Origin of the sequence: Pseudomonas sp. UBA7530 (genome assembly GCF_002479365.1) — a bacterium.
Classification (GTDB): Bacteria; Pseudomonadota; Gammaproteobacteria; order Pseudomonadales; family Pseudomonadaceae; genus Aquipseudomonas.
On the sequence record NZ_DLMS01000001.1, the window covers coordinates 740,147 to 796,849 of the forward strand.

Here is a 56,703-nt window from a genome sequence, read left to right on the forward strand (position 1 = left end):
ATCGACGAGGCGTAGAGATCGGCGAACTCGGCACGCGACTGCTTGAAGCCGGCAGTACCGGCGTTGGCAATGTTGTTGCCGGTGACGTTGAGGTCGCTGGTTGCCGCACGCAGACCACTGAGACCGATATTGAACGACATGGAAGACTCCTTCGCCGGAACGACCGGCGTCAATAATTACTGGCCGATGACCTGCACTTGGGAAAGCGGAACGTTGCCGAGGCCGGCAAGATTGAGCATCAGCTCGTTGCCGCCCAGCGTCACGCTGTCGACGTTGGCCGGCAGCATGGTGTAAAGACCTTTGGTTTCGGTACCGTAGGTGGCCTGCGCCTCGAACTTGTAGGTGCCGGGCGGCGCCACATTGCCGCTCGAATCCTTGCCGTCCCAGATGAAGCTGACATTGCCAGCGGCCTGCTCGCCCAGGTTGATCCGGGTGACCAGCGAACCGGAGTTGTTATAGACGTTGACGTACACGTTGCTGCTGCTGACCGGCAGCACGGTACTGGCCTTGAAGCTCTCACTGGTATCGACCACTGCCTTCTCGCCCGGCACGATAACCTTGCGCCCGACCAGAGAGGACGCCTGCAACGCCTGCGAAGACTGGAAGCTGGAGAGCATCGACCCCATGCTGGTGTTGAGTTTCTCGATCCCTTCCACCTGGCTGAACTGCGCCAGCTGGGCGATGAACTCACCGTTGCCCTGCGGCTCCAGCGGGTTCTGGTTGTTCAACTGCGCCACCAGCAGATTGAGAAACTCATTCTTGCCGAGATCCTTGTTCTGCTTGGTGTCCTGCTTGATCTGATACTGGTCGAGTACCGAGCTGGTTCCGCCTACTGTGCTCATCCGAAATCTCCTCGATGCGTTACTGACCCAGAGTCAGTACGCGCTGCAACATCTGTTTGGCGGTGTTCATCATTTCAACGTTGGTCTGGAAGGCGCGACTGGCAGAGATCATGTCGGCCATTTCCTCGACCACGTTGACGTTCGGGTAGTAGACATAACCGTCGCCGTTGGCCATGGGATGATCCGGCTCGTAACGCGGCATCAGGCTGCTCTGATCCTCGATCACGCCCAGGACCTGGACGCCACGGCCGGCTTCGTCCTGCTCGGCGAACAGCGAACCACGGTCGCCGCCCTGCGCCTGCTGGAACACGGTAGCGAATACCGGATGGCGGGCGCGGTAGGTCTGATCCAGGCTCGAGGACACGGTCTCGGCGTTGGCGATGTTGCTGGAAATGGTGTTCAGGCGAGTGCTCTGGGCGCTCATGCCGGTTCCGGCGATATTGAAGACACTGGCAAGGGACATGGTCGCGCTCCTTATTCGCCGCGCAGGGCTGCGGTCAGCCCTTTGAATTTGCTGTTGAGGAAGGTGAAGCTGGCCTGGAACTGCACGGCGTTCTCGGCGTAGTTCGACTGTTCGATCTGCAGGTCGACGGTGTTCTGATCCAGCGAGGCATGGAACGGCGTGCGGTACGGCAGCTCGGCTTCGCCGCTTTTCACACCTTCGGCCGGGATATGCCGGCTGTCGGTGCGGTTCAGGGAAACGCCGCCACGCTGCATGCGGTTGTTCTGCTCGGCCAACACGCTGGCGAAGTCGAGATCGCGCGCCTTGTAGTTCGGGGTATCGGCGTTGGCGATGTTGTTTGCCAGCACTTCGGCACGCTGGGAGCGGAAGCCGAGTGCCTGTTCATGGATGCCGAGTGCGCTACCGAAGTTGATGCTCATGTTTTCGAACCTTTGCCGCTGGGCCATGTGGTCACTGTTGCGAGCTATTCAGCAAAGGCTGTGCCAACTTATTTAAATCAATAAAATCAATGGCTTATTCTTAAATCTGGCAACGGACAGCGGCAAAGCGGCAAGGCATTACCGCTTGTTGGCAAGCGAGTGGCAAAGGGCGTTTGCCAGCTTGCCGCCTATAGGAACGCATCTATGAACGGTGAGGTTCGCCACCGTCGCGAATAAATGCGCACCTACAAACGCAAACGGGAGGCCATATGGCCTCCCGTTGCTTTGTATGCCGAACGAATCTCGCGGCTATTTCGCCTTGTAGATGATCCCGGGGCTGCACTGCACCATCTGGTATTTCTCCGGCAAGCCATTGAGCGCCTCGGAGGCGCCGAGGAACAGATAGCCACCCGGCTTCAACGTGGCGTGAATACGCGTGAGAATGTCTTTCTTAACCTCGGCAGAGAAGTAGATCAGCACGTTACGGCAGAACACGATATCGAACTTGCCCAGCGCCGCGTAACTGTCCAGCAGGTTGAGCGGACGAAATTCGACACGGCTCTTGATCGGCGCCTTGACCTGCCAACGTCCCGGCCCTTTAGGGTCGAAGTAACGCTGCAGGCGCTCCTGCGAAAGGCCACGCCCCATGGCCAGGCTGTCGTACTCACCGGATTTGCAGTTGGCCAGCATCGACGGCGACAGATCGGTGGCGACAATCTGCACCCCAGCCTTGAGCTGACCGAGATTGGTGCGCTCGAACTCATCGATGGACATCGACAACGAGTATGGCTCCTGGCCGGACGAGCAGGCTGCCGACCAGATGCGCAGGCGCTGGGCCGGATAGGCCTTGATCAGCTCCGGCAGCACGCGACTCTTCAGCACCTCGAACGGATAGGTGTCACGAAACCACAGGGTCTCGTTGGTGGTCATGGCATCCACCACCTGCTCGCGCAGCCCGCCGCGCGGCTGGCTTTGCATGCGCTGCACCAGCTCGCCCAGGGTCTTGATGCCATTTTGCTCCATCAGCTTGTTCAGACGACTGGAGACCAGGTACTGCTTGTTGCTGCCAAGCAGAATACCGCAGGCCTTTTCCAGGAAAGCCCGGAACTGCTCGAAATCCAAATTACCTGAAGACACTAGTGCCGCCTCACCTACCTTAACATTCGCTGAAGGTCATGCCTTCAGCCCTCATCCGATACGCGAATGCGATCGACCACGCGCGCCGCCAGATCATCTGGCTTGAACTTGGCCAAAAAATCGTCGGCACCGACCTTCTTCACCATCGCCTGGTTGAATACACCCGAAAGCGAAGTATGCAGGAGGATATGCAGCTTCTGCATGCGCGGATCACTGCGAATCTCCGTCGTCAGCGTATAGCCGTCCATCTCGGGCATCTCGATGTCGGAAATCAGCATCAGCAGTTCCTTGTCGGGATTGCGCCCCTCTTCCGCCATTTTCTTGAGGTAGTTCAAGGCTTCGCGACCATCGTTCAACGCGGTCACTTCGACACCTACGGTCTGCAGGCAGCGCGATACCTGTTTGCGGGCCACCGAGGAATCATCGACGATCAATACGTGCTTGGTCACCGCCTGACTCTGCACCTGCTCGTCTATGACGCCCGCGGAGATCACTTCCGAGGTCGGCGCAACCTCGGCGAGGATTTTCTCCACGTCGATGATCTCGACCAGCTGCTGGTCGAGCCGCGTGACCGCGGTCAGGTAGTGATCGCGCCCGGTGCCCTTGGGTGGCGGATGGATCTCCTCCCAGTTCATATTGACGATACGTTCGACCGAACGCACCAGAAAGCCCTGAACCTTGGTGTTGTACTCGGTGATGATGACGAAGCTGGTTTTCAGGTCTTCCAGCGGCGCCCGCCCGGTGGCGATGGACAGGTCGAGAATAGGGATGGTGCCGCCACGAATGTTGGCCACGCCCCGCACCACCCGGCTGGATTTGGGCATGATGGTGAGATTGGGGCATTGCAGCACCTCTTTCACCTTGAATACGTTGATACCGTAAAGCTGTGGGCCTTCCAGGCGGAACAACAACAACTCCAAGCGGTTCTGCCCTACCAGCTGCGTGCGCTGGTTAACCGAATCCATCAACCCGGCCATGCCCGGACTCCTTCTTGTCTAGTAACGCCTACCCCATTGAGCCTAGCAGGCGGCACGGGGCTTGCTTTGCAACACGTATGAAGCAGAAAACGTCATCATTCCGACAGCTACTGGCAAAGTGCCTTGCGCCCTTGCCTGTTCTACTCGCTTTGCCGACACTCGGCTACAGCGGTACGGCGGCTGCCACCTTCACCAGCACTGAACAACTTATCGGCGCGACCGAGTCCTTTCTTGAGCAGGCAACCACCGAATATCTACAGCGTAGCGAAATTCAGGGGCGCCATGAGATTCGCGTCAATCGTCTCGACCCACGCTTGCGTCTGCCGGTATGTGACCAGCCTTTGAGCACCACACTGGAAAGCCCGGCACAACCGTTGGGACGAGTCACCACGCGAGTGCGTTGTGACGGCAGCTCTCCATGGACGGTGTTCGTGCCCGCGGAGATACGCTTGTATCGACCGGTCGTCGTACTGACCCGCCCCCTCAAGCGCATGAGCATAGTCAAACCCGCGGATCTCAGCCTGATGGAACGCGACGTAGGACTACTCGGTCAAAACTTTCTGACGGACCCGGCGCAGGCAATCGGCAAGAAATTGACGCGACAGCTGGGCGGCGATCAGGTTCTCGCGCCCAGCCATCTGCAAATCGCCGAGGTCATACGCCGCGGCGACCAGGTCGTTATCAGCGCCCGCGGCACTACGGTGAACGTGCGCATGCCGGGCGAAGCCCTGACAGATGGTGCTCCGGGCGAACAGATCAATGTGCGCAATCTACGTTCGCAGCGGGTGGTTCGAGCCCGCGTTGTCGGCCCTGGCCAGGTGGAAGTGTCCATGTAGGCATGTTTCTTGTAGCGCAAAGGTCTGGCGATTCCCTACACTGTTTGAACGACGCAATGAAAATAGTCCTAAAGTTCTCCCGGCAGCGGCCGAAAAGCATGGCAAGCGTCCACCATATCGTCCGAGGTTCTGCATCATGGTCATCGACTTCAACCGGCTGAACAATGCCAACACGCCCGCCAACGCGGGGCGTACCGGCGCGACTCAGGCTGGCACTCGCAATGAATCGGCGCAGCCGAACAAGGCGCCTGTCACCGGTACCGATGAACAAACCAACGCCAAAAGCGGCGAATCCGTGCAGCTGAGCCGTGAGGCACAACAGTTGCAAGCAATCGGCGAGAAGCTGCGCGATCAGCCCATCGTCAATAAAGAGCGCGTGGCCGAGCTGAAACAGGCCATTGCCGACGGCAGCTACCAGGTCGACAGCAAACGCGTCGCCCAGAAACTGCTCGACTTCGAATCCCAGCGCTAGTCCCAGGGCTGCGCTGGGGGTGTTGGACGCCCGACCCCCAAGAGCCCGCCATGCACGACACAGCCCTGCTTGACCTGTTTACCTCCGATATCGGCACCGCCGAGCAACTGCTTGAGCTGATCGATAACGAATTCCAGGCCCTCACCGAGCGCGACCTGCCGCGCCTCGATAGCCTGCTCAACGAAAAGCAACCCTTGCTTGCCCTGCTCCAGCAGCACGGCAACGACCGCAGCCGCCTGCTGCAGAACGCCGGCCTGAGCGCCGACCGCGAGGGACTTGGCGAGCTGGCGAGCAAATCTTCCGTAGGCGATCAGTTGTTTGCTCGCAGCGAAGAACTTTCCGCCCTGCTCCAGCGCTGCCAGGAGGCCAATCTGCGCAATGGTCGCTTGATCCGCGCCAACCAGGCATCGGTGGGCAGCGTCCTCGGCATTCTCCGTGGCGGCGAAACGCCCGGCCTCTATGACAGCCGAGGTAGTGCCGCTAGAATCGCGCAGCAAAGGCCGCTCAGTCAGGCCTGAGCCCTCATTACAAAAAAGCACAGGGACATGCAGGCACTCTGCCAGTATGCTGGTGCCGTTGTAGTCCATGACTCGGAGAGTTCCGAACTGTGTCCAGTGCGTTCAACGATGAGAGCGGTCCTCAGCCGCCCAAGGTGCTCAAGACATCTGTCGAGATCATTGCCACCCTGCGTCAATTGCAGCAAAACCATGACCCCCTGGTCGTTCAGTTCAAGGATCGTGGCCAGCGCTTTCAAAGCTACCTTGTCGAAATCGATAAGGATCGTGCGCGCATCGCGCTCGATGAAATCATCCCCACCGACGGCGAACGCTTTCTCAAACAGGGCGAACCTTTCAGCGTCGAGGCGTTTCGCGACGGCGTGCGCGTGGCCTGGACCTGTGACCATGACGTGCAGCTCGGCGAACTCGATGGTGCCCCGTGCTACTGGGCGCCCTTGCCCGATGAGGTGATCTATCACCAGCGCCGCAGCGCCTTTCGCGCACAACTGAAGCAGAGCGATCTGGTCAAAGTCGTCCTCAATGGCGACAAGTTGCGCGAGCCGCTACCCGGTCATTTGCTGGACATCTCTGCCACCGGCTGCAAGCTGCGCTTTGCCGGCGATCTTAGCCAGCAGTTAAGCGGCGGCCAGGTGCATGAACGCCTTACTGCCTACTTACCTTTCGGCGATCTGACCTGCGCCGTGGAGATGCGTCACGTGCAGTATGAGGACAAGGTCGACATGACCTTCGTCGGCACTCGCTTTCACCGCATCAACGGCCTGGAGCAGCGCCTGGTCGAGCGTTTCGTCTACCAGTTGCAGCGCGAGGCGCGCCGCACCGAGAGCGACGCCCCCTTCTGAACCCAGCGCAATCCTGTAGGAGCGAATTTATTCGCGATTTCGGACAAGTCCGCTCCTACAAGGCGCACAACACTTATGCGGACATATCCACCCGCTCTTTCCCTGCCTCCTCTTCGGACGCCGCTGCCGCAGCGGCGGCAGGCTCCTGCATCTGCTCCTGCACAGTCTGCTCATCCACCCGCGGATCGAGCGCTGCCACCAGCGGCGAGCTAGCGACGTTGCCGGGCATGGCCATGTGCTGCAGCGGTGCATCATCGACCTGATGCAGGTGCGTCACTCTTTCAGGGCGAATGCGCCAGACCAGAATCAACGCACAAACGCAGGCAAATACGTACAGCATATTGGCACCATAGAAACGCATCAGCACGCCCGTCAGCAACGGACCGATGCAGGCACCGACGCCGAAGGTAACCAGCAGCATCGCCGTGAGTGACACGCGCCGCTCCGGCTCAACGTGGTCGTTGGCCAGCGCCACCGCCAGCGGATAGAGACTGAACTGCATCAGGCTGACCAGAAAACCGATGCCGATCAGCAAACCGAGAAAGACCTCCGGCAACGCCGCCAGCGGCAGGGCCGCGAGTAACAGCAGCACCGCGCAGCCGCGAATCAGGCGCACACGGTCATGGCGGTCGGACAACCAGCCCAGCGGCCACTGCACCAGCAGGCCAGCCAGAATGCAGCTACCCATGAACAGGCCCACCTCCTCGGTGGAAAGACCCATGCGCGAGGCATACAACGGCGCCAGACCGTAGAACGAACCGATCAGCAGGCCAGCCACCGAAATGGTGGTCAGCGACAGCGGCACTCGCCGCAGAAAGAAGCGTAGCTCCAGCGGTGCAGGATGCAGGGGCGCCGGGTGCAGCCGACGGGTCAGGGCCACAGGCACCAGACACAGGGCAAAACACAGCGCCACCAGCATCAGCAGCTCCAGCCCCAGCGTGGGGTGAAGCACCAGGGCCAGTTGTCCGAGAATCAGCCCCAGGTAGGACGCTGCCATGTAGCCACTGAATACCAGGCCGCGCTGTCTGGCTTCAGCCTGCTCGTTGAGCCAGCTCTCGATCACCATGTATTGGCACATCATGCCCACACCCACCAACATGCGCAGGAACAGCCAGAACGGCAGCCACTCCACCAGGCCGTGGCCGAGCACCGCCGCGGTGACGACTCCAGCGCAGGCCACGTAGGCTCGTATATGCCCCACCCGGCCAATCAGGCGATGACCCAGCTTGCCACCCAGCACCAGGCCGAAATAGTTGGCTGCCATCAATGCGCCGACCCACAGGCCATCAACCGTATCGGCGAGGCGCAGAGCCAGATAGGTACTGAGCAGACCGGAACCGAGCAACATCAGCATGGTAGCGAAATACAGCGAGCGGAATGACTTCCAGATCAGTCGCATTGGCGGGTAAAGCTCCTTGTGCTCGATAACGATAAATGGCGTCCGACCTTGGCCGACCGAAACACGACGCTCACTAAGCGTCACGTCGCCCCGGTAGCGGTTCAGCTCCATGAGTTTGCAGGCGATGTACCCTTCGATGAATTGCCCGGCAAACAGTTCGATTGGCCGCGCGCTTCGGATGCTCGATGGGCCTGGTATAGCGTAGCGTCAATTCTTACGGCACCTCGAATCCCTGCGCCGCCGGGCTCGGGAGCAACTCGCTCGCCCTGCCGGTCGGCGGCAGGCTTATCGCGAAAGCCTGATTCGCTTATGCAATATTCAAAGCAGGCAAAGCTTACCGAGATGCGACACCGGCTTGCACCCTGTCGTCCAGATGTCCATCCATGACGCGACGCATGACCAGGCTGTGCTAGAGTCGCGCGCTATTTTTTCGGCCGGCCTTCTGCAGGCTGCGCTGAAAAACCTCTCGAATCAGGCACGACGCCACTTGCAACGCGCCCAGCAACCAGAGAACCACGCGATGTCCCAAGCCATGCACCCTGCCCTGCAGTTCCTTAACCGTACCAGTCTGGTGACGCAGATCATCATCGGCCTGCTCGCAGGTATCGCCCTCGCCGTGGTCGCCCCGCAGGCGGCACTGTCCGTCGGTTTCATCGGTAACGTGTTCGTTTCCGCACTCAAGGCTGTCGCTCCGGTCCTGGTGTTCATTCTGGTGATGTCGTCCATCGCCAATCACCAGCATGGCCAGCAGACCCACATTCGCCCGATTCTGCTGATGTACCTGGTCGGCACCTTCAGCGCCGCGCTGGTGGCGGTGGTAGCCAGCTTCGCCTTTCCGTCGTCGCTGGTGCTGAGCAGCCAGGCTGCCGAGCTGACGCCGCCCGGCGGTATCGGCGAGGTACTCAAGACCCTGCTGATGAACGTGGTCGACAACCCGGTCAATGCGCTGCTGCGCGGCAACTTCATCGGCATTTTGGCCTGGGCCATCGGCCTCGGTTTCGCATTCCGCCATGCCAGCGCCGGCAGCAAGCAGCTGCTGGGTGACCTCGCCAATGGCGTCACCGCCATCGTCAAGCTGGTAATTCGCCTGGCACCGCTGGGTATCTTCGGCCTGGTTGCCGCGACCCTTGCCGAGTCCGGCTTCGACACCCTGCTCGGCTACCTGCACCTGCTGGTGGTGCTGGTCGGCTGCATGCTGCTGGTGGCGCTGGTGATCAACCCGGCGCTGGTGTACTGGAAGCTGCGCCGCAACCCGTACCCGCTGGTGTTCACCTGCCTGCGCGAGAGCGGTATCACCGCCTTCTTCACCCGCAGCTCCGCTGCCAACATCCCAGTCAACCTGCAGCTGTGCCAGCGCCTCGGCCTGCATGAGGAAACCTATTCGGTGTCCATCCCGCTGGGTGCGACCATCAATATGGCCGGCGCGGCGATCACCATCACCGTGCTGACCATGGCCGCGGTGCATACCCTGGACATCGCCGTCGACCTGCCCACGGCCCTGCTGCTGAGCGTGCTGGCTTCGATCAGCGCCTGTGGCGCCTCGGGTGTCGCGGGCGGCTCGCTGCTGCTGATCCCGCTGGCCTGCAGCCTGTTCGGCATCCCCAACGACGTCGCCATGCAGATCGTCGCCATTGGTTTCATCATCGGCATCGTTCAGGACTCGGCGGAAACCGCGCTGAACTCGTCCACCGATGCCCTGTTCACCGCTGCCGCCTGCTTGGCCGAAGAACGACGCCGGGCCTGACCCCGACGAACAGAAGGTGTGCACGACGTGCACGCCTTCTGCCCCTGGAGCCGGGAATGTCCCCCACCGGCACAGTGCAAAATTGATAACGATTAGCGTTTGAATTAGATTGACGCCCTTCGCACACCGACCGCGGACGGCTTCATGTTCGAATTGCAAAGCGTCAGTTTCAGCATTCCTGAACGCACCCTTCTGCATCCCCTGGACCTGCGCATCGATGCTGGACGTATGGTCGGCCTGATCGGCCACAACGGCTCCGGCAAGTCCACCCTGATCAAATTGCTTGCCCGCCAGCAGTCGCCCAGCGGTGGCCAGATCCTGCTCGACGGCAAACCGTTGCCGGCGTGGGGGCAGCGCGACTTCGCCCGTCAGGTGGCCTACCTGCCACAGCAGTTGCCGCAGACCGAAGGCCTGAGCGTTCGCGAGCTGGTGGGTTTCGGCCGGTATCCCTGGCATGGCGCCCTTGGCCGTCTGGGCAGCGAAGACCGCGCACATATCGAGCGCGCCCTGGACCTGACCGACACCGGCATGTTTGCGGATCGCCTGGTGGATCATCTGTCCGGAGGTGAGCGCCAGCGCGTCTGGCTGGCCATGCTGCTGGCGCAGAACACCCGCTACCTGCTGCTCGACGAACCCACCTCGGCGCTGGACATCGCCCACCAGGTGGAAGTCCTCTCTCGGGTTCACGACCTCAGCCGCGAGCTGGGCCTCGGCGTGCTGGTGGTGCTGCACGACATCAACATGGCCGCGCGTTACTGCGACCACCTGCTGGCCCTGCACAGTGGTCGTCTACTGGCGCAAGGCAGCCCGACCGAGCTGATGCATGGCGAGACACTGGAGCGCATCTACGGCGTGCCGATGGGGGTGATGGCCAATCCGGTGGACGGCTCACCTATTAGCTATCTGCACTGACCACTGCCCCTCACGACACCGAACCAGACGCCTGCGCAGGTGGCTCGTCGAGCAGAGGGCAGTTCTCGCACAGTTCGAGTTCAGGCAGCAGATAGCGAATGCAGCACACCCGTCGCTGTCGCCACGGCAGCGTAGCGCCCTGCAGTTCGACATAACGCACCGGCTGATACAGCGGATTGCGTCGCCCATCAGGCAGCGTGGCCGCTTGCAGGAGGCTGAAGCCGTCGGCCAGCATTGGCGCGGGCAGGACCTTGCCCAGCGCCGTCAGAATCCACTCGAAATAATTGCCGGCGTTGCTCCAGAGCACCTTGGGGGCGACCTTCACTTGCGCGGTAAATGCCTGAATCAGGGGGGCCAAGTGATCATGCTGGAGATGAGCGAAACGCTCGAAGGGATCGCCTGGGGCGAACGGCTCCCCCGCATCGCGCAGCTTGAAAGCCTGTGGCAAGTGCTCCTCATCGAGTACAACCTCGATGTCATCGAGGCCTAGCGGCAGGCGCCGGTTCAGCACCAGCGCGGCGGCCACCACCGGCGGAATCAGGCGCACGAAATAGTGCTTCGACCACTGCGACAGCAGCGCGCGTCGGTCACCGCCTGCGTACGCCTCGCCGAAGCGCGCCAGCAGCGCCGGAAGGCCTTCGCTGCCGAGCAGTTGGCGCAGCGGTACCGAGGGCCGAGGGTCGTCGTGCAGCACCAAGGTGTCCCGATAAGAGGAGAAATCGCCGATGAACAGCGGCGCCAGTGCCTCAATCACCCTGAGCGCTTCCCGATGCGTTCAATACAGTACCCCGCCATCGAAGAAACGTTCGCGCCCGATAGCCATCAGCGCGGTGCACTTATGAGATGAATCGAACTCCTTTTCCCGGTAGTAACCCAGCGTTTGCATATAGGCGATCATCTTCGCACTGCCGGCGCGCGGTTCGCGCCGTCCTGATCGTCGGTTAAATAGCAGAACATTAATAGTTGGTCATCAGCAAGGATCAATCCAGATAGCGAGCCTGGGACAGAACTCAACGATTCATCGCCTCGATGGCCTCACGCACCTGGGTAGCGATAGCGGCCACCGAGCGCGGGCCTCCAAAGGTCCAGTACGGTGTGGGAAGAAAGGCGTAACGCTGCTGCTGAGCGACCGGCAGCGCCTTCCACAGAGGGCTGGCGAAGAACGGCGCCCGCTCCTGCCCGCCGATGAACAGCACGCGCAGGCCCGGCTCACTGGCGAAGCTGCGCATATCGATGCGCCGGTGCAGGCTGTGCGCGGAACGCAGCGTCCAGGGCGAGCGCACCTCCAGGCGATTCATCAGGCTACCGATCAGCGTCTGCTGGTTTAGGGCGATAAAACTACCCTGCTGCACCAGTGGGTAGAGCACGACAACCGGCTCGCCCTGCAGGCCTTGCTCACGCACGGACTGACGCGCAGCATCCAGCGCCTGCTGACCTTCGCGGATCACTGCAGCGGCCTGCTCCTGGCGCCTGGTCAGACGCCCGAGATGCTCCAGCATGGCCTCGCCGATGGCCACGCCGTCATAGCCTGCCGATGCCAGCGACACCTGATAGATTAGGGTCGGTGCCAGGCCATCGAGACGCTCGAACAACGGCAGGTGCAGGTAGGCCACACCGATGATCAGATCCGGCTTGAGCCGGGCAATGGCCTCCAGATTGGGTTGTTGCGCGCTGCCCAGCGACACGCTGCGCTCGAGCAGGCCGTTGCCGATACTGATGTAACGACGATAGCTGGCCAAGTTGGCCACCCCCACCGGCTCGATCCCCAGCGACACCAGCAGCTCGGTACTCAGCTCATCGAGGCTGACGATCCGCTGTGGCGCGTCTCCAACGCCGGCCGACTGCCGGGCCACCAGTTGCGCATCGGTCGCCCAGGCGCCATGTGTCAGACAGAGCAGCAATGCCCCACAGAAAAGACGCAGCATCGCCACCGCACTAGTTCCTTTTGTCACTGAAATAGACACGGCTGAGCAGCAGTAGGAACAACGGCGCACCGATGGCGGCCGTGGCGATTCCCAGCGGGATGTCCAGCGGTGCCAGCAGCACGCGCCCGAGCAAGTCAGCCGAAGCCAGCAGGGTCGCGCCCAGCAGCGGCGCCGCCACCAAGCGTTGGCGAGCGCGATGAAAGCCCAGCAAACGCACGCCATGTGGCACCAGCAAGCCGATGAACGCCACCGGGCCGACCACCGCCACGGCCGCGGCAATCAATGCGCTGGCCAGCACGATCAACAGCACCCGCTTGCTCGGCACCGACAAGCCGAGGCTGCCGGCTACACCATCGCCCAGCTGCAGCAGATCCATCCAGCGTGTGGTCGCCGCGCACAGCGCCAGGCCGATCACCAGCCAGGGCAGCATGGCCTGCAGATCACTCCAGGTGCGGCCATAACTGCTGCCCACCATCCAGATCAGCGCCTGGGCGATATTGCTAGTGAACTGCGCCATCAGCAGGCTCACCATGGCAAGCACCACTCCGCTAATGGCAAAGCCGGTGAGCGTCACGCGCAACGGCTCGAGACCATGACGCAGATTGAGACCGATGACGATCAGCAGCGCCAAGCCAGCGCCCAGCCACGCCAGCGGGAAGCGCCAGGCAACGGCCAGCTCGGGCATGAAGATCAGTGCCAGTAGTACCACCAGCGCCGCCATCTGGCTCACCCCGAGGATTTCCGGGCCGGCCAGCGGATTGCGCGTAACTGCCTGCAGCAGCATGCCGGCGGTTGCCAGCAATGCCCCGGCGGCCATGTCCACCAGCAGCCTTGGCAAGCGTAGATCGAGCAGCGTCATGGCCATGGGCTCGCCCATCCACACCCGTTGCCAGAACGCCCAGAGCCCCGACTCGCCCTGTGCCGTGCCCCCGACCAGCAGCGCCAGGCAGACCAGCACTGCGAGCACGACGAACGACCACAGCGGCAGGCGCATGGCCCGGTTCTCGCCCGGCACGTTCGCCGTGACCGCGGCTACCGGCGCGCTGCGCCCGTAGCGCAGCAGCAAGAGGATCGCCAGCGAGCCGAGAACCGCCGACAACACCCCTAGCGGCAGCTGGAACCAGGGTTCGACGGCCGCCACCAGCGCATCGGCGAGTACCGTCAGCAGCGCGCCCCAGATCGCGCACAAGGGGATCAATCGGGAAGGCCGCACCACGGCGAAGGCAAAGCGCAACAGGTTAGGCGTGATCAGCCCGATGAAGCCCAGCGGCCCGGCCAGATGAATGGCCAGCGCCGCCAGCAGACTGCCGAGGACGATGCTCAGCCCTTTCAGCCAGGCCGGTGAAAGCCCCAGCGAGCGCATCTGCCCGTCGCCCAGCACGGCCAGGTTCATCGGCCGCATCAGCGCCAGCAGCGCCAGGGCAATCAGCGGCAACACATACAGCGCCGGACGCATCGCGCCCCACCCCAGCTGCTGCAGCGAACCGGTATTCCAAAGCGACACCACCATCGCAGCTTGGTCGTTGAGGCTGAGAAACAGTGCGATCAGCGCGGCGAAGGTCTGCGCCACCGCTACCCCGGCCAGGGTCAGGCGCAGCGGCGAGGTGTTCCAGCCGCCAGCCATGAGGAAGGTGAACAAGGCCGCCAGCAGGCCGCCGACAAAGATCAGCGGCAAACCCAGCGCGCCGGGCAGAAGCATGCCGAGGATCACGCCCAGTTGTGCCCCTGCGGTGATACCGAGCAGATCCGGCGACACCAGCGGGTTACGCGTGATCAGCTGCATGATCGCCCCGGAAACGCCCAGGCAGGCGCCAACCACGACGCCGGCAAAGGCACGTGGCAGTTGGGTCCACCACAGCAGCAGTCCATCGAGCGATGGCGTCGACGACAGCGGCGCCAGCCAGGCCTCGGCAGTTGGCCAGGGATGGCGCAACACGCCCTGCCACAGCAGCATCGCCAGCAGCAGCACGAGCCCCAGCAGCGCCAGGCCAGCGTGACCGATACCGCGCGCAGCGGCTGGCTGCCCGGGGCGACTCAAACTCGTCATCCGTTGTCCTTAGTTACGCAAAAAGGCGAAGGGTGATCCCCCTCGCCTTGGTTTGCTTACTCGGTTGCCTGTTACCAGCGCAGCGATACGGTACCGAGGAAGGTGCGCTCATCGCCCCAGTAGCAGCGCCCGGCATTGTTGCAGCCTGCCACGTACTCCTGATCGAAGACGTTCTTGGCATTTAGATCGACCGACCAGTGCTCGTCGATATCGTAGCCGATCGCCGCATCGACCAGTGTCACGTCGCCGGTGTCCAGACGGCCGTAGGAAACGACGGCAGGGTTAGTACCAGGCGGGTTGGTATAAGCGAAGGTACTGTCGAAGTGACGCACACCACCACCCAGACGCAGACCGCGCAACGCGCCATCGAGGAAGCGGTAGTTGGCCCAGATCGATGCCTGGTTGCGCGGCACGCCAGTCATCTGATTGCCTTCAAGTAAGGATCCTGGCGCGTCCTTGGTGACACGTGCATCGGTGTAGGTGTAGGAAGCGGTGACATTCAGATTGGCGCTGATATCACTGCTGACCTCCAATTCGACACCCTTGGAGCGGCTCTCACCAACCTGACGGTAATCATTGATGGCCGCCTCGTAGTAGACGTCGTTTTCTTTGCGCAAGTCGAATACGGCTGCGGTGAACATCGTATTCCAGCCCTTGGGCTCGTACTTCAGACCCACCTCGTACTGCTCAGCGGTAATCGGATCCAGAGGACCATTGGTGGCGGAGGTTTCCTGCACCGGTACGAAAGCGGTGGAGTAACTGAAGTAGGGCGACAGACCGTTTTCGAACTGGTACATCACACCGCCCTGCCAGGTTCCCTTGTGATCGCTGAAATCAAGATCGGAGGCCGGCGCCAGTTTGTTGCGGTACTCGTTGTCGACCGAGTCGAAACGACCGCCGAGCAGAAAAATCCAGTTTTCATACTTGCTCTGCAACTGGCTGTAGACGCCAGTCATCTTTTGCTCGAGCAACGTATTGCCCTGGGCGATCGGAGTAGTCGGTTCACCCACTACGCCCCAGGCCGGGTTGTAGTAATCAATCACCGGGATGATCCCGACATCCTGATTCTGATTGAAGGAAGTGCGGTCGAAGGCCAGCCCCACCAACAATGTGTGCTGTAGCGCTCCCGTGGCGAAGTTGCCCTCCAGCTGATTATCCAGCGAGTAGGTCATGGACTTGTTGTAACGATCACGTGCCAGGTTGGTACCCACAGTACTGCTGTAATTGGCACTGGACAAACTGCTGCTCGGCCAGACTTCGTTGCGCTGGATACGCGACTGCATATAGCGCGAGTTCTGGCGGAACTGCCAATCGTCGTTAAAGCGGTGGGTATATTCGTAGCCCAGAGTCCAGACCTCACGGTCAAAATCATCCCAGTCCGGGTGACCCACCAGAGTGTCCTTGTCCAGCTTGCCATTGGGATTGGGCAGCAGCGTGCCCGCCGCTGGCAATCCCAGCTGAATCTTGGTGCGATCCTTCTGATAGTTGGCGAGCAACGTCAGGCTGTTGTAATCGTCAAAGTTCAGGGTCAACGACGGTGCAACGTAGATACGATCATCCTGTACATGGTCGACTGCGGTATCGGCATTGCGTCCTAACAACACCACGCGGCCAAGCACGTTGCCGTTATCGTTCAATGGGCCTGAAACATCCACGCCCAGTTGGCGGCGGTTGTTGGAGCCGTAGCTGAGCTGCACTTCGCCCTGCGAAGCTGCGGTCGGGCGCTTGCTGACCAGGTTGACCAGACCACCCGGTGCGTTCTCGCCATAGAGAATCGAGGTCGGCCCACGGAACACCTCCACCCGCTCCAGACCATAGGGTTCGCTGGTGGTGTCGTAGCGGTTGCCCTGCACGCGCAAACCGTCGCGCAGCAGGCCATAGCCGTAGTCGGTGGCGTTGAAACCGCGGATAAAGAAGTAGTCGCCGGCCAGGCCGTCCCCTACGGCAAACGGCGGGGCGAAGATACCCGGCACGTAGCCCAGGACATCTGTGAGGGTCTGCGATTTCTGGTCTTCGATACGCTTGCGGGTCACCACCGATACCGAACGCGGCGTCTCCGACAGTGGCGTGCTGGTCTTGCTGGCGGTCAGGCTTTTCTCGGCCTTGTAGCCGTAATCCGGGCCTTGAGGGCGGTCCAGCTCACCGGTGATCGTCTGCTCCGGCAGCGTCACCTGATCAGCTTGCGCGTGAGCCATTCCGTGACACGTGGCGGCTATTACCACGGCCAGGCATTTCAGTTGAAAACGTCCAGCACCCTGCACTGCTTCCGACATCTTGTTCTCCCCCCTAGTCCCGCCAGCCAATCCGCTGGCCTGTCAAAAAACGCCCGCCAGCCTAACCAATATCAGATTGAAACTAAATAGTAATTTTTATCATTTAGATGGCAATTTGAAACGTTCTGCCCGGTTGACTACGAAGGGGCAGATTCATGTTTTCGATTTCTTCAGCGGCCAAACGCAGCATCGAGGGCGCTGGCGAAGATCTCCGCCACCTGATTCGTCTGCACGGCCGTGATCATAAACGGTGGCAACAGCCGCAAAACGCTGGAGTGGCGTCCGCCGACCGCCAGGATCAGGCCCCCGGCGCAAGCATCGATCAGGCTCAGGAATGGGCGGCGCCGCCGATCTCCAGCAGCGCGTTGCGACTGGCCCGGGCGCGATACTCGCCCTGCAGTTCGTAGAGCTTCCCGCCATCCATCTTGAGCAGGCGGTCGGCCTGGTCGAAGTAGTGATCGTCGTGACTGATGGCGAATACGGTCTTGCCGGCGGCCTTCAACTGCGGCAGCAGTTCGCGATAGAACACCTGGCGGAACAGTGGGTCTTGGTCGGCGGCCCACTCGTCAAGCAGCAGGACGTCGCGCGCTTCCAGCAGGGCCAGCAACAAGGCCAGGCGCTTGCGCTGACCGGCGGACAGGCGTGTGTCGCGCAGGCGCCCTGCCGCCACTTGCACCTTGTGGCGAATGTGCAAACTGCCCAGCCAGTGATCGAGTTCTTCATCCGATGCCGCCACACCGTGCGGGCCAAGCAGCTGCGAGAACAGGTGATAGTCGGTGAACACCGATGCGAACAGCTGGCGGTAGGCCGGCCACTCCTGCGGTCCAAGCACCCGGCCATCGATGCGTATCTCGCCGTGCTGCGGGATGTACAACCCCGTCAGCAGACGCGCCAGGGTCGACTTGCCGCTGCCGTTGCCACCGACCAGAAACACCGTCTCGCCGCGCTCAAGACGCAGGCTGACCGGCCCTACGTCGAAACCGGACTCGCCATCCTGCGCAGGGTAGCGATACTCCACCTCGTGCAACTCCAGCACCTGCCACTGGCCACTCAAGGGATCGGCAGGATGCGCAAAGATTTCTACATGTGGCGCCAGCGCCAGCGACTCGACTTTGTCCAGAGCCACACGCCCGGCGATCTGCGTGGGAATCGCCGCCACCGCCGACACCAGCGGCGTGCGCATGAACAAAATGGTCAGCGCATAGGTAGACGCCACCGCCGTGGAGGCCCACCCCAGACCGTTGGCCAGGTAGAACACCAGCCCGATAGTGCCCAGCACCATGATGTTGGCCCAGTTGCTGGCCAGGCCGTGGTAACGGTCGGCCAGGGTCACGTGATCGCGATAGGCGCGCGCGCTGAGGTCGAACTCGTCTTCGTACAGGCGCTGCGCGCGATCACGGTTGAGAGTCAGCTCCTTGCGCCCGTCGATCACTGCCTGGTAGTCGCCGTAGAGACGATCCTCGGACTCACGCAGCATGCGCAGGTGATGATTGAGCCGCCCGACCAGCAACCAACCAACGCCAAGGGTAAAGCTCATCCACAAGAGCGTGGTGACGAACAACCCCGGCGAGAGCCAGGCCAGATAGGCGAATGCCGCCAGCGTCAGCACGCTGCCGTAGATCAGTTCGGGCAGATGCACGAAGGCCAGGGTGATGTTGCGGATGTCGCTGGACAGACTGGCGATGATGTTGGAGCCACCGATGATCTCCAGACGCTCGATGCTCGTGTCCAGCACCCGCTTCACCAACGCCCGCCGCATGCGGTAGACGAAGCGGTGGCCCAGCGCCGTCAGCGACAGTTGCGCCGCCGAGGCCAGCACCAGCAGCAACGCCAGCAAGGCGACGAACTGCCCCAGCGCCACGCCCGGATTGCTCGCCGGCGTAAGCATGCGCTGATTGATGAAGGCGATCACCGCCACGCTGAGCAATGCGCTGCCCAGGCTGAGCCCCAGCACTAGCGCGATGGACCAGCGATATTCGTGGAAAACCAGACGCAGCAGTTTCATTCAGAACCTCTTGGCCAGGGGCAGTGACGCGAGCACTGCCCGTCGAGTCGAACACGGCAATGCCCTAGGGTATCGCGCATAAGCAGATTGATCAGCGCCGGCGAGGAGCCCAGTCGAGCTGCCACTTCGCGCTGGGTAAGACCGGCCGAAAACTCGGCGCATGCGCGGGGTCCGCTCCGCCAACGCATCAAGCACCTGGCGCACGGCCTGCTGTCCCCCACGGCCTGCCCCGGAAGATTATGGAATTGATCGTTTAGATATCTATCGCATACTCCCAAACGTGCCCCTAAACCAGAAATCATCCCCTGATTTCTTCTGCTCGCCAGCCGGGCTACCTTTTCCATTCTGGCGGCGAGTTGCTTGTGGGCTGTCTCATCTCCCTTGCATCACCCAGACACGCAAATGATAATTTGTACTATTAGCGTTTGACTGCTAGATTGCCCCGGTCGCTTCTGCCGACGCGTTCTATTCGCGAAGCTTCCGGGTTCAATCGCCATGCATCCTGCTACCGACCTCGACGCCCTGCTCAAGTCCGTCTCCCTCTGCCTGCCAGGCCTGAATGGCAACGTGGCGCCAGTACGCAGCGATCAGTTGCTGTGTGGCGGCCAAGGCAATCAGGAGCGCATCGCCGCGCTGCACGACTATTGGCAGCAAGCCCACCCCGAGGCCGGGCGACACTACTGGTCCACCCGTTGCTGGACCTTGTTGATCTGGCAACCCATCTACCTGAGCCTGTTGGCCGCTCACCTGGAACACCGCGTACCCTGCCTGAAACGCATGGGACAATCGATCCGGCAGGGCTTCGTCGGAGGCTTCAACCTGCCGCCCGATTGCCCACTGCGTACCGATGACAGAAATCTTGTCGAGAACGCTGCTGAGCGACTGATAAACCTGCTGGAACGCCAGCTGGAGGAGTTCAACGGTGTCTCCAACATCTACCCCAAGCTGGCGCGGCTGCTGATTGCCGACTGCGCCCGTGCCGCATTGCTTTTGCTGCAACGCCACCAGGGCATGAGCAATGGCCAGCTGCGAGAGCTGGAAGACCGCTGGCTTCAGGCACTGGGCTTGCCTGGCAAGAGTCCACTGATCGAAGTAAGTCTCGAAGATGGCAGCCAGTGCCTGGCGTTGGGACGCAACGCCTGCTGCCAACATTTTCGCCGCGCCGACGGCGAGCCCTGTGCCGGCTGCCCGAGATTGAAACCTGCCGAGCGCTTGCAGCGCTTTCGCGAGGAGCTGGTCTGCTGATGTGCGCGTGCTACGCAACGCACAATCCACTTCGAATCAACGGGTCGCCCGGGTTTGGCTGAGATGCACAGCGCACCGAGGCTGGTCGACAGTTGGCGCCCACTGAAAGCAGGCGCTTGCCGCTACGGCCTGGCGTTGCTCGGCCTGCTGACCATCGCCTTGCTGCACCTCAATATCAGCCTGGACCACTGGTCGCTGGCTTTCCCCGAAGGCGACAGCTTCGCCGCTCTGCAATTTCACCTGGCCAGCCTGCCACGCCTGGTAATGACGCTACTGGTGGGCGCAGCACTGGGGCTATCCGGCAGCCTTTTGCAGCAACTGACGCAGAACCGCCTGGTATCACCCATGACCCTTGGCGCTGCCTCCGGCGCCTGGCTCGGCTTGCTGGCCGCCAGCCTGGTCTTCCCTGCTTTTGCTGCCGAGCATGGCCATTGGGCGGCGCTGGCCGGCGCACTGCTGAGCGTCGGGCTGGTACTGCTAATTGCAGGACGCGACGGTATCTCCGGCTTGCCAGTGATACTCGCCGGCATGGCGATGAACCTGCTACTGGGCGCACTGGCCATCGCTGTGCTGATACTCAACCAGCAACAGACACGCGGCCTGTTCATCTGGGGCGCAGGCGATATGGGTCAGATCGACTGGTCCTGGGTTCACTGGCTCTGGCCCAAGTTGTTGCCAGGACTGCTGCTCCTGTGGCTCGCCCCGCGCGTGCTGACCTTGCTCAAGCTGGGTGGCACTGCCGCTCGGGGGCGCGGGCTGAACCTGTGGCCGGCGCTGCTGATGCTGTTTCTTGCCTCGTTATGGATGACCGCTGCAGCCATTACCGCCGTGGGTCTGATCGGTTTCATCGGCCTGGTGGCGCCCAACCTGGCGCGTCTGTGTGGCGCCCGCACGGCCCGTGACGAGCTGGTCTACAGCGTACTGCTGGGCATGTTGGTGCTGTTGGCCAGCGATGCCGTGGCGCTACTGCTCAGCCACTGGTTGAGCGAGCAGATACCAACGGGCGCCGTCGCCGCCCTGATTGGCGCGCCAGCCCTGCTCTGGCTTGCCCGTCGCCAGGGTGCTGCGCAAGATCGGCAAGCGCTGGCCCTGACCCGAGGCAGCGACAGCTGCAAGGTTCGCACATGGTGGCTGCTGACGTTGGCTACGGCGCTCACAGCGCTATTTGGCCTGTGCCTGCAATACGTGCCACAGGGTTGGCAACTGGCCTGGCCATCGGACGTCCTGTGGTCGCTGCGCTGGCCGCGGCTGCTCAGTGCAGCGGCTGCTGGCACCGGGCTGGCCGTTGCCGGCGTGCTGCTGCAACGCCTGCTGCACAATCCGCTGGCCAGCCCCGACATTCTCGGCCTCAGCGCCGGTGCAGCACTGGCGGTGATGATCAGTCTGCTGCTGTTCGGTCAGGCGCTGTTCTGGCTGATGGCACCGATTGCCGCCTTCATCGGCTGCCTGCTGGTGCTGGCGACTTTATTGCTGCTAGGGCGCAAGCAGAAGTACTCGCCAGCACTCATGGTACTGGTCGGCATGGCCCTGGCGGCTCTGCTCAATACAGCTCTGCAATTGGCCCTCGGTCAGGGCTCTTCGGATTCTTTGGCCCTGCTCGGCTGGCTAGCCGGTTCAACCTATAGGGTCAGCGGTCTGCAAGCCATCGCACTGGGTTCGGGGGTAAGCCTGCTGATCGGCCTCAGCCTGTTCTGGCAACGCGCGCTGGATCTGCTCTCGGCAGGCGACGGCATCGCCCATGGACGCGGCCTGGATGTACCGACAACGCGCTTGGTCCTGCTGTTGCTGGTATCGCTGCTCTGCGCGCTGGTAACCAGCCTGGTCGGCCCGGTGAGCTTTCTCGGTCTGCTCGCTCCGCACATGGCCGTCACCCTCGGTGCTCGGCGCATTCAGCAGCAACTGCCGCTGGCGGCGCTACTTGGCTGCTTGCTGATGCTGTTGGCCGACCTCATCGGCCGCAACCTGATCTTTCCCCTGCAGATTCCGCTGGGCATCGTCGCCTCGATCCTCTGCGGCAGCTACTTCATCTTCTTATTGCTGCGCAGGGGCCTGGCATGAAGCGCTGCACGATGCTGCTCTGCCTGCCCCTGTTCTGCTGGCTGCCACTGGCCGAGCCGGCCGAACCGCGTATTGCCGCGCTAAGCTGGGAGCCTGCCGAGCACCTGCTGCAACTGGGCATCATCCCACTCACCGTGGCCGACGCCGCGGATTACCGCGATTGGGTGGTGCATCCGACGCTACCCGCCGAGGTGCTCAACACTGGCAGTCGTACCGAACCGAACCTGGAGCGGCTTGCACAGCTGCACCCCGAGCTGATCCTGATCACGCCCCTGCTGGAGGACATGCGCCAACCGCTGGAGCGCATTGCACCGGTGCTCAGCTACGGTGACTTCACCCAGCAGCAGGACAACCTGCAACTGCAGCGCGACAACTACCTGGACCTGGCCGCACGCCTGCAGCGCAGTGATCTGGCGCACGAGCGCCTGCAGCAGATGGAACAGCGCATCGACGAGTTGCGCCAACACCTGCTGGAACACTTCGGCGGTGAGTTGCCCAAGGTCACCCTGATCCGCTTCGCGTCAGCCACCCAGGTGTACATCTTCGGCCCCAATTCACTGCCGCAGCACGCTATGTCATTGCTCGGCCTGCAGCCGGCACAAGCAGTGCCAGTCAGCCGCTGGGGCAGTATCCAGGCGCCGGTTACCCAACTCGGCAGCATCGAGGATGGCGTGGTGATCTACATCGAACCCTTCGCCCAGCACGAGCGCCTGTTCACCACACGGCTGTGGCAGGCCATGCCATTCGTGCGCCAGCAGCGCCTGACCAGCATGCGTGCGACCTGGACTCACGGCGGCGTGTTCAGCGTGCAGTACCTGGCGGAAGCCATCAGCGAAGCGCTGCTGAAGCTGCCCGCGCAATAGAAAGCCCCGCCGATGATCAGGCGGGGCTGGGGACGGGATCAGTACTTCCAGGTCAGGCTCAGAGTCGCATTGCGCGACGGTGCATAGTACGACTGCGCCCAGTACAGGCTGGTCAGATACTTGCGATCGAACAGGTTGTTGACGTTGAGCGATACGTTGAAGTGCGGGTCGATGTCATAGCTCGCCAGGGCATTGACCACTGCGTAGGAGCCCTGACGGCTGACGATGGTCTCGCCGGTCGTCGAAGTGCCCTGCTCACGGAAGATTTCGCTCTGCCAGTTGACGCTGCCGCCCACCTTCAAGCCCTGCACCTGCGGCACCTGATAGGTGGTGGCCAGGTAAAGGGTGTTCTGCGGAATGAAGGTGCGCGTGCTGCTGCCGTCACCATCGCGAATCGAGAACAGATGCGTCAGGCCGGCACTGGCTTCCCAGCCTGGCGTCAGTTGTCCAGCCAGGGTCATTTCATAGCCCTCTACCTTGGTGTCCACGCCCTGGTAGTAGGAGAAGCCCTCCGCCGCATCGAAGCCGGCGTACTCGGGGGTGTTGTCCTGCTTGGTGCGGAACAGCGCGAAGCTGGCGTTGAGACGACGGTCGAACCACTCACCCTTGATCCCGCCCTCGATGTTGTTGCCCTCGATCGGTTCGAGCAAGGCATGGTTGCGATCAACCTGGTATTGCGGGCTGAAAATCTCGGTGTAGCTGGTATACAGCGAGTAGTTGTCGTTGAGGTCGTAGGTCAGGCCGACATAGGGCGTGGACTTGCTCTTGTCGTACTGATGACCTTCGCCGACACGTTCGCCACTGCTCTTGAGGTTGCTGTGGTTGACCCCGGTGATCAGCTTGAGCTGGTCGCTCAGCGCGAAATGCCCGGCCGCGTAATAGCTGCGGCGATAGGTCGTGTAGTCGGCCCAGCTGGTGACATCGGCAAAATCCGGGCGCGGATAGTTGCCGTCGTAATCCCATACCGGTGGCAACGGCAGAACGATTGCGTCGTCGTTGGAGGTCCAGTGCGCGCGGGTGCGCGACCAGTTGCTACCCAGCACCACCTCATGGGTACGACCGAACAGCTCGAACGGCCCCTTGACCGAGGCATCGCCCAGCAGTTGGCGCTCGGTACGGTCGAACTTCGACGCATAGGTGGTCAATCCCAATCCTGTGCTCGCATCCGGCACGCCGCCGGCCATGAGCATTTCGGCGTCGGAGCCGATCTCGCGGTAGTTGAGGGTCACCTGGGTCTGCCAGCCGCCACCCCAGTCGGTTTTCAGCTCGGCGAAGGTCTGCTCGTCGTCGGTATCCCAGTAGGTCCAGTCCGGCGCGGTATTGTGCGAGCGGTCGTAATGCACCTTGGAACCGTTGGTGTAGTACAGCGTCAGCGCGCTCCACATGATGCCTTCCGGGCGGTTGCGCTGTTTGGAGTAGCCGATGGTCGCGGTGCTGCTGTCGGTCAAGTCGGCCTCCAGAATACCGGAGAACAGCGTCTTGCTCGGCTGGTAGCGATCCAGGTATGAGTTGCCCTCCTGCCCGGCGACCAGGGCGCGCCCGCGCAGCGTGCCGCTGTCGTTGAGCGAACCGGACACGTCGGCCTCCAGGCGCCGGGTCTGCCAGGAACCATAGCTGAAGCCCAACTGCGCCTGGGTTTCGCGGGTCGGGCGCTTGCGCACGAAGTTGATCGTCGCCGACGGGTTGCCGGGGTTGGAGGTCAGGCCGTTGGCACCCTTGAGAATCTCGATACGGTCGTAGAGGAAGGTATCGATGTCGCCCATCTGCTCTTCAGAAGAGAACGGCACACCGATGCCATCGATCTGGAAGTTGTTCACGTCCAGGCCACGCGCGGTGAAGTAGGTGCGATCGGTCTCTACCCGCTGCACGCCGATACCCGCCGCCTGCAGGGCATCGTTGGCGTTGCCGAGCTTGAAGTCATCGAGTTGCTGACGGTTCACGCTGGTGATGGTTTGCGGCGTTTGCCGCGGCGTCAGGTCGAGTTTGGTCGCCGTGCCGCTGCGTCCCAGGGTGTAGGAGTCGCTCTGCTCGGTGACGACCGGCGGCGCCTGGTTGACGCCGGTAACGCTGACCGGCTGCAGCACCACCGCCTCGCCTTCTTCCTCGGCTTCGGCGGCCACCACCGGCCAGGCCAGTGGCGCCAGGCACAGGGCCATGGCCAGTACGCGAGAGCTGCAGGTCGCGCGCAAGCGCGCCGGGTGTTGTGAGTGATACATCGATTTCATGGGCAGACACTTTTCTTGGTTGAGTTGGATAAGGCGTGGGCACAGCGCAAGGGGACATCAACTCATTACGGCAACCTCCATGTCGGGCCGATACGCGCCTTAGCGGCGCTCGGCAGCCAGAGTCTGGCCCATCACCTGGCGATACCAGCCGTGGAAGTGCTGCATGCCCTCCTCCAGCGGTATCTGGTACGGGCCGCTGTCATCGACGCCGCGCTGATACAGCGCACGCCGGCCGGCGTCGGTTCGCTCGGCGATCTCGTCGTCCTCGATGGCGGTTTCCATGTAGGCAGCGCGGTGCGCCTCGACCAGATCGCGATTGCCTTCACACAGCGCCTGCGGGTAATAGAACTCGACGACATTGAGGCACTCGTGCACGCCCTTGGGGTAAACGGTGGAAAGCACCAGGGCGTGGGGAAATACCTCGATCATGTGGGTCGGGTAGTAGCTGGCCCAGATCGCACCGAAATCCGGCGCAGCATCGCCATGCACGGCCATCAGGCCTTCATGCCAGGCGCGGTAGGTATCGGTGCCGGCACGTGCCAGGTTGGGGTTCACGTTGATGCGCTGCAGGCTGTACCAGTCGCCGTAATCCCACTGCAGCCCTTCGCTGCGCACGTAACGGCGCAGACCGGGATGGAACGAAGCGATGTGGTAGTCGTCGTTGTAAATCTCGATGAAGGTCTTCCAGTTGCACTTGCACGGGTGCATCTCGACGTGGTCGAGCTGGTAGTCGGAGAAGTCCATGTCCGGGCGGCGGAACAACGCGCCGATGTCGGCGACCGGGTCACGTGGCCCTTCGAAAAGAAAGCCGGCAACGTTATGCAGGGGGTAGCGCGGCAGGTTACGGCAGGGTTTCTCCGGAAACTTCGGCGCCCCCACGATCAGCCCGCTGGTGTCGTACGTCCAGGCGTGCAACGGACACATGATGCGACCACCTGTGGTACGCAGGTTGCCACGGCGTACCGTGTCGGCATCACTGCCGGGGCTGAAGTCGCCAAGCATCAGCGCCTGACGGTGACGGCAAACATTGGACAGCAGCTCCACGCCATGCTCGTTGCGCACCAGAATGCGGCTGTGCTCCTCGTGCGGCAGCGCGTACCAGTCACCCAGCTCGGGCACCATCTTCTCGTGACCGATGTAGTTGGCGCAGTGCCGGAAGATCAGCTCCTGTTCGCATTCGTAGATCGCCGGATCGCAGTAGCTATGAATCGGCAACTGCGGCTCGGTGGCGCGAAGATCGTAGGGCGTGGCGGCAAACTGAGCGGTACGACTGGGGTTGTACATGCGTGGCTCCTTGCAGCGAACTCGAGGCTGGCAGGCAGCCGCGAGCTGAAACCGGCCGGCACCGATCCCGCCCGCGTTGGCGCGCCAACGCCTCAGACTTTGGGCTATGGCCCAATCCGGACCATGGAAATCGTTGCACCGCCGGCGTTGTCTGACGGAGCTGGAGCTAGCGCTGCAGCTCGGCGATACGCCGTGGTGTCGTTTCGTGCTCGTTGCGGGGTGCAAACGCAGCGACCGGGTTGTTCAGCGGCTCGGCCATGATCAGGCTGCCTGCCGGGTTGGCCAGGTCGACCATTTGCAGGTTGTTCTTCAGTTGCAGACGGTTCAGGCATGAATGCAGGAAGTTCGGCGCAAAGAAGTTGTAGCGCGCGAAGCGCTCGGCCAGTTCCGGGTGCGCACGCTGATAGTCGATCACTGACTCAGCGACACCGCGCCAGAACTCGGTTTCGCTCATGCACTGGTTCTCTTCGAGAATCTGGCTCATATGACGGAACACGCCGTCGAACACATCGATGAAGATGCCGAGGATCTTGTAGTCCTCCGGCACGTCCACGGCCAGACGTTCCAGGCCCGGTGGCATCTGCGCATCCTTGTCGAGAATCGCCGACTCTTCGGCGATGTCCTTCATGATCGCGCGCACCGGCACGTGGCCGTCGAGTACCAGAATCAGGTTCTCGCCATGCGGCATGAACACCAGGTGGTGCGCATAGAAGCAGTGCATCAGCGGGCGCAGGAAGGCATCCATGTAGCGGCGCATCCAGGTCTGCGCAGTTAGCCCCGAGCGGCGGATCAGCTCGGGCAGCAGTGCCTGGCCGTGCGGGTCGACGTGCAACAGCGCGGCCATGGTCATCAGCCGTTCGCCGCTTTTCAGGCGGCTACCGGGGCTCTCCCGCCACAGCGCCGAGAGCATCTTCTTGTACGGGCTGTCGGTCTCCAGCGCCGCCTCGTAGTAGCGGTTGCGATAACCCACGGAGGCGACTTCGCGCAGGATGCTGAAACCGTATTCACGCAGCACCGGGTCGCTGCTAATCAACTGGTCCAGATAGGCGTTGATCGCCGGCGTGCCGGCCATGTAGTACGGCGACAGGCCGCGCATGAACCCCATGTTGAGGATCGACAACGAGGTCTTCACGTAGCAGCGTTGCGGCTGCGACATGTTGTAGTAGGTACGCAGCGACTGCTGAGCGACGTATTCGTCGCTGCTACGCCCCAGCGGCACGATTTTGCGCTGGGCGATGTCGGCGGCGAACATCAGGCTCAGCTTGCTGAACCACTGCCAGGGGTGCGTCGGCATCAGCAGGTAGTCATCGGCATTCAGCCCCTGCTCCTGCAGTTGCTTGCGATAGGCCAGCAACTGCGCCTCGCCCAGCTCGTCGCGCAGCAGTTGCTCGTGATCCAGCCCCGGCACGGCGGCGAAATGTGCGTTGTCGCGGTGTACCGCGAGCCAGATGATGGCGAAGCGCGAGCCGGTTTCCGGTGCGTAGGCGTGATAGTCGAAAGCGTTGAAACCCAGGCGGCCATTGTTGGCAACGAAGCCGGGATGGCCCTCGATCATCGCCGCCTCGATGGTCTGGTAGTCAGCATCCGCCAACTCGGCACTGCTCAGTGCCCGTTCGCCGTGCTTGAAGGCCGCACCGTAGAGGGTGCTGCTGATCTCATCCAGATACACCGGCAGCTTGTCCGCCGGGATGCCCAGCGTCCGCTTGAAGTCGATGACGAAGGTCAGCGCATCGAGCGTCTGCTGCTGGCCATCGAGCAGGCGTTCGATGCTGGCCGGCTCGATGTGCCAATGGCGCAAGGCCATGGTGCGCGCTTCGAAGTGGTACACACAGCCTTCGGTATCCGCCTGCAGCTCGTAGCGCTGCCAGCCTTCACGCTCGGCTGCGCCCAGCACGCGCGGGTTGAACAACTGCTCATGGGCGTACTCGGCGATAGCCTTGCGCACCAGCAGACGGTTGACCTTGTGCCACAGCTCGGGGCTGAGGTGGGCGACGGCGTCGGCAGGATGATCCAGACGAGGAGAAGTCATAGCGGGCTTGATCCTTCAAGTGATTGGAAGAAGTCGGCGGGCGTGCAGAACGCCAGCAGCGCGGTCTTGGCAGGTAGATCGACAGGGCCTTGCTCAACGAAGCCGACCAGACGGTTCAGGCGATGCACCTTGTGATTGCGAATGTCCGGCTCCACAACCACGCGGCGGGCACCGAGTTCGTCGAAGAGGAAGGCCATCACCGCGCGCAGCACGTCACGGGTGAAGTGGCGAATCGGCTCCTTGCTCGGGCCGACGAAAAAGTGCATGCCGAGGTCGCCGGGCTGCACCGCATAGAGTTCGCCGAGCGGGTCGTGCCGAGGGTCGTAGCACTCCATGACGAACGCTGGCGTACCTCGATAGCAGCCCATGAAGGCACGCATGTGGCCGCTACCCATGGCGTCGGCGTAGAAGTCGCGGGTCGCCTCCAGGGTCATGTCCTGCATGTTCCAGTAATGGGCGTAGTCCATCTGGTACCAGGGGTGGATCACCGCGACATCCTCGTCGAGACGCAACGGACGCAGGCTGAATTGCGGGTCCAGCGATGCACACGGATGGCGCGACACTGCGGCCTCAGTTGGCATGGCAAAGTTCTCCCTGAGCGGCATGCCGGCGATCGACGCCGAACCAGCCGCGGTCGATGATCGCCGTGAGCAGCAGGCCTGCCGCAGCGATGACGAAGGTCAGCGGAATACCGACCAGGTTGACCAGAAACCCGGCGCCGAACGAGGACAGCAGCACGCCAAGGTTCTGGAAGAAGTTGGTGACGCCGAAATCGCGGGCATACGCATCCGGCGTACTGACCTTGAACAGAGTGACCTCGAGCTTGACGATCACCTGATACAGCGCCCACCCGTACAGGCAGCGACCGATGATGATCAGCTCCAGCGACTCGCTGGCCTGCAGCGCCAGGCCCGATGCCCCGAGCAGCAGATTGAACAGGGTGTGATCGACCCAGCGCGGTGGCTGCGCGAGCAGGTGCTTGAGCAGCAGCGCGAGCAAGGCGACGATGCCGGGGATGGCGAACACCAGACCGGTCAGCAGTGGCTCGTGCAGCCCCGTACGCGCCTCCCAGTACAGGGTGAAGAAAGGCCGTACCAGGTAGGCGCTGAAGTCGAAGAGAAACATCAGCAGGCACAGCTTGAGCAGCGCCGACAGCGCCTGCGGGCTACGCCGCGGCACCGGTGCCTGGCCGCTCTTCTCCTCGCGGCTGAGTACCTTGACCACCCTGCCCGTGCGGATCAGATAGAGACACAGCGCCATCTGCGCCAGGTCCCCGGCCGCCATCAGAGCGATGCAGAAGCTCGGCCCGTAATGCTCCAGCGCCATGCCACCGACGGCAGCGCCGAAGATCGCGCCGATATGGATGACCACCGACAGCAGGCCGATCACCAGGCTGTGGTTTTGCGGCTCTTCCAGACGCATCAGGTAGGGAAACATCAGCAGGTAGCTGGCCTTGGTCATGAACATCATCAGGCTCAGCACCCAGTAGCTCTCGACGTTCGGCGCCCAGATCGAAGCCAGACAGAGCAGTGCAGCCACTCCCTGGGTGTAGAACAGCAGGTGCATGGTCTCCATACGCCTGGCGACACGCGCCCAGACGGGCAGCATGCACATCACCGCAATCGAGATGGCGGCGATGTAGGCACCCACATGCACCGGGCTGGTCACGCCGTAACGGGTCTCGAAGAATTGCGGGTAGAACGCGATCAGAATCGAATCGCTGATCACGCCGAAGCCCGACATGATCAGAATGGTGGTGCGCAGGTTCATGCAGAGGCGCTCCCCTGCCCGAGCGCGACGAAGCCGCAATCAGCCGGCGGCTGGAAATCCTGGTAGGTGGTGCGCGCCTCGCAGGGATACGCATCACGCCCGGTCAGCTCATTGAGCAAACGACCATTGCGCCAGCAAGCCAGACCAAGATCGGGGTTGGTCAGGCCGTGGCTGTGCAAGCCAACGTTCTGCACATAGATCTCACTATCCTGATGATCCACCACCCAGTTCGGCGATGGCGCGTAACGTCCTTGTGCATCCCAGCGAATCCGCTCGCGAATGCCCTCGATGAAACTTGGCAGTTGGTAGCGATAGCCGGTGGCGAACACCAGCCCGTCGGTCGCGTGGCCATAACGCGCGCCCGTCTGAGCGTGCTGAAACTCCAGTTGCCATTGCCCGCTGATAGCGTCTCGCCGGCATTGCTGCAACGCCAGGTTGGGCAGCAGCCTGACACCGGTAAGGCCCTGCTGCTGACGCTCGTCCAGGGTCTGGTAGATACGCTCGATCAGCGATTGATTGATGCCGTTGTAGATACTGCGTTGGTCATCGAGGATTTGCCGCTTGACCCCGTCGTCCAGGCCGTAGAAATAGCGGCCATAGTCCGGCGTGATCAACTCGAGGGTGAGCTTGGCGTTCTCCATCTGGAAAAAGCGCGGCGCACGGGTCACCCAGTTCAACTGGTATCCACGTTGCGGGGCTTGCTCCAGCAAGTCCTGAAACACCTCCGCACCGCTCTGCCCACTGCCGATCACGGTAATGCTACGACAACGCTGCAGTGCCTCCCTGCTGTCCAGGTAACCCGAGGTATGCACCGCCTGGCGAGCGTCGCCAGGGCTGCAGCAGGCAGGAATGTGCGGCACACCACCGATACCGATCACCAGTTTGCGACAGCTGTACTGGAAACCCTCGCCGGTATCGCCGCGCACACCGGCCAGCACATAGCCAGGCAGCGAATCGTCGTACCAGACCTCCTGCACTTCGTGCTGATAGCGCAGGTTGTCGAGCTGCGCCGCCGCCCACTTGCAGTAGCGATCGAACTCCTGACGTGACAGGTACCAGTTCTCGCGGATGTAGTAGTTGTACAAGCGGCCTTGCTGCTTGCAGTAGTTGAGGTAGCTGAAACGACTGGTGGGATCGGCCATCGAGACCAGATCGGCAAGGAAGGGATTCTGTAGCGTGGTGCCATCTAGCAGCATGCCGGGGTGCCAGCTGAATTCGGCCTTCCTGTCGAGGAACAGGCTGCGGGCTCCCAGAGGCTCCGCGAGGCATGCCAATCCGAGATTGAAAGGCCCGATGCCAATTGCGATGAAATCGTAGGGCAATTCCGTGGTCACGTCGCACCTCATCGGTCCGGATGAAAGTGGGCCGATACTAAAACCACATGATAATGATTTGCAACCGCGCTTAAGAACAAATACTTATATCGAGCCCTCGCGTTAGCACGGCACCCGAGACGGCTATCTGAGCAGCCAAGCAGGGAACAAAAGGTGCGATCTAGAGGTCTTGCGCGCCTGAAATGAAGACCAAACACCACATCCAGAGACCGCATGCTCTGGATCCGCGAAGCGACAGCGAAGAGGGGAAACAGCGAGGCGACTGGGCGGCATGGCGAGCGAAGGTCGCTCATGCAGAATCAGAGAACAAGGCGGAGAAGCACGCCAGATCGGCGAGAAAGAAGATGGCGTCCCCTGCTGGAATCGAACCAGCATCTAGCCCTTAGGAGGGGCTTATTCTATCCGTTGAACTAAGGGGACACGGCCGTATTCGCTACGGCCGGGCCGCATCTTAGCGGCGGCGCGCGCATTTGTCATGTCGCCACCGCTCCCTGCCTAACGTTGCCAGCCCTGGGATACCTCCTTGGCAGCCGCTGCTGCACGCACCGGTTGCAGGCCACCGCGCAAACGCTCCAGCGCCATGCGGTCGGCTATCGCGGTGGTGGTCGCGCCTTCACGTTCGGCGCGCTGGAAGATTTCCGCCAGGGTCGGGCCGATGCCCTCTATATGCGCCTTGAGTTGAGCAGCGCTGCCACCGGTGCGCTCATAGCAGACATCGATGATGCCGCCGGCATTGATCGCGTAGTCCGGCGCATACAGGCATTCACGACGACGCAGCAGCTCGGCCAGGCTGGCGTCGGCCAGCTGATTGTTGGCCGCGCCGGCGATGATTGGCGCGCGCAGGGCTTCCAGCGTCTGCAGGTTGACGATGGCGCCCAGCGCGCACGGCGCGAACACGTCCACATCGAGGCGGTAGATATCGTGCTGGCCGACCGCGGTGGCGCCGAGCTGGGCGACCGCGCGCTGCACGTTGGTCTCATGAATGTCGGTCACCCACAGCTGGGCGCCGGCGTCCTTGAACAGCTTGGCCAGGCCGAAGCCGACCTGGCCGACGCCCTGGATGGCCACACGGATACCGGAAAGGTCCTGGCGACCGAGGCGATGGGCCACTGCAGCCTGGATACCGATGAACACGCCATAGGCGGTGGACGGCGATGGATCGCCGTCACGGCTGCCGCCACCGAAGGCCTCACGCTGCCCGGCGCCAGCCACATGGCGAGTGCGCTCGGCCATGATGCGCATCTCGGCCACGCCGGTACCGGAGTCCGCCGCCGTGACATAACGCCCGCCCAGGCTGTCGACGAAATCACCCATGGCCTGGAACAGCGCCTCGCTCTTGCCGGTGTGCGGGTCGCCGATGATCACCGCCTTGCCGCCACCGAGCGGCAAGCGGGCCAACGCCGATTTATAGGTCATGCCGCGCGACAGGCGCAGCACATCGCGCAGCGCCTCTTCGTCCGTGGCGTAGTTCCACATGCGGCAGCCGCCCAGTGCCGGGCCAAGGGTGCTGTCATGAATGGCGATGATGGCTTTCAGGCCGCTGGCCTTGTCGTGGCCATAGACCACCTGTTCGTGCTGATCGAAGTCGACGTGAGTGAAGACGGACATCGGGTTACCTCGGATGTAAAAGGCCGCCCCTCTCCCGCGTGGGAGAGGGTGGCAAAGGGGATGGGTCTGAGGCTCAGGCAGCCGGTTCGAACAACTGCACGGCGGCGATTTCGCTGACGGTCAGGCGTGCCTTGAGCTGCGTCGCCTGCTCGCGCGCCTTGGCCAGCGCCGCTTCCTTCACATGACCGTAGCCGCGGATCTGCTCAGGAATCTCGGCCAGCGCCACTGCCGTGCGGTAGTTGCTGCCATTGAGCTCGGCGAGCAGATAAGCCACGTTGGCTTCGTATTCCTCGATCAGTTCGCGTTCCAGGCGACGTTCGGCGCTGTGGCCGAACGGATCGAGCGCGCTGCCACGCAGGAACTTGAAGCGCGCCAGCACGCCGAATGCCTTGAGCATCCAGGGACCGAAGCTGCGCTTGCGCGGCTCGCCGGTAACGGCATCCGGCTTGCTCAGCCAGCTCGGCGCCAAGTGGAACTGCAGCTGGTAGTCACCTTCGAACTGCGCTTCGAGCTGCTTGCGGAAGGTCGCATCGCTGTAAAGCCGCGCCACTTCATACTCGTCCTTGTAGGCCAGGAGTTTGAAGTAGTAACGCGCCACGGCCTTGCTCAGGCGCTGCTCGGCATCGGTGTCGGCCTTGCGCACGCGCTCGACCAGTTCGCGATAGCGCTCGGCATAGGCAGCGTTCTGGTAGGCGGTCAGACGCTGCACGCGGTCGGCGACGATTTCCTCCAGCGTGCTGCAATGTGGCGCCTCGACCACCTTGGGTGCAGCGACTTTCTCCACTGCAGCCAAGTCATGCGCAGCCCGACGCCCCCAGAGAAACGCCTGCTGGTTTAGCTCGATGGCCACGCCATTGAGTTCGATGGCCTTGTTGATCGCCTCGGCCGTTACCGGCACCAGTCCCTTTTGATATGCATAGCCGAGCATGAACAGGTTGGTGGCGATGCTGTCGCCGAGCAGGCGAGTGGCCAGGCGCGTGGCATCGACAAAACGGGTCTTGCCCTCGCCCACCGCTTCGCTGATCGCTTCGCGCATGGCCGCGCCGGGCACCTGGGCGTCCGGGTTGCGGGTGAACTCGGCAGTGGCCGCTTCATGGCTGTTGATCAGCGCATGGGCGATCTTGTCGTTGAGCTTGGCCAGTGCCTCTTCACTGGACGACACCACCAGGTCGCAGCCCAGCAGCAGATCGGTTTCCCCGGCGGCGATACGCACGGCGTAGATGTCGCTCTGCCGCGCGGCGATGCGGATGTGGGTGATCACCGGGCCGAACTTCTGCGCCAGCCCAGCCTGATCGAGCACGGTACAGCCCTTGCCTTCGATGTGCGCGGCCATACCCAGCAGGGCACCGACGGTGGTCACGCCACTACCGCCGACACCCGGCAGGAGGATGTTCCAGGGCCGGCTCAGAGCCGGTTGCTTCGGCTCCGGCAAGGCGATGAATAGCGCGCCCAGGCCAACGGCCTCTGGCTTGCGCAGGCCGCCGCCGTGCACGGTAACGAAGCTCGGGCAGAAGCCTTCCAGGCAACTGAAATCCTTGTTGCAGGCGCTCTGATCGATCTCGCGCTTGCGCCCCAGTTCGGTTTCCAGCGGCAGCACAGACAGGCAGTTGGATTTCACGCTGCAATCGCCGCAGCCCTCGCACACCGCCGGGTTGATGAAGGCGCGTTTGGCCGGGTCGACCATCTTGCCGCGCTTGCGCCGACGCCGTTTCTCAGTGGCGCAGGTCTGGTCGTAGAGGATCACCGAAACGCCCTTGAACTCGCGTAGCTCGCGCTGCACGGCGTCCAGCTCGCGGCGGTGATGGAAGGTCACGCCCGGAGCGAAGGTGGCGCGGGTCGGGTACTTGTCCGGCTCGTCGCTGACCAGGGCGATACGTTTGACGCCCTCGGCATGTACCTGCTGGCTGAGCTGGTCGATGCGCAGCTCGCCGTCGATGGGCTGGCCGCCGGTCATGGCCACCGCATCGTTGTAGAGAATCTTGTAGGTGATATTGACCCCGGCGGCCACGGCCGCACGCAGGGCCAGATGGCCGGAATGGAAGTAGGTGCCGTCGCCGAGGTTCTGGAACACATGCGGGGTGTCGGTGAACGGCGCCTGGCCGATCCAGGTCGCGCCCTCGCCGCCCATCTGGGTGAAGGTATCAGTGCTGCGATCCATCCACTGGGTCATGTAGTGGCAACCGATACCGCCGAGAGCGCGGCTGCCTTCCGGCACCTTGGTCGAGCTGTTATGCGGGCAACCCGAGCAGAAATGCGGGGTACGCGCAGTCTTGTGTTTGGGGGCAGCCAGAGCCTTTTCCTTGGCATCGAGAAAGGCCAGGCGCTCTTCGATGGTCGGGCTGCTATAGATCGGCGCCAGGCGCTTGGCGATCACCCGGGCGATCATTGCCGGGGTCAACTCGCCCAGGTTCGGAAACAGCGAATTGCCCTGCTCGTCGAACTCACCGACCACACGCGGACGCTTGCCCACCGGCCAGTTGTAGAGCTGACCGGTGAGCTGGTCTTCAATGATGCTGCGTTTCTCTTCCACCACCAGGATTTCATCCAGGCCTTCGGCGAACTGGTGCACCGAGACCGGCTCCAGCGGCCAGCTCATGCCGACCTTGAGCACGCGCAAACCGACCTTGGCGCACAGCGCCTCGTCCAGGCCGAGGTCGTCCAGCGCCTGGCGCACGTCGAGGTAGGACTTGCCGGTGGTGATGATGCCCAGGCGAGGGTTGGGCGAGTCGAGCTTGACCTGGTTGAGGTTGTTGGCCAGGGCGAAGGCCCGCGCAGCGTAGATCTTGTACACGTTGAGGCGCTTTTCCTGCGCCAGGGGTGGATCGGGCCAGCGGATGTGAACGCCGTCTTCCGGCAGCTGGAAATCCTCGGGAATCTTAATCTGGATGCGTAGCGGGTCAACGTCCACCACGGCCGAGGAATCGACGTTCTCGGCGATGGTCTTCAGCGCCACCCAGCAACCGCTGTAGCGCGACAGCTCCCAGCCGATAATGCCGTAGTCCAGCACTTCCTGGACGTTGGCCGGGTTGAGCACCGGGATCGAGGCGGCGATAAAGGCATGCTCGCTCTGGTGCGCGATGGTCGAGGACTTGCAGCCGTGGTCATCGCCAGCCAGCACCAACACACCGCCATGCTTGGAGACGCCGGCCGAGTTGCCGTGCTTGAACACGTCTCCACTGCGGTCGACGCCCGGCCCCTTGCCGTACCACATGGCGAACACGCCGTCGTAGCGGGCGCCGGGGAACAGGTTGGCCTGCTGGCTACCCCACACCGCGGTGGCGCCCAGCTCTTCGTTGACGCCGGGCTGGAAGTGGATATGGTTTTGCTTGAGGTACTCGCGCGCGTCCCACAGGCTCTTGTCCAGGCCGCCCAAGGGCGAGCCGCGATAGCCGGATATGAAGCAGGCGGTATTGAGTCCGAAGGCGGCATCACGCTGCTTCTGCAGCATGGGCAGGCGGGTGAGCGCCTGAGTGCCGGTCAGGTAGAGATGACCAGTCGCGAGGCGGTATTTGTCATCCAGGCGGATTTCGGCCAATGACATGGGGCGCTCCTTTTATTCTTATGGCGAGCACAGGGAGCGCGACGGTAGACACGCTCCGTTGAGTCCGGTCGCAGGATCGCTGCGACGGATTTGCCTAAAGCATGACCGGAGGGTTCCGCTTTTTTCTTTCTATTTTCGAGTAGCAGAGACAATACTTCGCATGATCCTTCCAACAATCTCAAGAAAATGGAAAAAATCATGCAGGACAAGCTCAGCCCCATCGACCGGCGGATTCTCCGCCTGCTGCAGCACAACGCCGATCTTTCTGCAGCCGAAGTGGCGGAAAAGGTCGAACTGTCGCAATCGCCCTGCTGGCGACGTATCAATCGCATGCAGGAAGAGGGGCTGATCGACCGTAAGGTCGCCCTACTCAATCACAAGCGCCTGGGATTCGGCATCACGGTGTTCGTCGACATCAAGCTGTCGGCCCATGGTCGCGGCAATCTGGACGAGTTCGAACAGGCCGTGGTCGGCTATCCGCAGGTGCTGGAGTGCTACAGCATGGCCGGCGGCTCGGACTACCTGCTCAAGGTAGTGGCCAAGGACATCGCCGATTACGAGCGCTTCCTGCGTGACCACCTGCTGCAACGCCCGCACGTACACGAAGCGCATTCGCACATCGCCATGAGCGAAGTGAAGCGGACAACGGAATTGCCGCTGGATTGACCGGCAGCGCAAGCCAATCCGTCGCCCCGATGCAATCCAAAAATGACTGTCGGGCGGCCCCGGATTACATCCGGGCTACAGCACCAGACCATCACTGGCCAGGCTGACTCCTGGCGGCAAGGCGGCCGGATGATCGAGCAGCCAGGCGTCGAAGCTGTGGCCGATATGGGTGAGTACGGACTTCGCGGGCCGCAAGCGCTCGATCACCTCCAACGCCCGCGTCAGGTCATTGTGATTACGCGGCGCGATGGGGTGCGGTGCGGTAGAACAATCCAGTACCAGCAGATCCAGTGGCGCTCGCTGCAGTTCGGCGCAACTGGCCTCGGGTACGCCGATGGTATCGGTGAGGTAGGCAATTCGCCTGACCTGCCCCTCAAGCCCCGGCCCTTCAAACAAGTACCCAAAGGTTGGCTTGGAGTGAGTCAGCGGTAGCGCGGTGACCTGCAGTTCGCCCAGTTGGCGACGCTCGAAGGCCACGAAAGGCTGGCTGAAATCGAGAATGCCGGGGTGCTTGTACAGATCGGCCAGGCCAGCCGGGTCATCCGGGCCATGCACCGGAATCACCAAACCCTGCCCCCAACGCAGATGCAGCAGACCCTGGGCATGGTCGGCGTGGTAGTGGGTCTGCAGAATTCCACTGAGGCTATGCGGCGCAAAGCGTTCGGCAAGATCGGTCAGGCCGCTGTCGATCAGCCAGCGCTGCGCGCCGCATTCGATCAGCGCGCAACAGGGGCCACGGCGCCGCGCTGGATAGACCCGCGCCGCATCGCAGGCCGGACAGCTGCAGTTGTACACCGGTACCTGGCGGGCATCGCCGGTGCCAAGCAAGGTCAGGCGCATCGGCGCATCTCGTCGAGCAGGTACAGCAGGCGGCTGACGGTGTGCGGCAGGGGGCCGGAGTTGTCGAGGATGACGACACTCTCCGCAGATACCATTGTGGGAGCGGCTTTAGCCGCGACAGTCGCCGCTGAAGCGCCTCCCACTGGGGCAAAGCTGCGGCTGCGCGCCAGGCGCTGCTCGATCTGCTCCAGCGTCTCGCGGCCACGAGCCAGCAAGCGCTGGCGCAGCACCGCCTCGTCGACCTGCAGAAGAATCGCCAGCAGATCCGGATAGCGCTGGCGCGTAGCCTCGAGATGGCCGCGTGAACCGTTAATCAACACATCCTGGCCGGCGCTCAGCCAATCATCGATCTCGCGCGGGATGCCGTAGGCCAGGCCATTGGCGCGCCAGCTCAGGGCGAAGGCGCCCTCGCCTTCCAGGCGCTCGAATTCGCCCGGGGTGACGCCCAGCGCATCCTCGCCGACGGACTCGGCACTACGGGTGATCACCCGTCGGGCGAAACGGCAGCCGTGCGCCTCAAGCGGCGCACGTGCGGCTTGCAACAGGCTGTCCTTGCCCGAGCCCGAAGGCCCCATCAGATAGATCAACCTGCCCTGCATCAGAATACCCTTCGCGCTTGGCGCCACACCTGCTGGATCACCGGCTGCTCGCCATGCGCCCTGGCCTGCACCAGGTCGGCGCGCAGACCGACTCGGATCTCGCCGCGATCATCCAGTCCGGCCGCCCTGGCCGGCGCGCGGCTCACGGTGGCTATGGCCGCTGGTAGATCATAGTCGTTGTCCTGCCCGACTAGCAGCCAGGCCGCATGCAACAGGCTGGCCGGATAATAGTCGCTGGAGAGGATATCCAGCACACCGTGGCGCGCCAGTTCGGCGGCAGCGATATTGCCCGAGTGCGAGCCGCCGCGCACCAGGTTCGGTGCGCCCATCAGTACTTTCAGTCCCAGTTCGTGGCTGGCGCGTGCGGCCTCCAGGGTGGTAGGAAACTCGGCGATGGCCATGCCGAAACCAGCTGACTCCTGCACGTGAGCCAGGGTCGCGTCGTCATGGCTGGCCACCGAGATACCACGGGAATGGCAGTCCTCGACGATGGCGCGACGCTGGCGGTCGCTGTACTGGCGCGAGTTGGCGATCTGTTCCTGAAGAAACTCCTCCATCTCCGCCGGGCTCAGGTGGTACTTGCCCATGTAGTACTCGCGGTACTTCTCCACCTTGGCGAACTGGCGCTGGCCGGGCGAGTGATCCATCACCGACACCAGCGCCACCAGCGGGTGCTCGACCAAGTCGCGATAGATCGTCAGCGCATCGGGATGGCACAGCTCGCAGCGCAGGTGCAGGCGGTGCTCGGCGCGGGTCTGCCCCGCCGCCTCGCTGGCGGCGATGGCCTCGATCATCGCCGGCAATTGCTGCATGCGCCGACCACGCGGGTTGATATCGCCGATGGACAGCGCATCGAACACCGTGGTGATGCCGGCGGCGACGATCTGCGCATCATGAGTCAGCACCGCCGAAGCCGACGGCCAATCCACCCCAGGACGCGGGCTCATATGCTTTTCCAGATTGTCGGTGTGCAGCTCCACCAGCCCCGGCAGCAGGTAATCGCCGCCCAGGTCCTGGGCCTGCGGCAGGTAGCTGGCGCCCTCGTCCACCGCGGCGATCAGCCCGTCGCGAAGCAGCAGGGTGCCGAGGAACTCGCGCTCGGCGGTAACGATACGAGCGTTGCTGAGAATCTGTTCAGACGACATAGACGTACTCCGGTTGCGCCGCAGCGGCGCTCATGTCGAGGTAACGGTCGGCCACCGCCTCGCGGGCGATGCGGTCGTGGAAGATGCCGATCAGCGCGCTGCCAGCCGCCTTGGCCTCCAGAATCAGCTCCAGCACCACCTGGCGGTTGGCGTCATCCAGCGAGGCGGTGGGCTCGTCGAGCAGCAGCACCGGCCACTCGACCATGAAGCCGCGGGCGATGTTGACGCGCTGCTGCTCGCCGCCGGAAAAGGTGCCTGGTGCCAGTTGCCACAGCGCCTCGGGGATATTCAGCCGGCTCAGCAGGCTCTTGGCTCGCGCCTCGGCATCGCTGCGCGTCCAGCCGCGGGCCAGCGCCGGCTCCATCACCACGTCCAGGGTCGATACGCGCGGGATCACCCGCAAAAACTGGCTGACGTAGCCCAGGCTCTGCCGGCGCACCGCCAGCACCTGGCGCGGTTCTGCGCCGACCAGCTCCACCGGCTTGTTCTGGTGACGGATGCGGATGCTGCCGCCAGCGGCCAGGTAGTTGCCGTACAGCGTGCGCAGCAGGGTCGACTTGCCGGCGCCGGACTGCCCATGCAGCACCAGGCACTCGCCGCCGCGCACGGCGAAATTCAGGTCACGCAGCACCTGCAGGACAACGCCGTTCTGCTGGTGCAGGGTGAAGGTTTTGCTGAGGCCGCTGACCTCGATCAGGTTGTTCATACACACCTCGGTTACCGTCGTAGCCCTGATTTCCTCGGGGCTACGGGTGGTCGGTTGTAGGGTGGATGGCGCTTTATCCATCCACCGATGGCGACTCGCTGGTGGATGAGAAGAGCGTCATCCACCCTACGCAGCGCCAGCTCGCGGTACGCTCATGGCTGCAAGACGGACGACACCAGCAGCTGCGAATAGGGATGCTGCGGATCGTCGAGAATCTGGTCGGTGAGCCCCGCCTCCACCACCCTCGAGCGGCGCATCACCATCAGGCGGTCGGCCAACAGGCGCGCCACCGCCAGGTCGTGGGTGACGATCACCACCGCCAGGTCCAGCTCGCGCACCAAGCCACGCAGCAGGTCGAGCAGGCGCGCCTGCACCGATACGTCCAACCCGCCCGTGGGTTCGTCCATAAAAACCAGGCGCGGCGCTGAAACCAGGTTGCGGGCGATCTGCAGGCGCTGCTGCATGCCGCCGGAGAAGGTGCGCGGTAGATCGTCGATACGCGCCGGGTCGATCTCCACCTGGCTCAGCCAGTCGAGCCCGGCGGCGCGCAGCTCGCCGTAATGGCGCACGCCCTGGGCCATCAGTCGCTCGCCGATGTTGGCGCCAGCCGATACCGCCATGCGCAGGCCGTCACGCGGGTTCTGCTCGACAAAGCCCCACTCGGTGCGCAGCAGCGTGCGCCGCTCGGCCTCACTGGCGCTGTAAAGGTCGAGCCACTGGCCGTCGCGACCGCGATAACTCACGCTGCCGCGATCTGGCGGGCAGCGCCCGGAGAGCAGGCTGAGCAAGGTGGACTTGCCCGACCCGGACTCACCGACAATGCCCAACACCTCGCCGGGATAAAGGTCGAAACTCACCCCCTGGCAGCCCTTGTCCGGTCCGTAAAGGCGGGTCAGATCTCGCGCCGAGAACAACGGCTCGGCCACTGCCATGGCAGGTTGCAGACGTTCGGCGGCGCTCATTGCAGGTTCTCCTCAGTGCGCTGGCGGCAGTAGTCGGTGTCGGAGCAGACGTAGCGCTTGTTGCCGGCATCGTCGACGATCAACTCGTCGAGGAAGGATTCCGTGCTGCCACAGAAGGCGCAGCACTCATCCCACTGCTGCACGGCGAAGGGGTGATCCTCGAAGTCCAAGCTGACCACTTTGGTAAAGGGCGGCACCGCGTACAGGCGCTTTTCACGACCGGCACCGAACAGCATCAGCGCCGGGCTCATGTCCAGTTTCGGGTTGTCGAATTTGGGGATCGGCGACGGGTCCATCACATAGCGCTCGTCCACCGTCACCGGATAGGCGTAGGCGGTGGCGATATGGCCGAAGGTGGCGATGTCCTCGTACAGCTTCACGTGCATCACGCCGTAGTCCTCAAGCGCATGCATGGTCCGCGTCTCCTGCTCGCTGGGCTCGATAAAGCGCAGCGGCTCGGGGATAGGCACCTGATAGACCATGATCTGCCCGGCCGACAGCGGAGTTTCCGGAATGCGGTGACGGGTCTGGATCACGCTGGCCTCCAGCGTGCGCTCGGTGGTGGCGACGCCGGCGGTGCGGGCGAAGAAACGGCGGATCGACACCGCATTGGTGGTGTCGTCGGCGCCCTGGTCAATGACCTTGAGCACGTCGTCCGCACCGAGAATGGCGGCGGTCAGTTGCATGCCACCGGTGCCCCAGCCGTAGGGCAGCGGCATCTCGCGACCGCCAAAGGGCACCTGATAGCCGGGAATTGCCACTGCCTTGAGCAGGCCACGGCGGATCATGCGTTTGGTCTGCTCATCGAGATAGGCGAAGTTATAGGCCGACGCCTCGCGGGCGCCGCTTGCAATGGAAAGGTTCATCAGCGGTTCTCCTCTGCCGACGCTTGGCGGCGCAGCTTGCGGATCAGTTCCAGTTCGGCCTGGAAGTCGACGTAGTGCGGCAACTTCAGGTGCGAGACGAAGCCGGCAGCCTCGACGTTGTCGCAGTGCATCAGCACGAACTCCTCCTCCTGCGCCGGGCCCTGCACTTCCTCGCCGTACTCGCCGGCACGCAGCGCGCGGTCGACCAGGGCCATGCCCATGGCCTTGCGCTCGGCGTAACCGAAGGCCAGGCCATAGCCACGGGTGAACTGCGCCTGCTCGGCACTTTCACCAACGAACTGATTGACCATCTCGCACTCGGTGATTTCGATGTCACCCAGCGGCACGGCGAAGCCCAGTTCGGCGGGCGTCATCCACACCTCGACGTCGCCGATACGGATCTCCCCGGCGAAGGGGTGGTTGCGTCCGTAACCACGCTGGGTGGAATAACCCAGCGCCAGGAGGAAGCCCTCGTCGCCACGGGCCAGCGCCTGCAGGCGCTCAGCGCGGCTGGCGGGAAAGGCCAGCGGCTCGCGGGTGATGTCGGGCACCGGCGCGCCGTCGTCTGTCTCGCGGGCCATCAGCCCTTCGCCTGCGAGAAAATCCAGCACCCGCGGACAAGGCTTGGGCTCATCGGTAACGATCGCTTCTGGCGCTGGATAGTCGCCCTCGGCCAGCAAGGTGAAATCCAGCAGACGGTGGGTGTAGTCGAAGGTCGGGCCGAGCAGCTGACCGCCGGGCAGATCCTTGAAGGTGGCGGAGATGCGCCGCTCCAGCTGCATCTTCGTGGTATCCAGCGGCTCGCTGGCGCCGAAGCGCGGCAGCGTGGTGCGGTAGGCGCGCAGCAGGAAGATGGCTTCCATCAGGTCACCTGCGGCCTGCTTGATCGCCAGCGCAGCCAGTTCCTCGTCGTACAGCGAGCCTTCGCTCATGACGCGGGCCACGGCCAGCGGCAGTTGCTGACGCACCTGCTGCACGCCCAGTTCGGCGACGGCGGTATCACCACGGCGACGGTTGGCCAGCAGTTGATGGGCATTGTCGATGGCGCGTTCGCCACCCTTGACGGCGACATACATCAGGCGGCCTCCTCGGTTTCGATCAGCACGCGGGTGCTGCGTGGCAGGCCGATGACCTCCCCGCCCGCGGCGAAGAAGCAGTCCAGGCCACGGGGGAAAGCACTGCGCGCCTGGCGCTGCTGCCAGAACGAGGCCGGCAGCGGCAGGCTGACGCTGCGCACGTCCTTGATGCCCGGGCCGCGCCAGCGCAGGGACCGGCCGGCGTGCAGATCACCCAACTGGATCAGCAGCGTGCAGGACTGATCCGGGTAGCGCTCGCTGCCATTATCGAAGTCCGACAAATCATCCAGTTCGCTCTCATCGAGCAGGGCGAACAGGGCGATCTCGCGCTCGGCGACGATCGGGCAGCCGCAATGGAAGGCCAGGTTGGCGCGGATCAGCGGCGTATCGAAGCGCGGCGCCAGCCACAGGGGCGTGTCGCTGTCGAGAAAGGCCAGGCACAGGCCATAGGTGGCCGGGGCCAGGTCGCCCAGGACGTGAGCGCGGTCCATGGCGCGCGGCAGGCCCGGTTCGGCCAGGGCGCCGAGGGCAGCGCGAAAGCTGACCTGGGCATCGAGCACCGGGTTGTCGAAAGCCGGTTGCAGCCAATGCGAGCTGTGCGGCGTAGTCATTAGTCCTCTCCTCTGACCAGGGTGAAGAATTCCACCTGGGTGGCGGCGCTGCGGGCGGCCCGGGCCAGGCGCTGCTCGCGCTGCTGGTGAGCCATCGGTTCGATCAGGGCGGCGAGCCAGCGTGCCTGGTCGCAGCCCTGCAGATGGGCGTCGGCCAGGGCGGCCAGTTCGGCGCGGCGCTTGTCACGGCCGGCCAGGTAGCTGTAGCCGGTGCGGCCGTCGGCCAGGCGCACCACGCAGCGGGTCACGGTCATCTCGCCCAGGTTGAAGGCACTGCCGGTGCCGCCCATGCGCCCGCGCACTAGGGTCATGCCCACCTCGGGGGCGCGGATCAGCTGGTAGGCGCTGTCCTTCAGCGCCGCCTCGTGGGCATCGAGGGCGCTGCCGGCACGGGCCAGCACGCCCATCCAGCGCTGGCGCGCGGCAATGTTCTGGTCGATTTCGTTCATGCGGGTCTCCATCAGGTCGCTACCTGGTACTGGAAGCGGTCGGCGCGGCTGCTGGACTGCGCCAACTCCACCGCCCGACCAGCGGGATCGCGGGACAAAGTGAGCACGCTGAGCAGTGGCGCGTGGCGCGGCATCAGCAGATGCGCCGCCTCTTCGCGGCTGGGCAGGCGCGCGCCGATCAGGCTGAAGGTGCGCGTCAGCGGCAGGTCGCGCTCAGCCAGGTACTGGCGCAGCGAACCGCCCTGGTAGTCAGCCAACTGTGGTGCCAGGCTGGCGCAGAAGCGGTGGCGGATCAGGCTCAGCGGCTGCCCCTCGAGCAGACGCAGGGTGGTCAGCTCGATCAGCTCGCTGCCGTCGGACAATTGCAGATGCCGACATTCCTCACTGCTGCCAGTACGGCGCAGGCGCTCGATCAGCTTCGCCTCGACATGGTGGCCGAGCGCCGACAGCGACTGGCTGAAGGCACTGCCCGCCTCCACCGGGTACACCAGTGGCTTGGCCAGCACCTGGGTGCCCTTGCCCTGACGGCGCAGCAGGCGGCCTTCGAGCACCAGCTCGTCCACCGCGCGGCGCAGAGTGTGACGGTTGACCGAGAAGCGCGCGGCCAGTTGCATCTCGCCCGGCAGGTAATCGCCCGGGCTCATGCGCTGCACGTCTTCGCGCAGCACGGCGGCCAGCTCGCGGTACAGCGGTTCGCTTTGTCTAGACAAGTTCATCGTTTGAAAAGGGCGCACGCAGGCGCCCTCCTCCTCCTTCAGATAAAGAGCTTGCGCAGGCGCTGGGACAGGATGTCGATGGCGCTCACTACCAGGATGATCACGATCAGCAGCGCGCAGGTCTGGGCGAACTGGAAGCCGCGGATGGCCTCCCAGAGGATCACCCCGATGCCGCCGGCGCCGACCATGCCGACCACAGTGGCCGAGCGCACGTTGGACTCGAAGCGGTACAGCGAATAGGAAATCCACAGCGGCAGTACCTGCGGGATGACGCCGAAGATCACCTCCTGCAAGGCACTGGCACCGGTGGCACGCACGCCATCGACCGGGCCCGGATCGATGGCCTCGACCGCCTCGGCGAACAGCTTGGCCAGCACCCCCGTGGTGCTGATGAAAAGCGCCAGCACGCCGGCGAAGGGGCCGAGGCCAACCGCGACGACGAAGAGCATGGCGAAGACCATTTCATTTATCGAACGGCAGGCATCCATCACCCGGCGCACCGGCTGATACACCCACCAGGGCACGATGTTCTCGGAACAGAGGATGCCCAGCGGAATGGCGCAGAGAATGGCCAGCACCGTGCCCCAGAGGGCGATCTGCAAGGTGACCACCATCTCCTTGACGTAGTGCTGCCAGTTACTGAAGTCCGGCGGGAAGAAATCGGCGGCGAAGGTAGCCATGTTGCCGGCATCGCGCACCAGTGCCAGCGGGTTCATTTCCGCACCCTGCCAGGACCAGGCGAGCACGGCAAAGAACAGGCCCCAGCCGATCAACTGCAGCCAGCTGCGCTTGCCATCGGCTATGGGGGTGGCGGTGGTCAATGTCGTCATGGGTAACTCTCAATCTAGTGGGAGGCGCTTCAGCGGCGAGCTTTTCAAGAGCCGCCCCACTCTCGCGGGACGGCTCTCGGGGTCAGCCGGCGCTGGCGCCGCCCTGCTTCTCACGCTCGGCCATGCGCTGCTCCAGCTTGGCCAGCTCGGCGTCCAGCTCCTTGAGCTGAGCCTGCTTGTCGGCGTCCTTGAGCTTGTCGTTGTTGGCCACTTCGGTACGCTTCTTGAACAGCTCGAGCTGACGAATCGGCAGCAGCTGATCGTTATCCGAAGGCTTGAACTGACCCCACTGCAGGCCCTCGAGCACCTTCTTCTCTTCCGGCTTGGCACCGTAGGTCATGAAGAAGTTGCGCAGCTTGTCGCGGGTTTCCTGCGGCAGGTTCTTGCGCCAGACGATGGGGTCCGACGGGATCAGCGGTGACGTCCAGATCACCTTGAGCTGCGCCGCTTTGTCCGGCGCAGTCACTTCCAGGCGCTCCATGCCCTCGCTGTTGAAGGTGCCGACATCGACCTGCTTGTTGGCCACCGACAGCGCGTTGACCTCGTGGCTGCCGTTGAGCGAGCGCTTGAAAATCTTGCTGGCGTCGGCGTTGTTCTGGGCGAATACGTAGTAGCCAGGCACCAGATAGCCGGAGGTGGAGTTCGGATCACCGTTGGCGAAGGTCAGGCTCTTGGCGTTCTTGAGCATGTCCTCGGCCGAGTTGATCGAACTGTCCTTGTGCGCCACCAGCAAGCTGTAGTAGCCCTGCGCACCGTTGGCTGCCACGGTCTGGGCGAAGATTTCACCACCGGCGCGATCGACTGCTTCCATCGCCGACTTGTTGCCGTACCAGGCCACGTCGACCTTGTCGAAGCGCATGCCCTGGATGATCCCGGCGTAATCAGGCGCGAAGAACGCGTTGATCTTTACCCCGGTCTGCTTGCTCATGTCGGCCAGGAAGGGATCCCACATGGCCTTGAGGTTCTGCGAGGACTCGGTGGAAATGATGCCGAAGTTGAGTTCCTCGGCGGCCTGGGCCGAGCCCAGCAGGGAACCGGTGACGAGCGCAGAGGCAGCCAGCACCTGGCCGATGCGTTTGAACATGGAGCACACTCCTGTTGCGGGTTGGCGTTGTTTTTTCGAATGAGGAAACTGACGTCAGGCCTTGGCCAGCGTCAGCGGACGTTCCACGGCACGCGGGCGCTGCCCTTGCGGCAACAGCAGGCTGATATCGAGATCGCCGCCGTAGAGGTCGTTGAGGAAATCGGGGTTGAAGCTGTCGGTGGGGCCGTCGAAATGAATGCGCCCGCCCTTGAGCGCCACGGCGCGCTGGCAATAGCGCACCGCGTAGTCGACCTGATGCAGGGTCACCACCACCGTCTTGCCGTCGCGGCGGTTGATGTCAGCGAGAATTTCCATCACCTTGCGCGCCGACTCCGGATCAAGCGAGGCGATCGGCTCGTCGGCAAGGATTACCTCGGCCTGCTGGCACAGCGCGCGTGCAATGGCCACACGCTGCTGCTGGCCGCCGGACAGGGTCGAGGCGCGCTGCGTGGCAAACTCGGCCAGACCGACGCGCTCCAGCGCCTGCATGGCGCGCTGTTTCTCCTCAGCGTTGAACAGGCTGAGGCTGCCACGCCAGCGCGGCATGCGACCGAGGCCGCCGAGCAGCACGTTCTGCAGCACGCTGAGGCGGCCGACCAGATTGAACTGCTGAAAGATGTAGCCGATATCGGCGCGCTGGCGACGCACGTCACCATTGAGGCGACCATCGGCCTGCACCTGGCGCCCGAGCACTTCGATGCTGCCGGCATCGCCGCGGGCCAGGCCGGCCAGATGGCGCAGCAGGGTCGACTTGCCAGAGCCAGACGCGCCGATCAGCGCGACCATCTCACCCGGCTGCACCGACAGCGCCAGATCGAACAGCGCCTGTTTACGGCCGAAACTCTTGTTCAGGCGGTCGACTAAAATCGCTGCGCTCATGTGCCGGCCCTCTACTATCATCAATGATCAGAAGGTGAGGAAGTCGCCATCTGGTGTAGACCAACCTAGGCAGATTCCATGTCAGAACTGTGAAATGCGGGTGACGATTGAATGAACACGCCGGAGTTTTTCGGATGGAAACCCTCGAAGTGCACGCTTGTGCCAATTGCTACTCATTTCTGACGACTGGTGCTGGCACAACGCCGTTACATCGATCACAATGTGCCACGTATTTGGCGTCAAGGAACTGTTCAGATGGCCTTCGGGTCGTAATGACGCAGAACGCGATATCGGTTGAACGGCTAGTGCGAAAGACGGTCAAACCGGTGACAATCTCGACACTGATTACCAGTATCGCTCCCTGAACTAACCGGTAATGTATGCGCCCTATGAAACAGGCTATTTATTCCAGCCGCACGGCTGACAAGTTTGTCGTTCGCTTGCCAGATGGCATGCGTGAGCGTATTGCTGACGTAGCACGCAACCATCACCGCAGCATGAACTCCGAAATCATCGCCCGCCTGGAGCAGAGCATGCTGCAGGAAGGCGCTCTGGATGACGATCTCAGCCTGCGTCTCGACAGCCCCGAACTGAGCCTCCATGAGCGTGAATTGCTGCAGCGTTTTCGTCAGTTGTCGCGCCGTCAGCAGAACGCGCTGGTCGCTCTGATTGCCCATGACGTGGAAATGGCCGCTGAAGCTGAAGAAGCCTGAAGCGAAGCCATAAAAAAACCGGCCTAGGCCGGTTTTTTTATGGCTGGAGGAAAAACGCGGAGCGAACCCCGCGTTCTCTTTACCCGACAAAGCTGAGCAATACCCCCGCCGCCACTGCAGAGCCGATCACCCCCGCCACGTTCGGCCCCATGGCATGCATCAGCAGGAAGTTCTGCGGGTTGGCCTCCAGGCCGACCTTGTTCGATACCCGTGCCGCCATCGGCACCGCCGATACGCCTGCAGAGCCGATCAGCGGATTGACCTTGTTGCTGCTGAACAGGTTCATCAGCTTGGCCATCAGCACACCAGCCGCAGTGCCGGCGCAGAACGCCACCATGCCCAGCAACAGGATGCCCAGGGTCTTGAGCTGCAGGAAGGCTTCTGCCGACAGCTTCGAGCCCACGGTCAGACCGAGGAAGATGGTGACGATATTGATCAGCGCGTTGCGCGAGGTGTCGGCCAGACGCTCGACCACACCACATTCACGCAGCAGATTGCCGAGGGCGAACATACCGATCAGCGGCGCCGCGTCCGGCAACAACATACCCACCAAAAGGCACAGCACGATGGGGAAGACGATCTTCTCGGTCTGCCCCACCGGCCGCAGTTGCTGCATGACGATGGCGCGCTCTTCCTTGCTGGTCAACGCACGCATGATCGGCGGCTGCAACAGCGGCACCAATGCCATGTAGGCATAGGCCGCCACGGCGATGGGGCCAAGCAGGTCAGGCGCCAGCTTGGAGGTGACGAAGATCGAGGTCGGCCCATCCGCCCCGCCGATAATGGCGATGGAAGCCGCCTCCTTGAGGGTGAACTCCATGCCGGGAATGCCCAGTGCGGTGATCGCCAGCGCGCCCATAAGGGTGCCGAAGATGCCGAACTGCGCGGCGGCGCCCAGCAACAAGGTTTTCGGGTTGGCCAGCATCGGTCCGAAGTCGGTCATGGCGCCAACACCGAGGAAGATCAGCAACGGGAAGATGCTGGTCGGCAATCCCACTTCGTAGATCAGGTGCAGGAAGCCGGCACCTTCGGCCATGTTGGCCACCGGGATGTTCGACAGCAGGCCGCCGAAACCGATGGGCACCAGCAGCAGAGGCTCGAAGCCCTTCTTGATGGCCAAGTAGATCAGCAGCAGGCACACCGCGATCATGAAGGCCTGACCAGGCTCCAGGTGATACAGGCCGGTGCTCTGCCAGAGCTTGAGCAGCTTTTCCATGATGCGCTCCTCAGCCGATGGTCAGCAGGCTGTCGCCCACCGCCACAGCATCACCCACCTTGACGTTGACGACGCCGACGGTGCCGGCCTTGAACGCACGGATCTCGGTTTCCATCTTCATCGCTTCGAGGATGATCACCAGTTGCCCCTCCTCGACAGCCTGGCCTGGCTGCACCAACACCTTGAAGATATTGCCGGCTAGCGGTGCGACCTGCGGCTCGCCACCACTCGCTGCGACCGGGGCTGGCGCCACGGCGACGTTCGCTGCGCCACCGATGGGCTTGATACCCTCGATATCGCCGCCCTCGTTGACCTGTACGACGAAAGATTTGCCATTGACCTCGACGGTATAGACCTCAGGCTTGCCGGCCTCACGGGCGGGAGCTTCCTTACCGGTCGGCAGCGGCTCGAAGGCCGCCGGGTTGTCGCGGTTCTCGAGAAACTTCAGGCCGATCTGCGGGAACAGCGCATAAGTCAGCACGTCGTCGATCTCGTCGGCGGCAAGCTGGATGCCCTTGTCCTTGGCGATGCCCTTGAGTTCGGCGATCAGCTTGTCCATTTCCGCGTCGAGCAGGTCGGCCGGACGGCAGGTGATGGCCTGCGCGCCATCGAGCACGCGCGCCTGCAGCTCGGCATTGAACGGTGCGGGCGCCGCGCCGTACTCGCCCTTGAGCACGCCGGCGGTTTCCTTGGTAATCGACTTGTAGCGCTCGCCGGTGAGCACGTTGATCACCGCCTGGGTGCCAACGATCTGCGAGGTTGGGGTCACCAGCGGGATGAAGCCCAAGTCTTCGCGCACACGCGGAATCTCGGCCAGCACCTGGTCGAACTTGTCCTGGGCGCCCTGCTCTTTCAGCTGGCTTTCCATGTTGGTGAGCATACCGCCCGGCACCTGAGCGACCAGGATGCGCGAATCGACGCCCTTGAGGTTGCCCTCGAATTTTGCGTATTTCTTGCGCACTTCGCGGAAGTACGCGGCGATCTCCTCCAGCAGCTCCAGGTTCAGCCCGGTATCGCGCTCGGTGCCCTGGAACATCGCCACCACCGATTCGGTCGGCGAGTGACCGTAGGTCATCGACAGCGAGGAGATGGCAGTGTCGACGTTGTCGATACCAGCTTCCACCGCCTTGAGAATGGCCACGGATGACAGCCCCGCGGTGGCGTGGCACTGCATGTGGATCGGGATCGCCAGGCTGGCCTTCAGGCGCGACACCAGCTCGAATGCGGTATACGGCGTGAGGATGCCGGCCATGTCCTTGATGGCCACCGAGTCGGCGCCCATGTCCTCGATCTGCTTGGCCAGATCGACCCACATCTCAAGGGTATGCACCGGGCTGGTGGTGTAGGAGATGGTGCCCTGGGCGTGCTTGCCCTGCTGCTTGACGGCCTTGAGCGCGGTCTCGAGGTTGCGCTGGTCGTTCATCGCGTCGAACACGCGGAACACATCGACACCATTGATGGCGGCGCGCTCGACGAACTTCTCCACCACGTCATCGGCGTAGTGGCGATAGCCCAACAGGTTCTGCCCGCGCAGGAGCATCTGCTGGCGAGTGTTGGGCATCGCCTTTTTCAGCTCGCGAATACGTTCCCACGGGTCTTCACCGAGGTAGCGAATACAGGCGTCGAAGGTCGCCCCGCCCCAGGATTCCACCGACCAGAAGCCGACCTGATCGAGCTTGGGTGCGATCGGCAACATGTCTTGCAGGCGTACGCGAGTGGCCAGGATGGATTGATGGGCGTCACGCAGCACCACATCGGTGATTCCGAGTGCTTGTTTAACGGCAGTCATACAGGTACTCCCTCTGAACCTGATCAACCGCGACGCGCGCGGTGCTGGGCAATAGCGGATTGAATGGCGGCCAGCGTTTCTGCATCCGGCTCATGGCTGGCCGACTTGGCGCTGTGCGCTGGGGAAGAAGCGGCGGGGGTTGGCGCGGGTGGAGCGAAAGTCGCGATCAGGCGCGACATCAGACTGACCACACCCACCAGCAACACCAGAAAGACAAACACGAAACCCATACCGAACAGCATGAGTTCGACACCCTCGAGCAGTAGTTCACTGGGGGTCATCTTGGCTCCTTTTGGCCAGCAGCTCGCGGGCTGCATTCATTATTGATCAGGAGCGCCCAGGGTCAGCGCCCGGGCAAAGCTGCCGAACCTTAGCCTGAAACAAGCGTTTGAAGCAAACGCCAAAAGGCCTGGATTGGTCATTTATGTAGTGGCTTTTGCCCATCCACTACCAAAGAATGAGAAAAGCGCTGCGAGCAAGGTTCTCAGCAGGCCGACCGCACGCCAGTATCAACGGCAGGCGCCAGCGCCAGAAGCTGCTTGAAGTGGCGCGTCTCGTCGCCAGGAGTACGCCCGAAGAGCCGCTTGAACTCGCGACTGAACTGCGACGGGCTTTCGTAGCCGACGCGCTGCGCCGCGCTGATCGCACTCATGTCGCTGCGAATCATTAGTAGCCGGGCCTGGTGCAGGCGGATGGCCTTGAGGTACTGCAACGGCGAGCGGCTAGTCATGGCCTTGAAGTGCACATGGAAGGCCGGCACGCTCATGCTGGCGATCTCAGCCAACGAAGGCACATCGAGCGACGCCTGGTAATCGCGATGTATGCGCTGCAGCACGCGTGCGATGCGGCCAAAATGGTTGTTCTGCGCCAGGGTCGCGCGCAGACCACTGCCCTGCTCGCCCTGCAGCACGCGAAAGACGATCTCACGCATGATCGACGGGCCTAGCAGGCGCACCTCGTCGGGGTCGGCCAGGGCTTCCAGCAGGCGCAACGTCGCATCGCTCAGACGCGCATCCATCGGGCTGGAATAAAGCGTCGCCGGCGCGCGGGTCGGGGGCTCGTCCAGCCCCATCGCCAGTTCGGCCACCAACAGCGGATCGACCCGCAGTGCCACACCGAGCATGGGCTCATCGGCCGTCGCCTCGGTTTCGATGGCAAACGGCAAGGGCAGCGCCAGCACCAGATAGTGCTGCGCATCGTAAACGTACAGATTGCCGTCGTGCAGCCCACTCTTGCGCCCCTGGATGACGATCACGATGCTCGGCTCGTACAGCGCCGGCGTCACCGGAAGCGGCCGGTTGGAGCGCATGAAGGTGACGCCATCCAGTTGCGCCGCGGTATACCCCTCTTCGGGAGCCAGGCGCAGCATCAGCTCGACCATGCGCCGCTTCATGCTCTCGGAATTCGCACTCATGCTCTGCCACCCGCTCTGGAGGAAGACCGGCATATTGTAGGAAGCAGTCAATAGAAACAGGCAATATCGAAAGAGTAACGAGACTTAGCAGACGGCGCCCACGTGCCTAGCATGGAATCTCCATAACCCAAGTGGAGACCGACATGAGCAAAGTCATCCTCATTACCGGAGCCAGCAGCGGCATCGGCGAAGCCATCGCCAGACACCTCGCCAGCCAGGGCCACCAGGTGGTCCTCGGTGCTCGCCGCATCGAACGCCTGCAGGCACTGGTAGAAGAACTGCAGGCCCAGGGTCAACAGGCCTCGCGCCGTACCCTCGATGTCAGCCAACTGCATGACATGCAGGCCTTCGTGGAGCACGCAGAGGCACACCACGGCCCCGTTGACGTGATCATCAACAACGCCGGGGTCATGCCACTGTCACCGCTCAACGCCCTGAAGGTGGACGAGTGGAACCGCATGATCGATGTCAACGTACGCGGCGTGCTGCATGGCATCGCCGCCGTGCTGCCGGGCATGGAACAACGCGGGCGTGGCCAAGTGATCAATATCGCCTCCATCGGCGCCCATGCCGTATCACCGACCGCCGCGGTGTATTGCGCTACCAAATACGCGGTCTGGGCCATTTCCGAGGGCCTGCGCCAGGAAAACGAGCGCATCCGCGTCACCACCATCTGCCCGGGCGTGGTCGAGTCCGAGCTAGCCGACAGCATCACCGACGCCAGCGCCCGCGATGCGATGAGGGCGTTCCGCCGTATCGCCATCACACCGGACGCCATTGCCCGCGCCGTGGCCTATGCGGTCGAGCAGCCCGACGATGTCGATGTCAGTGAAGTCATCGTGCGCCCGACCGCCAGCCCTTATTGATGGAGGTGAATATGCCAGCGAAGAACAGCCTTGCGGCGCTGCTGATCAGCGGCGCCCTGCTACCCGGCGCGGCAAGCGCGGAAGCGGAAAGCCCACATCCCTACGTGGGCATGTGGGTAACGGACGATGGCCATGTCCGTCATGAGCTATTGGCCAACGGCCGTTATGACGAGGCACGCGGGAACCGCGAAAGCGCCTACCAGGGCAGCTACCGAGTCACTGGCAACCACATCGATTATGTCGACGACACCGGCTTTACCGCTGACGGTGAGTTCATCGACGACGTGCTCTACCACGGCGGCATGGTGCTGCGCCGCAAGAGCACTCCAACTGACGAGTAAGACAACCCACCAGCCAAGGAAAAGAAGCTTATGAACATGCAAAAAGCTGTCGCCGCGCTACTGCTCAGCGTATCGCTCTGCCTGCCGACCTGGGCAACTGACAACACCGCGGCCAATCAGGCCCTGATTCAGAAAGCCTTCGATGATTGGCGCGCCGGAAAAGGCGGCATCTTCCAGTTGCTGGCCGATGATGCCGTCTGGGTCGTGGCCGGCAGCAGCCCGTACTCCGGGACTTACCGCACGCGCGAGGCGTTCATGGAAGATGCAGTCAAACCCATCACCGACAAACTGGCCACGCCCATCGTCCCCACCGTGCGCCAGATCGTGGCGCAGGGGCCTTACGTGGTCGTGCATTGGGATGGTCAGGCGACCGCCAGGGACGGCGGTCGCTACGAAAACAGCTACTCCTGGCACATGCAACTGGAGAATGGCCGGATCACCCGGGTCACGGCCTTTCTCGATACCTGGCGGCTGGTCGAGCTGATGAACTGATTACATCAGGAAGATCGACGCCAGCCCCAGGAAGATGAAAAAGCCGCCGCTGTCGGTCATGGCGGTGATCATCACACTGGCCCCCATGGCTGGGTCGCGCCCCAGGCGCGCCAGGGTCATGGGGATCAGCACCCCCATCAGCGCTGCCAGCAACAGGTTGAGGGTCATCGCTGCAGTCATCACCACGCCCAGCGACCAGCTGCCGTAAAGTCCATAGGCGACGGCCCCGATCACCCCGCCCCAGAGGATGCCGTTGATCAACGAAACCCCTAGCTCCTTGCGCAGCAGGCGCTTGGTATTGCCGGTGCTGACCTGATCCAGCGCCATGGCGCGCACGATCATGGTGATGGTCTGGTTGCCGGAATTGCCGCCGATACCGGCAACGATAGGCATCAGCGCCGCCAGCGCCACGAGTTTTTCGATCGAGTCTTCGAACAGGCCGATCACCCGCGAGGCGAGGAACGCCGTGACCAGATTGATCGCCAGCCAGGCCCAGCGGTTGCGTACCGACTTCCACACCGAGGCGAAGATATCTTCCTCCTCGCGCAGACCGGCCATGTTCAGCACTTCGCTTTCGCTTTCCTCACGGATCAGGTCGACCATCTCGTCGATGGTCAGACGGCCGATCAGCTTGCCGTTCTTGTCCACCACCGGCGCCGAGATAAGGTCGTAACGCTCGAACGCCTGCGCAGCGTCGTAGCCGTCCTCGTCGGGGTGGAAGCTTACCGGATCGTCGGCCATGACCTCGCCGACCTGCTTATCCGGATCGTTGACCAGCAAGCGCTTGATCGGCAGCACGCCCTTTAGCACGCCGTCATAATCGACCACGAACAGCTTGTCGGTGTGCCCCGGCAATTCCTTGAGACGGCGCAGGTAACGCAACACCACTTCCAGGCTGACGTCTTCGCGGATGGTGACCATCTCGAAGTCCATCAGCGCACCGACCTGATCCTCCTCGTAGGACAGCGCCGAACGCACGCGCTCGCGCTGCTGCGCGTCGAGCGATTCCATCAGCTCATGAACGACGTCGCGCGGCAGCTCCGGCGCCAGGTCGGCGAGTTCGTCGGCGTCCAGATCCTTGGCTGCGGCAAGAATCTCGTGATCGTCCATGTCGGCGATCAGCGTTTCCCGTACCGCGTCAGAGACTTCCAGCAGGATGTCGCCGTCGCGCTCGGCCTTGACCAGTTGCCAGACGGTCAGACGCTCATCCAGCGGCAGGGCTTCGAGGATGTGGGCGATATCCGCGGGGTGCAGATCATCGAGCTTGCGCTGCAGCTCGGCGAGATTCTGCCGGTGGACCAGGTTTTCGACACGGTCGTGATGCTGGCCTTCCTGACGATGGGTCAGGTCTTCGACCAGCTTGTGCCGATGCAGCAGTTCGATCACCTGGGCCAGGCGATCCTGCAGGCTCTCTTGCGGCTTTTTGGCTTCTACTTCAGTCATAGCGCGCTCCACCCCCAGCTGGCGGGCACGCCAAAGGGGATCAATCAGGTCTTACACGATTGTGCGAGGGGAGTATTGAGTAACTACTGGGTAAGTCCATGGTGGTATTCCACAAGCCCCGGCGGGGCTGACGCGGCGAATGATAACACCGCGAAACAGCTTTGTACGTGACAAAAGCGCGGCAAGAACAATCGCTTGCATCGCAAACTTCAATCCCGCATGAAAACCTGGCTAT

The 56,703-nt window shown here is 62.9% G+C and carries 53 protein-coding genes and 1 tRNA gene (1 of these 54 running past the window's edge); 14 read left to right on the top strand and 40 right to left on the bottom strand.

From position 1 onward, the window contains the following. The 6 genes from flgE to B2U07_RS03530 form a co-directional block, all read right to left on the bottom strand. Positions 1-140, bottom strand: partial view of a flagellar hook protein FlgE gene (flgE, locus tag B2U07_RS03505; RefSeq protein WP_296275847.1) — the start only. It extends 1,231 nt beyond the left edge of the window; 140 of the gene's 1,371 nt are visible here — the first part of the coding sequence; the start codon lies at positions 138-140; its stop codon lies off the left edge, out of view. 36 nt (positions 141-176) lie between these two features. Continuing rightward, positions 177-842, bottom strand: coding sequence for a flagellar hook assembly protein FlgD (gene flgD, locus B2U07_RS03510; protein ID WP_161865554.1), 666 nt, complete (start codon positions 840-842; stop codon positions 177-179). A gap of 19 nt (positions 843-861) precedes the next feature. Beyond that, positions 862-1,305 (bottom strand): flagellar basal body rod protein FlgC, encoded by a 444-nt coding sequence (flgC, locus tag B2U07_RS03515; protein ID WP_143508575.1) that lies wholly within the window; start codon positions 1,303-1,305, stop codon positions 862-864. Positions 1,306-1,316: 11 nt separating this feature from the next. Continuing rightward, complete coding sequence (gene flgB, locus B2U07_RS03520; RefSeq protein WP_296275851.1) at positions 1,317-1,724, bottom strand: flagellar basal body rod protein FlgB; 408 nt, start codon at positions 1,722-1,724, stop codon at positions 1,317-1,319. 309 nt (positions 1,725-2,033) lie between these two features. Continuing rightward, positions 2,034-2,861: a CheR family methyltransferase gene (gene cheR / locus B2U07_RS03525; RefSeq protein WP_197858170.1), complete on the bottom strand. Its 828-nt coding sequence runs from the start codon at positions 2,859-2,861 to the stop codon at positions 2,034-2,036. Positions 2,862-2,905: 44 nt separating this feature from the next. Beyond that, the gene (locus B2U07_RS03530) at positions 2,906-3,838 is read right to left on the bottom strand and encodes a chemotaxis protein CheV (RefSeq protein ID WP_197858169.1); all 933 of its coding nucleotides are present in this window, start codon (positions 3,836-3,838) and stop codon (positions 2,906-2,908) included. Between the two features lie 77 nt (positions 3,839-3,915). Between B2U07_RS03530 and flgA the strand changes: the two genes are divergently transcribed. The 4 genes from flgA (at position 3,916) to B2U07_RS03550 (ending at position 6,503) form a co-directional block, all read left to right on the top strand. Continuing rightward, positions 3,916-4,674: a flagellar basal body P-ring formation chaperone FlgA gene (gene flgA / locus B2U07_RS03535; protein ID WP_296275854.1), complete on the top strand. Its 759-nt coding sequence runs from the start codon at positions 3,916-3,918 to the stop codon at positions 4,672-4,674. Between the two features lie 136 nt (positions 4,675-4,810). Next, positions 4,811-5,146 carry a flagellar biosynthesis anti-sigma factor FlgM gene (gene flgM, locus B2U07_RS03540; protein ID WP_197858167.1) on the top strand — a complete coding sequence of 112 codons (336 nt, stop codon included), beginning with the start codon at positions 4,811-4,813 and terminating at the stop codon, positions 5,144-5,146. Positions 5,147-5,196: 50 nt separating this feature from the next. Continuing rightward, positions 5,197-5,664, top strand: coding sequence for a flagella synthesis protein FlgN (locus B2U07_RS03545; RefSeq protein ID WP_197858166.1), 468 nt, complete (start codon positions 5,197-5,199; stop codon positions 5,662-5,664). An 89-nt stretch (positions 5,665-5,753) separates the two neighbouring features. Beyond that, on the top strand, positions 5,754-6,503 hold the full coding sequence (locus B2U07_RS03550) for a flagellar brake protein (RefSeq protein WP_197858165.1): 750 nt from the start codon (positions 5,754-5,756) through the stop codon (positions 6,501-6,503). A gap of 73 nt (positions 6,504-6,576) precedes the next feature. Here B2U07_RS03550 and B2U07_RS03555 read toward each other — a convergent pair whose 3' ends face one another. Further along, entirely contained in the window at positions 6,577-7,902 is a 1,326-nt protein-coding gene (locus tag B2U07_RS03555; protein WP_296275858.1) for an MFS transporter, read from the bottom strand. A gap of 520 nt (positions 7,903-8,422) precedes the next feature. Here B2U07_RS03555 and sstT point away from each other — a divergent pair. Together sstT and B2U07_RS03565 are read left to right on the top strand one after the other, a co-directional pair. After that, entirely contained in the window at positions 8,423-9,646 is a 1,224-nt protein-coding gene (gene sstT, locus B2U07_RS03560; RefSeq protein ID WP_296275860.1) for a serine/threonine transporter SstT, read from the top strand. A 144-nt stretch (positions 9,647-9,790) separates the two neighbouring features. Further along, positions 9,791-10,558 (top strand): ATP-binding cassette domain-containing protein, encoded by a 768-nt coding sequence (locus B2U07_RS03565; RefSeq protein WP_296275862.1) that lies wholly within the window; start codon positions 9,791-9,793, stop codon positions 10,556-10,558. Between the two features lie 10 nt (positions 10,559-10,568). Here the strand turns inward: B2U07_RS03565 and fhuF are convergent, their stop codons facing one another. From fhuF to B2U07_RS03595, 6 genes are all read right to left on the bottom strand, one after another. Further along, complete coding sequence (fhuF, locus tag B2U07_RS03570) at positions 10,569-11,312, bottom strand: siderophore-iron reductase FhuF (protein ID WP_197858161.1); 744 nt, start codon at positions 11,310-11,312, stop codon at positions 10,569-10,571. Between the two features lie 21 nt (positions 11,313-11,333). After that, entirely contained in the window at positions 11,334-11,456 is a 123-nt protein-coding gene (locus B2U07_RS03575; RefSeq protein ID WP_419096307.1) for a hypothetical protein, read from the bottom strand. A 112-nt stretch (positions 11,457-11,568) separates the two neighbouring features. Continuing rightward, on the bottom strand, positions 11,569-12,483 hold the full coding sequence (locus tag B2U07_RS03580; RefSeq protein ID WP_296275865.1) for an iron-siderophore ABC transporter substrate-binding protein: 915 nt from the start codon (positions 12,481-12,483) through the stop codon (positions 11,569-11,571). A gap of 10 nt (positions 12,484-12,493) precedes the next feature. Continuing rightward, positions 12,494-14,530, bottom strand: a complete 2,037-nt coding sequence (gene fhuB, locus B2U07_RS03585) for a Fe(3+)-hydroxamate ABC transporter permease FhuB (RefSeq protein WP_296275867.1) — start codon at positions 14,528-14,530, stop codon at positions 12,494-12,496. A gap of 71 nt (positions 14,531-14,601) precedes the next feature. Beyond that, complete coding sequence (locus B2U07_RS03590) at positions 14,602-16,803, bottom strand: TonB-dependent siderophore receptor (protein WP_419096308.1); 2,202 nt, start codon at positions 16,801-16,803, stop codon at positions 14,602-14,604. Positions 16,804-17,131: 328 nt separating this feature from the next. After that, a complete protein-coding gene (locus B2U07_RS03595) occupies positions 17,132-18,808 on the bottom strand; it encodes a multidrug ABC transporter permease/ATP-binding protein (RefSeq protein WP_296275871.1) in 1,677 nt (558 codons plus the stop codon). A gap of 495 nt (positions 18,809-19,303) precedes the next feature. Here B2U07_RS03595 and B2U07_RS03600 point away from each other — a divergent pair, with 495 nt between their 5' ends. The 3 genes from B2U07_RS03600 to B2U07_RS03610 all read left to right on the top strand — a co-directional run bounded on the left by B2U07_RS03600 (position 19,304) and on the right by B2U07_RS03610 (position 22,974). Continuing rightward, positions 19,304-20,053, top strand: coding sequence for a siderophore ferric iron reductase (locus B2U07_RS03600; protein WP_296275873.1), 750 nt, complete (start codon positions 19,304-19,306; stop codon positions 20,051-20,053). A gap of 63 nt (positions 20,054-20,116) precedes the next feature. Next, positions 20,117-22,111 carry a Fe(3+)-hydroxamate ABC transporter permease FhuB gene (gene fhuB / locus B2U07_RS03605; RefSeq protein WP_296275875.1) on the top strand — a complete coding sequence of 665 codons (1,995 nt, stop codon included), beginning with the start codon at positions 20,117-20,119 and terminating at the stop codon, positions 22,109-22,111. Continuing rightward, positions 22,108-22,974: an ABC transporter substrate-binding protein gene (locus B2U07_RS03610; RefSeq protein ID WP_296275878.1), complete on the top strand. Its 867-nt coding sequence runs from the start codon at positions 22,108-22,110 to the stop codon at positions 22,972-22,974. The genes fhuB (B2U07_RS03605) and B2U07_RS03610 overlap by 4 nt, the downstream gene beginning before the upstream one ends. A gap of 38 nt (positions 22,975-23,012) precedes the next feature. Here the strand turns inward: B2U07_RS03610 and B2U07_RS03615 are convergent, their stop codons facing one another. The 9 genes from B2U07_RS03615 to B2U07_RS03655 form a co-directional block, all read right to left on the bottom strand. Continuing rightward, the gene (locus B2U07_RS03615) at positions 23,013-25,199 is read right to left on the bottom strand and encodes a TonB-dependent siderophore receptor (protein ID WP_197858153.1); all 2,187 of its coding nucleotides are present in this window, start codon (positions 25,197-25,199) and stop codon (positions 23,013-23,015) included. A 99-nt stretch (positions 25,200-25,298) separates the two neighbouring features. Next, positions 25,299-26,483 (bottom strand): aromatic ring-hydroxylating oxygenase subunit alpha, encoded by a 1,185-nt coding sequence (locus tag B2U07_RS03620; RefSeq protein ID WP_296275882.1) that lies wholly within the window; start codon positions 26,481-26,483, stop codon positions 25,299-25,301. 166 nt (positions 26,484-26,649) lie between these two features. Further along, positions 26,650-28,512, bottom strand: a complete 1,863-nt coding sequence (locus B2U07_RS03625) for an IucA/IucC family protein (protein WP_296275884.1) — start codon at positions 28,510-28,512, stop codon at positions 26,650-26,652. After that, positions 28,509-29,093: a GNAT family N-acetyltransferase gene (locus B2U07_RS03630; protein WP_296275885.1), complete on the bottom strand. Its 585-nt coding sequence runs from the start codon at positions 29,091-29,093 to the stop codon at positions 28,509-28,511. Before B2U07_RS03630 ends, B2U07_RS03625 begins: the two co-directional genes overlap by 4 nt. Beyond that, a complete protein-coding gene (locus B2U07_RS03635) occupies positions 29,083-30,282 on the bottom strand; it encodes a YbfB/YjiJ family MFS transporter (RefSeq protein WP_296275886.1) in 1,200 nt (399 codons plus the stop codon). Before B2U07_RS03635 ends, B2U07_RS03630 begins: the two co-directional genes overlap by 11 nt. Continuing rightward, a complete protein-coding gene (locus B2U07_RS03640; protein WP_296275888.1) occupies positions 30,279-31,616 on the bottom strand; it encodes a lysine N(6)-hydroxylase/L-ornithine N(5)-oxygenase family protein in 1,338 nt (445 codons plus the stop codon). The genes B2U07_RS03635 and B2U07_RS03640 overlap by 4 nt, the downstream gene beginning before the upstream one ends. A 345-nt stretch (positions 31,617-31,961) precedes the next feature. Further along, positions 31,962-32,036 (bottom strand) — tRNA-Arg (locus B2U07_RS03645). Between the two features lie 75 nt (positions 32,037-32,111). Then, positions 32,112-33,224, bottom strand: a complete 1,113-nt coding sequence (locus tag B2U07_RS03650; RefSeq protein ID WP_275544670.1) for a Glu/Leu/Phe/Val dehydrogenase dimerization domain-containing protein — start codon at positions 33,222-33,224, stop codon at positions 32,112-32,114. 73 nt (positions 33,225-33,297) lie between these two features. Next, positions 33,298-36,765, bottom strand: coding sequence for an indolepyruvate ferredoxin oxidoreductase family protein (locus B2U07_RS03655; protein ID WP_275544669.1), 3,468 nt, complete (start codon positions 36,763-36,765; stop codon positions 33,298-33,300). A gap of 198 nt (positions 36,766-36,963) precedes the next feature. Between B2U07_RS03655 and B2U07_RS03660 the strand changes: the two genes are divergently transcribed. Continuing rightward, positions 36,964-37,431, top strand: coding sequence for an Lrp/AsnC family transcriptional regulator (locus B2U07_RS03660; RefSeq protein ID WP_275544668.1), 468 nt, complete (start codon positions 36,964-36,966; stop codon positions 37,429-37,431). Positions 37,432-37,506: 75 nt separating this feature from the next. Here the strand turns inward: B2U07_RS03660 and phnP are convergent, their stop codons facing one another. The 13 genes from phnP to phnC all read right to left on the bottom strand — a co-directional run bounded on the left by phnP (position 37,507) and on the right by phnC (position 48,194). Then, positions 37,507-38,271 (bottom strand): phosphonate metabolism protein PhnP, encoded by a 765-nt coding sequence (phnP, locus tag B2U07_RS03665; RefSeq protein WP_275544667.1) that lies wholly within the window; start codon positions 38,269-38,271, stop codon positions 37,507-37,509. Then, a complete protein-coding gene (phnN, locus tag B2U07_RS03670) occupies positions 38,262-38,870 on the bottom strand; it encodes a phosphonate metabolism protein/1,5-bisphosphokinase (PRPP-forming) PhnN (protein WP_275544666.1) in 609 nt (202 codons plus the stop codon). The genes phnP and phnN overlap by 10 nt, the downstream gene beginning before the upstream one ends. Continuing rightward, complete coding sequence (locus B2U07_RS03675; RefSeq protein WP_275544665.1) at positions 38,870-40,015, bottom strand: alpha-D-ribose 1-methylphosphonate 5-triphosphate diphosphatase; 1,146 nt, start codon at positions 40,013-40,015, stop codon at positions 38,870-38,872. The genes phnN and B2U07_RS03675 overlap by 1 nt, the downstream gene beginning before the upstream one ends. Beyond that, the gene (gene phnL, locus B2U07_RS03680; RefSeq protein WP_275544664.1) at positions 40,005-40,721 is read right to left on the bottom strand and encodes a phosphonate C-P lyase system protein PhnL; all 717 of its coding nucleotides are present in this window, start codon (positions 40,719-40,721) and stop codon (positions 40,005-40,007) included. The genes B2U07_RS03675 and phnL overlap by 11 nt, the downstream gene beginning before the upstream one ends. A gap of 152 nt (positions 40,722-40,873) precedes the next feature. Further along, positions 40,874-41,683, bottom strand: coding sequence for a phosphonate C-P lyase system protein PhnK (gene phnK, locus B2U07_RS03685; RefSeq protein WP_275544663.1), 810 nt, complete (start codon positions 41,681-41,683; stop codon positions 40,874-40,876). After that, positions 41,680-42,549, bottom strand: coding sequence for an alpha-D-ribose 1-methylphosphonate 5-phosphate C-P-lyase PhnJ (locus tag B2U07_RS03690; RefSeq protein ID WP_275544662.1), 870 nt, complete (start codon positions 42,547-42,549; stop codon positions 41,680-41,682). The genes phnK and B2U07_RS03690 overlap by 4 nt, the downstream gene beginning before the upstream one ends. Beyond that, positions 42,549-43,625 carry a carbon-phosphorus lyase complex subunit PhnI gene (locus B2U07_RS03695; protein ID WP_275544661.1) on the bottom strand — a complete coding sequence of 359 codons (1,077 nt, stop codon included), beginning with the start codon at positions 43,623-43,625 and terminating at the stop codon, positions 42,549-42,551. The genes B2U07_RS03690 and B2U07_RS03695 overlap by 1 nt, the downstream gene beginning before the upstream one ends. Further along, on the bottom strand, positions 43,625-44,236 hold the full coding sequence (phnH, locus tag B2U07_RS03700) for a phosphonate C-P lyase system protein PhnH (RefSeq protein ID WP_275544660.1): 612 nt from the start codon (positions 44,234-44,236) through the stop codon (positions 43,625-43,627). Before phnH ends, B2U07_RS03695 begins: the two co-directional genes overlap by 1 nt. After that, on the bottom strand, positions 44,236-44,685 hold the full coding sequence (gene phnG, locus B2U07_RS03705) for a phosphonate C-P lyase system protein PhnG (protein WP_275544659.1): 450 nt from the start codon (positions 44,683-44,685) through the stop codon (positions 44,236-44,238). The genes phnH and phnG overlap by 1 nt, the downstream gene beginning before the upstream one ends. 11 nt (positions 44,686-44,696) lie before the next feature. Beyond that, entirely contained in the window at positions 44,697-45,419 is a 723-nt protein-coding gene (gene phnF / locus B2U07_RS03710; RefSeq protein ID WP_296275897.1) for a phosphonate metabolism transcriptional regulator PhnF, read from the bottom strand. A 20-nt stretch (positions 45,420-45,439) separates the two neighbouring features. Beyond that, positions 45,440-46,231, bottom strand: coding sequence for a phosphonate ABC transporter, permease protein PhnE (gene phnE, locus B2U07_RS03715; RefSeq protein ID WP_275544657.1), 792 nt, complete (start codon positions 46,229-46,231; stop codon positions 45,440-45,442). Positions 46,232-46,313: 82 nt separating this feature from the next. After that, the gene (gene phnD / locus B2U07_RS03720) at positions 46,314-47,315 is read right to left on the bottom strand and encodes a phosphonate ABC transporter substrate-binding protein (protein WP_275544656.1); all 1,002 of its coding nucleotides are present in this window, start codon (positions 47,313-47,315) and stop codon (positions 46,314-46,316) included. 54 nt (positions 47,316-47,369) lie between these two features. Continuing rightward, entirely contained in the window at positions 47,370-48,194 is an 825-nt protein-coding gene (phnC, locus tag B2U07_RS03725) for a phosphonate ABC transporter ATP-binding protein (protein ID WP_275544655.1), read from the bottom strand. 380 nt (positions 48,195-48,574) lie between these two features. Here phnC and B2U07_RS03730 point away from each other — a divergent pair, with 380 nt between their 5' ends. Beyond that, positions 48,575-48,907: an Arc family DNA-binding protein gene (locus B2U07_RS03730; RefSeq protein WP_197858131.1), complete on the top strand. Its 333-nt coding sequence runs from the start codon at positions 48,575-48,577 to the stop codon at positions 48,905-48,907. A gap of 79 nt (positions 48,908-48,986) precedes the next feature. On the opposite strand, the gene B2U07_RS03735 is transcribed toward B2U07_RS03730, so the two are convergent. From B2U07_RS03735 to B2U07_RS03750, 4 genes are all read right to left on the bottom strand, one after another. After that, entirely contained in the window at positions 48,987-50,123 is a 1,137-nt protein-coding gene (locus B2U07_RS03735; protein ID WP_275544654.1) for a sodium ion-translocating decarboxylase subunit beta, read from the bottom strand. Between the two features lie 10 nt (positions 50,124-50,133). Next, complete coding sequence (gene oadA / locus B2U07_RS03740; protein ID WP_275544653.1) at positions 50,134-51,912, bottom strand: sodium-extruding oxaloacetate decarboxylase subunit alpha; 1,779 nt, start codon at positions 51,910-51,912, stop codon at positions 50,134-50,136. 23 nt (positions 51,913-51,935) lie between these two features. Then, positions 51,936-52,193: an OadG family protein gene (locus B2U07_RS03745; protein WP_197858128.1), complete on the bottom strand. Its 258-nt coding sequence runs from the start codon at positions 52,191-52,193 to the stop codon at positions 51,936-51,938. Positions 52,194-52,396: 203 nt separating this feature from the next. Then, positions 52,397-53,293: an AraC family transcriptional regulator N-terminal domain-containing protein gene (locus B2U07_RS03750; protein ID WP_419096319.1), complete on the bottom strand. Its 897-nt coding sequence runs from the start codon at positions 53,291-53,293 to the stop codon at positions 52,397-52,399. A gap of 176 nt (positions 53,294-53,469) precedes the next feature. Between B2U07_RS03750 and B2U07_RS03755 the strand changes: the two genes are divergently transcribed. From B2U07_RS03755 to B2U07_RS03765, 3 genes are read left to right on the top strand one after another with little or no spacing between them, the layout of a single operon-like run. Next, entirely contained in the window at positions 53,470-54,192 is a 723-nt protein-coding gene (locus B2U07_RS03755) for an SDR family oxidoreductase (RefSeq protein WP_275544651.1), read from the top strand. Between the two features lie 11 nt (positions 54,193-54,203). Then, a complete protein-coding gene (locus B2U07_RS03760; protein WP_275544650.1) occupies positions 54,204-54,533 on the top strand; it encodes an Atu4866 domain-containing protein in 330 nt (109 codons plus the stop codon). A 30-nt stretch (positions 54,534-54,563) separates the two neighbouring features. Next, complete coding sequence (locus B2U07_RS03765) at positions 54,564-55,025, top strand: nuclear transport factor 2 family protein (protein ID WP_275544649.1); 462 nt, start codon at positions 54,564-54,566, stop codon at positions 55,023-55,025. Here the strand turns inward: B2U07_RS03765 and mgtE are convergent, their stop codons facing one another. Beyond that, on the bottom strand, positions 55,026-56,468 hold the full coding sequence (mgtE, locus tag B2U07_RS03770; RefSeq protein WP_197858125.1) for a magnesium transporter: 1,443 nt from the start codon (positions 56,466-56,468) through the stop codon (positions 55,026-55,028). Positions 56,469-56,703 lie beyond the last annotated feature (235 nt).

Coding starts and splice junctions, on each gene's coding strand:
- B2U07_RS03530 (WP_197858169.1), bottom strand. CDS start 3,838: ATGGCCGGGTTGATGGATTCGGTTAACCAGCGCACGCAGCTGGTAGGG.
- phnG (WP_275544659.1), bottom strand. CDS start 44,685: ATGAACGAAATCGACCAGAACATTGCCGCGCGCCAGCGCTGGATGGGC.
- B2U07_RS03755 (WP_275544651.1), top strand. CDS start 53,470: ATGAGCAAAGTCATCCTCATTACCGGAGCCAGCAGCGGCATCGGCGAA.
- B2U07_RS03745 (WP_197858128.1), bottom strand. CDS start 52,193: ATGACCCCCAGTGAACTACTGCTCGAGGGTGTCGAACTCATGCTGTTC.
- B2U07_RS03650 (WP_275544670.1), bottom strand. CDS start 33,224: ATGTCCGTCTTCACTCACGTCGACTTCGATCAGCACGAACAGGTGGTC.
- B2U07_RS03730 (WP_197858131.1), top strand. CDS start 48,575: ATGCGCCCTATGAAACAGGCTATTTATTCCAGCCGCACGGCTGACAAG.
- oadA (WP_275544653.1), bottom strand. CDS start 51,912: ATGACTGCCGTTAAACAAGCACTCGGAATCACCGATGTGGTGCTGCGT.
- B2U07_RS03690 (WP_275544662.1), bottom strand. CDS start 42,549: ATGAACCTTTCCATTGCAAGCGGCGCCCGCGAGGCGTCGGCCTATAAC.
- phnE (WP_275544657.1), bottom strand. CDS start 46,231: ATGACGACATTGACCACCGCCACCCCCATAGCCGATGGCAAGCGCAGC.
- B2U07_RS03695 (WP_275544661.1), bottom strand. CDS start 43,625: ATGTATGTCGCCGTCAAGGGTGGCGAACGCGCCATCGACAATGCCCAT.
- B2U07_RS03545 (WP_197858166.1), top strand. CDS start 5,197: ATGCACGACACAGCCCTGCTTGACCTGTTTACCTCCGATATCGGCACC.
- B2U07_RS03735 (WP_275544654.1), bottom strand. CDS start 50,123: ATGGAAAAGCTGCTCAAGCTCTGGCAGAGCACCGGCCTGTATCACCTG.
- flgD (WP_161865554.1), bottom strand. CDS start 842: ATGAGCACAGTAGGCGGAACCAGCTCGGTACTCGACCAGTATCAGATC.
- B2U07_RS03750 (WP_419096319.1), bottom strand. CDS start 53,293: ATGGTCGAGCTGATGCTGCGCCTGGCTCCCGAAGAGGGGTATACCGCG.
- phnC (WP_275544655.1), bottom strand. CDS start 48,194: ATGAGCGCAGCGATTTTAGTCGACCGCCTGAACAAGAGTTTCGGCCGT.
- B2U07_RS03575 (WP_419096307.1), bottom strand. CDS start 11,456: ATGATCGCCTATATGCAAACGCTGGGTTACTACCGGGAAAAGGAGTTC.
- phnD (WP_275544656.1), bottom strand. CDS start 47,315: ATGTTCAAACGCATCGGCCAGGTGCTGGCTGCCTCTGCGCTCGTCACC.
- flgA (WP_296275854.1), top strand. CDS start 3,916: ATGAAGCAGAAAACGTCATCATTCCGACAGCTACTGGCAAAGTGCCTT.
- B2U07_RS03655 (WP_275544669.1), bottom strand. CDS start 36,765: ATGTCATTGGCCGAAATCCGCCTGGATGACAAATACCGCCTCGCGACT.
- phnL (WP_275544664.1), bottom strand. CDS start 40,721: ATGAACAACCTGATCGAGGTCAGCGGCCTCAGCAAAACCTTCACCCTG.
- sstT (WP_296275860.1), top strand. CDS start 8,423: ATGTCCCAAGCCATGCACCCTGCCCTGCAGTTCCTTAACCGTACCAGT.
- phnH (WP_275544660.1), bottom strand. CDS start 44,236: ATGACTACGCCGCACAGCTCGCATTGGCTGCAACCGGCTTTCGACAAC.
- B2U07_RS03610 (WP_296275878.1), top strand. CDS start 22,108: ATGAAGCGCTGCACGATGCTGCTCTGCCTGCCCCTGTTCTGCTGGCTG.
- B2U07_RS03565 (WP_296275862.1), top strand. CDS start 9,791: ATGTTCGAATTGCAAAGCGTCAGTTTCAGCATTCCTGAACGCACCCTT.
- phnN (WP_275544666.1), bottom strand. CDS start 38,870: ATGCAGGGCAGGTTGATCTATCTGATGGGGCCTTCGGGCTCGGGCAAG.
- B2U07_RS03625 (WP_296275884.1), bottom strand. CDS start 28,512: ATGACTTCTCCTCGTCTGGATCATCCTGCCGACGCCGTCGCCCACCTC.
- B2U07_RS03615 (WP_197858153.1), bottom strand. CDS start 25,199: ATGAAATCGATGTATCACTCACAACACCCGGCGCGCTTGCGCGCGACC.
- B2U07_RS03580 (WP_296275865.1), bottom strand. CDS start 12,483: ATGCTGCGTCTTTTCTGTGGGGCATTGCTGCTCTGTCTGACACATGGC.
- B2U07_RS03675 (WP_275544665.1), bottom strand. CDS start 40,015: ATGTCGTCTGAACAGATTCTCAGCAACGCTCGTATCGTTACCGCCGAG.
- flgB (WP_296275851.1), bottom strand. CDS start 1,724: ATGAGCATCAACTTCGGTAGCGCACTCGGCATCCATGAACAGGCACTC.
- B2U07_RS03765 (WP_275544649.1), top strand. CDS start 54,564: ATGAACATGCAAAAAGCTGTCGCCGCGCTACTGCTCAGCGTATCGCTC.
- fhuB (WP_296275867.1), bottom strand. CDS start 14,530: ATGACGAGTTTGAGTCGCCCCGGGCAGCCAGCCGCTGCGCGCGGTATC.
- flgM (WP_197858167.1), top strand. CDS start 4,811: ATGGTCATCGACTTCAACCGGCTGAACAATGCCAACACGCCCGCCAAC.
- phnP (WP_275544667.1), bottom strand. CDS start 38,271: ATGCGCCTGACCTTGCTTGGCACCGGCGATGCCCGCCAGGTACCGGTG.
- B2U07_RS03630 (WP_296275885.1), bottom strand. CDS start 29,093: ATGCCAACTGAGGCCGCAGTGTCGCGCCATCCGTGTGCATCGCTGGAC.
- B2U07_RS03590 (WP_419096308.1), bottom strand. CDS start 16,803: ATGTCGGAAGCAGTGCAGGGTGCTGGACGTTTTCAACTGAAATGCCTG.
- B2U07_RS03595 (WP_296275871.1), bottom strand. CDS start 18,808: ATGAAACTGCTGCGTCTGGTTTTCCACGAATATCGCTGGTCCATCGCG.
- B2U07_RS03555 (WP_296275858.1), bottom strand. CDS start 7,902: ATGCGACTGATCTGGAAGTCATTCCGCTCGCTGTATTTCGCTACCATG.
- fhuB (WP_296275875.1), top strand. CDS start 20,117: ATGCACAGCGCACCGAGGCTGGTCGACAGTTGGCGCCCACTGAAAGCA.
- B2U07_RS03660 (WP_275544668.1), top strand. CDS start 36,964: ATGCAGGACAAGCTCAGCCCCATCGACCGGCGGATTCTCCGCCTGCTG.
- flgC (WP_143508575.1), bottom strand. CDS start 1,305: ATGTCCCTTGCCAGTGTCTTCAATATCGCCGGAACCGGCATGAGCGCC.
- B2U07_RS03600 (WP_296275873.1), top strand. CDS start 19,304: ATGCATCCTGCTACCGACCTCGACGCCCTGCTCAAGTCCGTCTCCCTC.
- B2U07_RS03760 (WP_275544650.1), top strand. CDS start 54,204: ATGCCAGCGAAGAACAGCCTTGCGGCGCTGCTGATCAGCGGCGCCCTG.
- mgtE (WP_197858125.1), bottom strand. CDS start 56,468: ATGACTGAAGTAGAAGCCAAAAAGCCGCAAGAGAGCCTGCAGGATCGC.
- phnK (WP_275544663.1), bottom strand. CDS start 41,683: ATGAGCGCCGCCGAACGTCTGCAACCTGCCATGGCAGTGGCCGAGCCG.
- B2U07_RS03635 (WP_296275886.1), bottom strand. CDS start 30,282: ATGAACCTGCGCACCACCATTCTGATCATGTCGGGCTTCGGCGTGATC.
- B2U07_RS03620 (WP_296275882.1), bottom strand. CDS start 26,483: ATGTACAACCCCAGTCGTACCGCTCAGTTTGCCGCCACGCCCTACGAT.